Source organism: Sphingobium sp. OAS761, from assembly GCF_024168485.1.
Taxonomy (GTDB): domain Bacteria; phylum Pseudomonadota; class Alphaproteobacteria; order Sphingomonadales; family Sphingomonadaceae; genus Sphingobium.
Map to the genome: position 1 here is coordinate 107,543 of NZ_JALJVY010000012.1, position 53,218 is coordinate 160,760.

At 62.5% G+C, this 53,218-nt stretch carries 45 protein-coding genes and 2 tRNA genes (1 of these 47 only partly in view); 27 read left to right on the forward strand and 20 right to left on the reverse strand.

Annotation, left to right across the window (positions count from 1 at the left end; genetic code table 11):
* Positions 1 to 782, reverse strand: partial view of a CmpA/NrtA family ABC transporter substrate-binding protein gene (locus tag J3E64_RS16455; protein ID WP_253344118.1) — the 5' portion only. The gene continues 622 nt to the left of window position 1, outside the view; the window shows 782 of its 1,404 coding nt (coding positions 1-782); its start codon is at positions 780 to 782; its stop codon lies off the left edge, out of view.
* Between the two features lie 654 nt (positions 783 to 1,436).
* A complete protein-coding gene (locus tag J3E64_RS16460; protein ID WP_253344119.1) occupies positions 1,437 to 3,848 on the reverse strand; it encodes a TonB-dependent receptor in 2,412 nt (803 codons plus the stop codon).
* Between the two features lie 352 nt (positions 3,849 to 4,200).
* Between J3E64_RS16460 and J3E64_RS16465 the strand changes: the two genes are divergently transcribed.
* Complete coding sequence (locus tag J3E64_RS16465) at positions 4,201 to 5,436, forward strand: acyl-CoA dehydrogenase family protein (RefSeq protein ID WP_253344120.1); 1,236 nt, start codon at positions 4,201 to 4,203, stop codon at positions 5,434 to 5,436.
* Positions 5,437 to 5,499: 63 nt separating this feature from the next.
* Here J3E64_RS16465 and J3E64_RS16470 read toward each other — a convergent pair whose 3' ends face one another.
* The gene (locus tag J3E64_RS16470; protein ID WP_253344121.1) at positions 5,500 to 6,444 is read right to left on the reverse strand and encodes a LysR family transcriptional regulator; all 945 of its coding nucleotides are present in this window, start codon (positions 6,442 to 6,444) and stop codon (positions 5,500 to 5,502) included.
* A gap of 203 nt (positions 6,445 to 6,647) precedes the next feature.
* Here J3E64_RS16470 and J3E64_RS16475 point away from each other — a divergent pair, with 203 nt between their 5' ends.
* Both J3E64_RS16475 and J3E64_RS16480 read left to right on the forward strand, forming a co-directional pair.
* Positions 6,648 to 8,009, forward strand: coding sequence for an aminotransferase (locus J3E64_RS16475; RefSeq protein WP_253344122.1), 1,362 nt, complete (start codon positions 6,648 to 6,650; stop codon positions 8,007 to 8,009).
* Positions 8,010 to 8,063: 54 nt separating this feature from the next.
* Complete coding sequence (locus J3E64_RS16480; RefSeq protein ID WP_253344123.1) at positions 8,064 to 9,251, forward strand: MFS transporter; 1,188 nt, start codon at positions 8,064 to 8,066, stop codon at positions 9,249 to 9,251.
* 67 nt (positions 9,252 to 9,318) lie between these two features.
* Here the strand turns inward: J3E64_RS16480 and J3E64_RS16485 are convergent, their stop codons facing one another.
* On the reverse strand, positions 9,319 to 10,122 hold the full coding sequence (locus tag J3E64_RS16485; protein ID WP_253344124.1) for an SDR family NAD(P)-dependent oxidoreductase: 804 nt from the start codon (positions 10,120 to 10,122) through the stop codon (positions 9,319 to 9,321).
* 6 nt (positions 10,123 to 10,128) lie between these two features.
* A complete protein-coding gene (locus J3E64_RS16490) occupies positions 10,129 to 10,917 on the reverse strand; it encodes a 2-keto-4-pentenoate hydratase (protein WP_253344125.1) in 789 nt (262 codons plus the stop codon).
* Positions 10,918 to 11,076: 159 nt separating this feature from the next.
* Here J3E64_RS16490 and J3E64_RS16495 point away from each other — a divergent pair, with 159 nt between their 5' ends.
* The 9 genes from J3E64_RS16495 (at position 11,077) to J3E64_RS16535 (ending at position 20,161) form a co-directional block, all read left to right on the forward strand.
* Positions 11,077 to 12,585, forward strand: coding sequence for an aldehyde dehydrogenase family protein (locus J3E64_RS16495; RefSeq protein ID WP_253344126.1), 1,509 nt, complete (start codon positions 11,077 to 11,079; stop codon positions 12,583 to 12,585).
* 52 nt (positions 12,586 to 12,637) lie between these two features.
* A complete protein-coding gene (locus J3E64_RS16500) occupies positions 12,638 to 13,672 on the forward strand; it encodes a glycosyl hydrolase (protein WP_253344127.1) in 1,035 nt (344 codons plus the stop codon).
* Positions 13,659 to 14,147 (forward strand): VOC family protein, encoded by a 489-nt coding sequence (locus tag J3E64_RS16505; RefSeq protein WP_253344128.1) that lies wholly within the window; start codon positions 13,659 to 13,661, stop codon positions 14,145 to 14,147. Before J3E64_RS16500 ends, J3E64_RS16505 begins: the two co-directional genes overlap by 14 nt.
* Positions 14,148 to 14,221: 74 nt before the next feature.
* The gene (locus J3E64_RS16510; protein WP_253344129.1) at positions 14,222 to 14,827 is read left to right on the forward strand and encodes an amino acid synthesis family protein; all 606 of its coding nucleotides are present in this window, start codon (positions 14,222 to 14,224) and stop codon (positions 14,825 to 14,827) included.
* A 3-nt stretch (positions 14,828 to 14,830) separates the two neighbouring features.
* Complete coding sequence (locus tag J3E64_RS16515) at positions 14,831 to 15,754, forward strand: alpha/beta fold hydrolase (RefSeq protein WP_253344130.1); 924 nt, start codon at positions 14,831 to 14,833, stop codon at positions 15,752 to 15,754.
* Between the two features lie 7 nt (positions 15,755 to 15,761).
* Positions 15,762 to 17,342 (forward strand): acetolactate synthase large subunit, encoded by a 1,581-nt coding sequence (locus tag J3E64_RS16520; RefSeq protein WP_253344131.1) that lies wholly within the window; start codon positions 15,762 to 15,764, stop codon positions 17,340 to 17,342.
* Positions 17,339 to 18,124, forward strand: a complete 786-nt coding sequence (locus tag J3E64_RS16525; protein WP_253344132.1) for an SDR family NAD(P)-dependent oxidoreductase — start codon at positions 17,339 to 17,341, stop codon at positions 18,122 to 18,124. The genes J3E64_RS16520 and J3E64_RS16525 overlap by 4 nt, the downstream gene beginning before the upstream one ends.
* An 18-nt stretch (positions 18,125 to 18,142) precedes the next feature.
* Positions 18,143 to 18,703, forward strand: coding sequence for a cytochrome b (locus J3E64_RS16530; protein WP_253344133.1), 561 nt, complete (start codon positions 18,143 to 18,145; stop codon positions 18,701 to 18,703).
* 30 nt (positions 18,704 to 18,733) lie between these two features.
* Entirely contained in the window at positions 18,734 to 20,161 is a 1,428-nt protein-coding gene (locus tag J3E64_RS16535; protein WP_253344134.1) for an NAD-dependent succinate-semialdehyde dehydrogenase, read from the forward strand.
* Between the two features lie 127 nt (positions 20,162 to 20,288).
* Here J3E64_RS16535 and J3E64_RS16540 read toward each other — a convergent pair whose 3' ends face one another.
* The 3 genes from J3E64_RS16540 to J3E64_RS16550 form a co-directional block, all read right to left on the reverse strand.
* Positions 20,289 to 21,293, reverse strand: a complete 1,005-nt coding sequence (locus J3E64_RS16540) for a sterol desaturase family protein (protein ID WP_253344135.1) — start codon at positions 21,291 to 21,293, stop codon at positions 20,289 to 20,291.
* Between the two features lie 48 nt (positions 21,294 to 21,341).
* Positions 21,342 to 21,707: a 2Fe-2S iron-sulfur cluster-binding protein gene (locus J3E64_RS16545; protein ID WP_253344136.1), complete on the reverse strand. Its 366-nt coding sequence runs from the start codon at positions 21,705 to 21,707 to the stop codon at positions 21,342 to 21,344.
* A gap of 125 nt (positions 21,708 to 21,832) precedes the next feature.
* On the reverse strand, positions 21,833 to 24,157 hold the full coding sequence (locus tag J3E64_RS16550) for a TonB-dependent receptor (protein WP_253344137.1): 2,325 nt from the start codon (positions 24,155 to 24,157) through the stop codon (positions 21,833 to 21,835).
* Positions 24,158 to 24,425: 268 nt separating this feature from the next.
* On the opposite strand from J3E64_RS16550, the gene J3E64_RS16555 reads away from it, so the two are divergent.
* Positions 24,426 to 25,646, forward strand: a complete 1,221-nt coding sequence (locus J3E64_RS16555; RefSeq protein WP_253344138.1) for a hypothetical protein — start codon at positions 24,426 to 24,428, stop codon at positions 25,644 to 25,646.
* 8 nt (positions 25,647 to 25,654) lie between these two features.
* Here J3E64_RS16555 and J3E64_RS16560 read toward each other — a convergent pair whose 3' ends face one another.
* Both J3E64_RS16560 and J3E64_RS16565 read right to left on the reverse strand, forming a co-directional pair.
* Positions 25,655 to 26,713 (reverse strand): hypothetical protein, encoded by a 1,059-nt coding sequence (locus J3E64_RS16560; protein ID WP_253344139.1) that lies wholly within the window; start codon positions 26,711 to 26,713, stop codon positions 25,655 to 25,657.
* Positions 26,714 to 27,080: 367 nt separating this feature from the next.
* Positions 27,081 to 28,154, reverse strand: coding sequence for an AraC family transcriptional regulator (locus J3E64_RS16565; protein ID WP_253344140.1), 1,074 nt, complete (start codon positions 28,152 to 28,154; stop codon positions 27,081 to 27,083).
* Between the two features lie 174 nt (positions 28,155 to 28,328).
* Here J3E64_RS16565 and J3E64_RS16570 point away from each other — a divergent pair, with 174 nt between their 5' ends.
* The 4 genes from J3E64_RS16570 to J3E64_RS16585 are packed head-to-tail and all read left to right on the forward strand — an operon-like array spanning position 28,329 to position 32,182.
* Positions 28,329 to 29,642 carry a glutamine synthetase family protein gene (locus J3E64_RS16570; RefSeq protein ID WP_253344141.1) on the forward strand — a complete coding sequence of 438 codons (1,314 nt, stop codon included), beginning with the start codon at positions 28,329 to 28,331 and terminating at the stop codon, positions 29,640 to 29,642.
* Between the two features lie 5 nt (positions 29,643 to 29,647).
* Complete coding sequence (locus J3E64_RS16575; RefSeq protein WP_253344142.1) at positions 29,648 to 30,406, forward strand: type 1 glutamine amidotransferase; 759 nt, start codon at positions 29,648 to 29,650, stop codon at positions 30,404 to 30,406.
* Complete coding sequence (locus tag J3E64_RS16580; protein WP_253344143.1) at positions 30,403 to 31,674, forward strand: cytochrome P450; 1,272 nt, start codon at positions 30,403 to 30,405, stop codon at positions 31,672 to 31,674. Before J3E64_RS16575 ends, J3E64_RS16580 begins: the two co-directional genes overlap by 4 nt.
* Positions 31,675 to 31,717: 43 nt before the next feature.
* Positions 31,718 to 32,182 (forward strand): hypothetical protein, encoded by a 465-nt coding sequence (locus J3E64_RS16585; RefSeq protein WP_253344144.1) that lies wholly within the window; start codon positions 31,718 to 31,720, stop codon positions 32,180 to 32,182.
* Positions 32,183 to 32,630: 448 nt separating this feature from the next.
* On the opposite strand, the gene J3E64_RS16590 is transcribed toward J3E64_RS16585, so the two are convergent.
* Positions 32,631 to 32,705: transfer RNA gene (locus J3E64_RS16590), tRNA-Val, on the reverse strand.
* A 129-nt stretch (positions 32,706 to 32,834) separates the two neighbouring features.
* Between J3E64_RS16590 and J3E64_RS16595 the strand changes: the two genes are divergently transcribed.
* On the forward strand, positions 32,835 to 34,166 hold the full coding sequence (locus tag J3E64_RS16595; protein ID WP_253344145.1) for a dicarboxylate/amino acid:cation symporter: 1,332 nt from the start codon (positions 32,835 to 32,837) through the stop codon (positions 34,164 to 34,166).
* 4 nt (positions 34,167 to 34,170) lie between these two features.
* Here J3E64_RS16595 and cpdR read toward each other — a convergent pair whose 3' ends face one another.
* Positions 34,171 to 34,548: a cell cycle two-component system response regulator CpdR gene (gene cpdR, locus J3E64_RS16600; protein ID WP_253344146.1), complete on the reverse strand. Its 378-nt coding sequence runs from the start codon at positions 34,546 to 34,548 to the stop codon at positions 34,171 to 34,173.
* Between the two features lie 121 nt (positions 34,549 to 34,669).
* On the opposite strand from cpdR, the gene J3E64_RS16605 reads away from it, so the two are divergent.
* Positions 34,670 to 35,563: an N-formylglutamate amidohydrolase gene (locus J3E64_RS16605; RefSeq protein WP_253344147.1), complete on the forward strand. Its 894-nt coding sequence runs from the start codon at positions 34,670 to 34,672 to the stop codon at positions 35,561 to 35,563.
* Here J3E64_RS16605 and J3E64_RS16610 read toward each other — a convergent pair whose 3' ends face one another.
* Positions 35,564 to 37,453, reverse strand: a complete 1,890-nt coding sequence (locus J3E64_RS16610) for an acyltransferase family protein (RefSeq protein WP_253344148.1) — start codon at positions 37,451 to 37,453, stop codon at positions 35,564 to 35,566.
* 378 nt (positions 37,454 to 37,831) lie between these two features.
* Complete coding sequence (locus tag J3E64_RS16615) at positions 37,832 to 38,749, reverse strand: diacylglycerol kinase family protein (RefSeq protein WP_253344149.1); 918 nt, start codon at positions 38,747 to 38,749, stop codon at positions 37,832 to 37,834.
* 71 nt (positions 38,750 to 38,820) lie between these two features.
* On the opposite strand from J3E64_RS16615, the gene J3E64_RS16620 reads away from it, so the two are divergent.
* Complete coding sequence (locus J3E64_RS16620) at positions 38,821 to 39,714, forward strand: metallophosphoesterase (protein ID WP_253344150.1); 894 nt, start codon at positions 38,821 to 38,823, stop codon at positions 39,712 to 39,714.
* 32 nt (positions 39,715 to 39,746) lie between these two features.
* Here the strand turns inward: J3E64_RS16620 and J3E64_RS16625 are convergent, their stop codons facing one another.
* The gene (locus tag J3E64_RS16625) at positions 39,747 to 40,613 is read right to left on the reverse strand and encodes a class I SAM-dependent methyltransferase (protein ID WP_253344151.1); all 867 of its coding nucleotides are present in this window, start codon (positions 40,611 to 40,613) and stop codon (positions 39,747 to 39,749) included.
* 41 nt (positions 40,614 to 40,654) lie between these two features.
* Between J3E64_RS16625 and J3E64_RS16630 the strand changes: the two genes are divergently transcribed.
* The 5 genes from J3E64_RS16630 (at position 40,655) to J3E64_RS16650 (ending at position 43,140) form a co-directional block, all read left to right on the forward strand.
* Positions 40,655 to 41,404 (forward strand): ComF family protein, encoded by a 750-nt coding sequence (locus J3E64_RS16630; protein WP_253344152.1) that lies wholly within the window; start codon positions 40,655 to 40,657, stop codon positions 41,402 to 41,404.
* A gap of 50 nt (positions 41,405 to 41,454) precedes the next feature.
* Positions 41,455 to 41,712 carry a glutaredoxin 3 gene (gene grxC, locus J3E64_RS16635; protein ID WP_253344153.1) on the forward strand — a complete coding sequence of 86 codons (258 nt, stop codon included), beginning with the start codon at positions 41,455 to 41,457 and terminating at the stop codon, positions 41,710 to 41,712.
* 5 nt (positions 41,713 to 41,717) lie between these two features.
* Positions 41,718 to 42,548, forward strand: coding sequence for a carbon-nitrogen hydrolase family protein (locus J3E64_RS16640; RefSeq protein WP_253344171.1), 831 nt, complete (start codon positions 41,718 to 41,720; stop codon positions 42,546 to 42,548).
* A complete protein-coding gene (locus J3E64_RS16645) occupies positions 42,545 to 43,030 on the forward strand; it encodes a DUF1178 family protein (RefSeq protein WP_253344154.1) in 486 nt (161 codons plus the stop codon). Before J3E64_RS16640 ends, J3E64_RS16645 begins: the two co-directional genes overlap by 4 nt.
* Positions 43,031 to 43,063: 33 nt before the next feature.
* Positions 43,064 to 43,140, forward strand: a tRNA-Arg gene (locus J3E64_RS16650).
* Here the strand turns inward: J3E64_RS16650 and J3E64_RS20865 are convergent.
* Both J3E64_RS20865 and J3E64_RS16665 read right to left on the reverse strand, forming a co-directional pair.
* The gene (locus tag J3E64_RS20865; protein WP_367398641.1) at positions 43,091 to 44,731 is read right to left on the reverse strand and encodes a recombinase family protein; all 1,641 of its coding nucleotides are present in this window, start codon (positions 44,729 to 44,731) and stop codon (positions 43,091 to 43,093) included. The two genes, J3E64_RS16650 and J3E64_RS20865, sit on opposite strands and share 50 nt — an antisense overlap.
* Positions 44,659 to 44,916, reverse strand: a complete 258-nt coding sequence (locus J3E64_RS16665) for a hypothetical protein (protein ID WP_253344157.1) — start codon at positions 44,914 to 44,916, stop codon at positions 44,659 to 44,661. The genes J3E64_RS20865 and J3E64_RS16665 overlap by 73 nt, the downstream gene beginning before the upstream one ends.
* A gap of 455 nt (positions 44,917 to 45,371) precedes the next feature.
* Between J3E64_RS16665 and J3E64_RS16670 the strand changes: the two genes are divergently transcribed.
* Positions 45,372 to 47,960 (forward strand): tetratricopeptide repeat protein, encoded by a 2,589-nt coding sequence (locus J3E64_RS16670; protein WP_253344158.1) that lies wholly within the window; start codon positions 45,372 to 45,374, stop codon positions 47,958 to 47,960.
* A 168-nt stretch (positions 47,961 to 48,128) separates the two neighbouring features.
* On the opposite strand, the gene J3E64_RS16675 is transcribed toward J3E64_RS16670, so the two are convergent.
* Entirely contained in the window at positions 48,129 to 49,745 is a 1,617-nt protein-coding gene (locus tag J3E64_RS16675) for a type IV secretory system conjugative DNA transfer family protein (RefSeq protein ID WP_253344159.1), read from the reverse strand.
* A 75-nt stretch (positions 49,746 to 49,820) separates the two neighbouring features.
* Positions 49,821 to 50,243, reverse strand: coding sequence for a hypothetical protein (locus J3E64_RS16680; protein WP_253344160.1), 423 nt, complete (start codon positions 50,241 to 50,243; stop codon positions 49,821 to 49,823).
* Between the two features lie 134 nt (positions 50,244 to 50,377).
* Here J3E64_RS16680 and J3E64_RS16685 point away from each other — a divergent pair, with 134 nt between their 5' ends.
* A complete protein-coding gene (locus J3E64_RS16685; protein WP_253344161.1) occupies positions 50,378 to 51,247 on the forward strand; it encodes a toll/interleukin-1 receptor domain-containing protein in 870 nt (289 codons plus the stop codon).
* Between the two features lie 36 nt (positions 51,248 to 51,283).
* On the opposite strand, the gene J3E64_RS16690 is transcribed toward J3E64_RS16685, so the two are convergent.
* The gene (locus tag J3E64_RS16690; protein ID WP_253344162.1) at positions 51,284 to 52,756 is read right to left on the reverse strand and encodes a hypothetical protein; all 1,473 of its coding nucleotides are present in this window, start codon (positions 52,754 to 52,756) and stop codon (positions 51,284 to 51,286) included.
* Positions 52,757 to 53,218 lie beyond the last annotated feature (462 nt).

A 53,218-nucleotide genomic window follows, 5' to 3' on the forward strand; every position in this document is an offset into this window, starting at 1 on the left:
TCGTCGGTGATGACAGGCACGCCGATCTTCTTCTGCACGGCAGCCTGGTTCCAGGGTTCGCCGACGCAATAGCCCTCGATCGTGCCGGCTTCCATCGTCGCGGGCATCTGCGGCGGCGGCGTCACCGAAATCTGGATGTCGGCGTCGGTATTGCCGGCGACGTCGCCCGGCAGATAATAGCCCGGCTTGATGCCCCCGGCGGCCAGCCAGTAGCGCAGTTCGTAATTATGGGTCGACACCGGGAAGACCATGCCCATCTTGAACGGCTTGCCCTGCGCCTGAAAGCTGGCGATCACGGGCTTGAGCACCGAAGCGGAAATGGGATGGGTCGGCTTGCCGTCCGGACCTTTGGGCAGGTCCTTGGAGATCATGCCCCAGACCTTGTTGGACAGGGTGATGGCATTGCCATTGAGGTCCAGGCTGAGCGGCGCGATCAGGTCCGCCTTTGTGCCAAGACCGATGGTCGCGGCGAGCGGCTGGCCCGCGAGCATGTGCGCGCCGTCAAGCTGTCCACCGATCACGCCGTCGAGCAGCACTTTCCAGTTTGCTTGCGGTTCGAGCGTGACGTTCAGGCCTTCCTCCTGGAAGAACCCTTTTTCTTTCGCGATTGCGAGCGGCGCCATGTCGGTCAGCTTGATGAAGCCAAGCTTCAGATTAGGCTTCTCGACCGAGCCCTCGGCGATGTCCACCGGGGCCACGCTGTTGCCGTCGGGCTTGCTGCCGCAGCCGCCGACCATCGCGACAATGCACGCCGAAGCGAGCAGGGTGCTTCCCGTCTTCAATATAGATTGCGTGTTCCACATAGCCTCAAGCCCCCTTTGGAAGCAGGCATTCCGGCGATATGCAGAAACAAAAAAGCCGCCCACGCGGGACGGCCTTCACATCCTCGGGGGCGGCACCTTTGCCTTCGGCCTATCCTGACGGAGTGCCCACCTAAACCTCGCCCCCCGATGGACGAAGCCGGAATATATCAACGAACATCATTATTCGTTAAATCCGAAATGCCATGATTTTCGATTCGCAACAAGCGGTTTTTTGCGTTGCGGCATTTTCGGCGGCGCCGGACGATGCAATATCGAACGATGATCTCGCTACAGAAAGGTAGCGGGCGCAGGTCGGGGACGGATGGCTTGTCGTGACCGGCCCCGATGGGACGGAATGCGCTCGTCGCCGAAGACGACCCCTGATCTTGTCTGTCCGTCCGCACCCGCTTCTCCAGATCGGTGTAAGAGAAGGCCCTCTCGAACGCCGGCCCGCTCCAAGCATCCTTGCAACCTCAGATTACGACCGTGCTAGGGTGAAAACACGTCCGAGCCTGTAGCGCCACCGACTTCTTCAACAGCCTGATAAGCCCACGCGACCAGTGCTTTCGCAGAAGCGCGAGCTGGCGGAACTTCTCCGCGCATTGGTGAACGCCAACGGCTTAGGCGCATAGGTCAGTTCGCCCCGAACGGGACGCGCAACGTCACGCCATAGGTGGTTGGCGGAGCATAGATGGAAGTGACCCCCAATATGCCCAGATTGAGTGCATAAGCGCGATAGGCCTTGTCGAATATGTTGCGACCCCAGGCGGTGATCGACGCACCGGTGCCTTTGTGCTTGTAGGTCAGCGACGCGTTGGTGACGTTGTAGGCCTTCTGCAATGAGCCAAGGCCGTTGGTGACTTCCAGGAACTGGTCATCATACCACACCCCATCGACCTGGGCCGCGAGATTGCCGCCGGCCACGTCGACATTGTAGCGCAACAGATAGTTGAAGCTGAAGCGTGGGGCGTTGGGCAACTCGGCTTTGGTGATGTTGGCTTGCGGGAATTCGCACCGGAAGGCCCCGCCGATGTTGGTGCAATATTGCGTGTCGGGCGCACCCGGGAAGAATTCCGGGCCGAACTGCACGCCCGTCGCCGGGATGCTGTCGACCGATGACGTTTCCCAGGTGGCGCCGAACACGGCGTCAAAGCGTGGCGAGGGAGACCAGAAGGCTTCCAGTTCCGCGCCGGTCGCGTGCGCATCGCTATTGTAGATACGCGGCACCCCGCCGGCGAGCGAGAAGGCCTGATAGTCATCATACATATAGTGATAGACCGTGCCGTTCAGCCGGAGCGTGCGATCGAACAGCGAAGTCTTGAAGCCGGCTTCGAGGCTGTTGAGCGTCTCGGGCCGGTGGCGGAAATCCTGTGCCGCGATATTCGATGAGAGTGACCAGTTGCCCCCCTTGATGCCGCGGTTCCACGAAGCGAACAGCAGCGTATCGGCCGTTGCCTGGAAGTTGAGCGAGACCCGCGCGGCCCAGTCGGAATAGACTTCGCGGTTCACCCCCGGAACCACGGCGGCCAGATCCTTATCGGTGAAGAGCACGACAGGATCGGGCTGGGGCGCGTAGGTGGGATCGCTGAGGACGTTGACGTAGTCGATCGCCTTGTTGTCCTTGGAATAGCGTCCGCCTACGGTGAGCGACAGCCGATCGGTGAAGCGGATGTCGCCTTGCGCGAAGATCGACCAGTTCTTTGACGATATCTTGTAGAATTGATCCACCGTCGGGACGGAGAACCCCCCGTTTCCGGCGACCGCCAGGTCGATGATCGGCGCGTTGGTGACGCCATGCAGGCCGTCATACTTCATGTCGAGGAAGTAGGCGCCGACCTGCCATTTCAGGGGCTCGCTGTCTCCTGAAAGACGCAATTCCTGCGAGAATTGCTTGAATTTGACGAATGTATCGACGTTGACGATCAGGAAAGGCAGGGCATCGCCATCCTCGACATAGGTCTTGTTCATCGTCAGATAGTTGGTGATCGACGTCAGTTGAACGTCGCCGAGCTTCCAGTCGAGCTGACCCTGATAGGAATTCATCACGCGGTTGAGCGAGCCGCGCCGTTCGCCGAAATGCTCCCACGGAGAGGCGGGGAGCCCGGTCACGCCATTGATCACGCCGGTCTGGTCGTCGCTGAGACCGGTTGCGCTGGTGTTGCAATATCCGTTGGCGAGATAGACGCAGTTTTCAAAGACATAGCCGCCGGTGGCGACGTTGTTGTCCTCGGCATGCTTGTACCACAGGCTGAGCGTGGCATCGGGCGAAAGATCGGCCTGGATGTTGATGCGGGCGGCCCAGCCGTTCTTGCCGCCGAGATCCTGCCCGCTGCCGGGCGCGATGAGATTGCCCTCGCCGTCCAGCGTATCACGCGACTTGATGTAGCCGTCGGCCTTTTCCACGCGCGCCGCGCCGCGGAAGCGGAGGCCCGGCGCGATGGCGCCGCCGACCGCGCCTTCCAGCGACCAGGCGTTGAAGCGCCCATATTCGCCCATGGCATAGCCGTTGAATTCATCCTTGCTGGCGTCTTCGCTGAGGTAATGGATCAGGCCGCCGGTGGCGTTGCGACCGAACAGCGTGCCCTGCGGTCCGCGCAGCACTTCGACGCGCTTGATATCGAACAGCTGGCCGGCGACCGCGTTCATCGAGGCGATGTAGGCGTTGTCCTGATAGACGGCGACGGGGGCTTCGAGATTGTCGGTAAAGTTGCTCTGCGAAATGCCGCGCAGGCTGAAGATGGTCAGGTTCGGCGACCAAGCGTTCACGCGCAATGACGGGATCTGCTGCGTGATCTGGGTCGTATCGGTGATGCCCAGGCGCTCCACCTGCTCGCCGGTGAAGGCACTGACCGAGATGGGAATCCTTTGCAGACTTTCGTTGCGCTTGGTTGCGGTGACGATGATTTCGCCGGCCATGCCCTGGTCGGCGGAATCCTCCGTCGGGGCGGAGCGCGCTTCCTGCGCACCGGCGAACGTGGGGACGGTCATGGCGGTGCAAGAAAACAACAGCGATGCAAACCGCGCATCGCGGATCGAGTACTTCATCTGCTTTCTCCCTAAACCTGTCAGTGGTGCAATTCTTAGTCGGCACAATCGGACGAGTTGTCGGAGATATGTGTCTCATAGTTTACAGTGCGGCGCAATAACGATCTATTGTTACCCACAGGAAACAGACATGCGGGGGTTTTGAGTGCCATTGGCGTCAGTGCCAACGCCGCCGCCAAAACTTTCATAATAAGCTGTAATTAAACAATTTATTTGTTTCAATTGGAGGGAAAATTTAGGATATTGTATGTAACAATCATCATTGAAAATGCCGTATTGTTTACGTTTCGCGGCGATGCTGCTATCAGTTGAGGCGAGCCAAGCGATTCGCTTCCGAACAGGAGAGCTGGACATGTCCCGAACGATGAGCGCGCATCACGACCCCTCAAACCCGACGCCGGGCGACGCTTCTGCGACGCATCCGGATCCGGACGAGCTCGTGGCTCGCGCTCGTGCCATGGTGCCAATTTTGCGGGCGCGCGAGGAGGAGGCAATCGGCAACCGGCAGGTGTCTCCCGATACCATCGCCGCGTTCCAGGAGGCCGGGTTTTTCCGCATTCTTCAGCCAGCCCGCTACGGCGGCTACGAAATGTCGCCGGCGACCTACTGTGAGGTCGCTAAGGCCCTGGCGGAAGGCTGCATGGGCAGTGCCTGGGTCTATGGCGTGGTGGCGGTCCACAACTGGCAGCTGGCGTTGTTCGATCCACAGGCGGCGCAGGACGTCTGGGGCGCGGACACGTCGGTCCTGATCAGTTCCTCCTACATGCCCACCGGCAAGGCGACCAAGGTTGAGGGCGGTTATCGCTTCAGCGGGCGCTGGGCCTTTTCCAGCGGATCGGAGCATTGCCAGTGGGTCATCCTGGGCGCGAACATGGTGGCCGACGATGGCGACGGTCAGCCCGAGCCCTACAACTTCCTCGTGCCGCGCAGCGATTATGCGATCATCGATACCTGGCGGACGATGGGACTGTGCCCGACCGGCAGCAACGATATCGTGGTGGACGACGTGTTCGTGCCGCAGCACAGGGTGATCCGCGAGCGTGATATGTTCAACCTGGACTGTCCCGGCCATGCCGCCAATCCGGGCGCGCTCTACCGCATTCCTTTCGCGCAGTTGTTCAACCGGACGGTGTCGACCACGTCGCTTGGCTCGCTGCGCCGTGCGCTGGAGGTGTTCGTGGATGCGACCCGGCAGAAGCGAACGACCTACACCGGCGTCCGGGTGGCGAGCGACACCATGATCCAGGAAGCCGTGGCGGAGGTGATGCTGACGCTCAGCGATCTGGAAGCGCGGCTTGCCAATGATCTGGCTGAGCTGGAGGCAAGGGCGCGGACCGGCGACTGGCCGATCGAGCGGCGCGCGCAGCTTGGCCACCACACCACCGCGATGGTTTCGCGCTGTGTCGAGGCGATTGACAAGCTGATGCTGTTTTCCGGCGGCAAAGCCATCTATAGCGGAAATGTGGTCCAGCGCGCATTCCTGGATATCCACTGCGCCCGCGCGCACGTGGCCAACAACCCGTTCCCCTATGCGCGCAACCTTGGCGCGCTGGCGTTCGGGTTCGAGAACGACTGCTACGATCTGTAAGCGCGGGGGGCTGCTGCGACAGCCACTGGCGCCTTTCCGCACGCTGCAGGCGCGCCGACGCGATCAGATTGCGGTGGCGAGGCCTAGCAGCGCGCCCGAACCGTGGCCTTGTTCGTCATTCGTTTCTTCCCGTACAAAGTCCACGAACGCGCGAACCTTCGACAGAGCAAAGTTTCCGCGCGGGAAGATGATGTGCAGCGGAATACTTTCGGTCACCAGATCCTCCAGCAGAGGCTCAAGCCGTTTTGCGGCGATGTCGGCCTCTACCAGGAAACGGGGCAGGTAGCTGATGCCGAGCCCGTTAAGCGTCGCCTCACGCGCCATGCGGACCGAGTTGGTGGTCAACGGGCCGCGGTTGACGGCCACGATCATATCGTCGGAAAGGCGCCATTCGCCCACTTTGGACAGATGGGTTTCCACGATGCAGGTGTGGTCTTTCAGATCATTGGGGGTAGAAGGCCAGCCGACCCCGGCCAGATAGGCCGGAGCGGCCACCAGCACCATCGGATATGTGCGTAGTTGGACCGATTCGAGGCTGGCGTCGAACGGCTCCCCCATCCAGAAGGCGACGTCGAACCGGCCCTTGAGCATATCGACCTTGCTGTCCGACAGGTTCAGGAACAGCCGGACTTCCGGATAGCGCGCGAGAAAGCGGGGTATGATCGAGGTCAGATCGAACAGCGACGCCACGACCGGCGCGTTGACCTTCAGCTCACCGCGCGGCTTGGACACCATCCCGGTGATGACCTGGTTGGCTTCGCTCACTTCATCGACAATGCGGGCGCAACGGGCGTACATCTCGCGGCCTGCGGGCGTGAGCGTTACCGAGCGGGTGGTACGGTCAAGCAGGCGCACCCCGATGCTTTGCTCAAGCTTGGCGACCTGACGGCTGACCGCAGCCTTCGAATAGCCCAGCAGCTTGGCGGCGTTGGAGAAGCCGCCCGTGCTGACCACCGCGGCGAAAGACATCATCGCCATCACATTACCCAGGTCTGGTCTTTCTTCCATGGTCGATCCGTGTTGCAGCGGGACGCGCGAGTCAATCCCGATGGGGATAGCAGGCGTTCGGCCGAGGTGGTTGATTGTTTACATTATGCAAAAATGAGCTCAATATACGATGACTGTTGCGCTATAATTGACTTTGCGCAAATAAGACAGCGAAGCAAAATCGGGGCCGCGATTCGTGAGGCGGCCCATTTGGGAGTTTCCACATGGCCAGCAAGCTTTCCCCCCATGCGCTGCAGGACCAGCGCAGCCAGTTTCATCCCTTCACGTCGATAAACGACCTGAGAAACGAAGGGCCGACGGTCATGGCTTCGGGATCAGGCGTGCGCGTGCGCGACGTGAACGGCAAGGAATATCTCGACGGCATGGCCGGCCTGTGGTGCGTGAATCTCGGCTATGGCCGCAGGGAAATCGTTGACGCGATCACCCGGCAGAGCGAGCGCCTGTCATTCTTCCACACGTTCAACGGGATGAGCACCGATGTAGTGGCCGAATGTGCCGAGGCACTGCTGGCCCGCGCGCCGGTGCCGATGTCGCGCGTGTTCTTCGGCGCTTCGGGCAGTGATGCCAACGAAACCCAGCTCAAGCTGATCTGGGTTTACAACAACCTGCGCGGCAGGCCCGAAAAGAAGAAGGTCATCGCGCGCTGGAACGCCTATCACGGATCGGGCGTGGCGACGGCCAGCCTGACCGGCCTGCCGATGATGCACAATCTCTTCGATCTGCCCAAGGGGCCGATCCTGCATGTCAGTGCCCCCTATTATTACCGCCAAGCCCCGGCCGGTATGAGCGAGCGTGATTTCTCGAAGCAGCTCGCCAGGGAACTGGAAGATGTGATCGAGCGCGAGGGCGGCGATACGATCGCGGCGTTCTTCGCCGAAGCAGTCATGGGCGCAGGTGGCCTGATCCCGCCGCCTGAGGGCTATTTCGATGAAATCATGCCGATCCTGAAGAAGCACGATATTCTCCTCGTCGCCGACGAGGTCGTCTCGGGCTTCGGCCGCCTTGGCACATACTGGGGCAGCCAGACCTACGGATATGAGCCCGACCTGATCACATCGGCGAAGGGCGTTACGTCCGGCTATTTCCCGATGTCGGCGGTGTTCATATCCCCGAAGGTTTGGGACGTGATCGAAGGCGGGGCCGATCAGGTCGGCGTGTTCGGCCACGGCTATACCTACTCGGCGCATCCAGTCGGCGCGGCCGCAGCGCTCGCGGCGCTGAAGCTCATCGACGATCTAAATGTGGTGCAGAACGTCGCCGATGTCGGCCCCTACTTGATGCAAGGGTTGCAGGACCGGTTGGGCCAGCACCCCCATGTGGGCGACATCCGGGGCAAGGGACTGATGCTCGGCATCGAACTGGTAAAGGATCGCGAGACAAAGGAAACGCTGCCGATGGCGAACCGGACCGGGCGCCAGGTCCTGAAGGCTGCCGCCGAACGAGGCCTGATCACCCGGGCGCTGGGGGATACCCTCGTGTTCGCGCCGCCGCTCGTCATCACGCGCAACGAAGCTGACGAGATCGCCGACAAGTTCGCGCTCGCCGTCAAAGACGTCCTGGGCTGACATAGCGGGCGGCGTCCGCGTCTTCCGGGCGCCGCCAACCCGGGAGGGCGTGAGATGGAACTGAATACGGCAATTTCGGGACTGGCGGCGGCCGAGGCGTCGGCCACCCGCGTTTCGCGCGGGGGCCTGGTCAGCGCGACGCTGGTCGCCCTGATCGGTGCGGTGGTCATCTTCATCACGCCGGGGTTCCTCGCACTCGTCGCGCAGAAGACGGGGTTCGACAACGATCAGCTCGGCTATCTCGTCGCCTGGGACATCAACGCCATGGGCGTGACGGTTGGGCTGAGCACCTTTGCGCTGGCGCGCGTACGGTGGCGGCCGGCGGTTGCGCTGGGACTGACGCTGATAGCGGCGGGCAATCTGCTGACCGCTTCGGTCGATGGCTTCGTGCCGATGGTGGCGGCCAGGGTGGTCGCCGGCGCAGGCGAGGGGATAGCCGTAGGTTTCTCGTTCGCGGCGCTTGGCCGTGCGGTCAATCCTGACCGGGCGTTTTCCGTGTACCTCGTGATCGGCGCGCTGCTCAGCTCGGCGTTCCTCTATACGTTGCCGGGCATCCAGGCGGTGGTCCAGCCGGGCGTCGTGTTCGCGCTGATCGGCGTTATCGCCGCCCTGGTCATCCTGACGCTGAAAGCTTTCCCCGATGGCAGCAAGGACGAGCCTGATTTATTTGCGGGCGGCGGCAAGGTCGACCTGCGGCTGGCGGCAGGATCGCTGCTGGGCGTGTTCCTGCTGTTCTTCGCAATGGGGGCGGTATGGGGCTATTCGGAACGCATCGGACTCGACAGCGCGTTGCCGGTAGGCGTGATTGCACGAGGGCTGTCCATTGGTACCCTGGCCGGGATGGTTGGTGCGGGCGCGGCAGGATTTCTGCCCCGTCACTGGGGAAGAACCATGCCGCTGATGCTCAGCGGCGCGGCGGGGATCGCCAGCTTCCTGCTATATGACGGCCAGGTGGCGCCCAATGCCTTCGTGATCGCCACCGTGCTGATGATGTTCAGCTGGAACTTCGCGCAGCCGCTGCTTTCGGGAATCTGCTCGGAAGCCTGTCAGCGCGGACGGGTGGTCTGCGCCATGGGCTCGATCCAGACCTTCGGCACCGGGCTTGGCCCTGCCGCTGCTGCAGCAACGCTGAGCACCGGCTCGTTCCGGTTCATGCTATATGCCGCGTGCGCCGTGCTGGCGCTCAGCATCGTGGTGACAACGCTGACCATCGCCGGAGAGCGCAGGCGCGCCCGCGCCTGATCGCTCGAATTTTTCTGCGCTCGAAGGGGGGCGGGGCCGGGGACCATTGGTCTCCGGCCCCTTGTCGTCAGAGAAACACGGCGCGCGACAGGCCGCCGTCCACCGCGATCGATTCCCCGGTGATGCCGCTGCCCAACTGCGAGCAGAGGAACACGATCGGGTCAGCCACTTCCTCCACTTCGAGCATGCGCTTGAGTGCCGCCGGATCGCCGGCCTCTCGCGCTACGATGGCATCGACCGTGACGCCTTCCTCGGCTGCCATCTCGGCGAACCATTCCTCGATATGTTCGGTCCGCGTGACGCCGGGGTGGATGATGTTGACGGTAATCCCGTCCTTGCCGACCTCGTCGGACAGGGTCTTGGTGAAATGGACGAGCGCGGTGTTGCGCATGCCCGACAGTGCCTCCGTGCAGCGCGCGGTGAGGCCGCCGACGTTGACGATGCGGCCCCAGCCAGCCTTGCGCATGTGCGGAACACAGGCCTTGGCCGTACGGAAATAGCCGAACAGCTTGGTATTGAGGTCGAGCATCAGCGCGTCCTCGTCTGCCAGTTCGATGGCGTTGCGCACCAAGCCGCCGGGAGCGGCAGCGCAATTGACGAGGATGTGGACCGCGCCGAACTTCGCGACGGCGGCCTCGACCAGCGCTTCGACCGACTCCTTGGAAGTCGTGTCGGTGGGCACGGCGATGACGTCGCCGCCGGTAGCCTCGCGCAGTTCCTGTGCCGCAGCTTCAAGCTTGCTGGCTGTGCGCGCGGCGATCACGACCTTGGCGCCGGCGAGCAGCAGCTTGCGCGCCGTTTCCTTGCCGATCCCCACGCCGCCGCCGGTGATGACGGCCACCTTGTCCTTAAGTCCCAGTTCCAGGCTCATCGCTGTTTACTCCTTCCAGTCTTTTGCCGTCAGCGTGACCCGCGCTCCTTCGGCGCCGTTGAAGTTCACACTGATCGTATCGCGGGGGAAAATATCGGTCACGCCCGTACAGCTGCCCGATGCCACCAGTTGTTCGCGTGTGAGTGATCGACCCTCATGCTTCCGCAGCCAGTTTGCCAGCCAGATCAGCGCGTCGAGCGGATTGTCGAGCACCATTGCGGTCGAGCCTTCGACAGGCGCCTCGGCGTTGCGGGTCAAAGTGACAGGCATTGCGGCAAAGCGGTCATCCCACGTATCGGCAAGCTTGCGGCCCAGTACGAGCCCGTGGCCCATCGCATTGTCGGCGACCAGCAGCTCCAGCGGCAGGTCGCTTGTGGCGAAGCGGGTACGGCAAATCTCGATGCCGGCATATATGCCCTTGAGCGCGGCGCACAGGTCGGCGCGGGTATAGGGTGCGTCCTGCTCCGGCAGGTCTGCGCCCATTTCGAATACAAGTTCGGCCTCGGCGAACATTTCTTTGCCGGAAAAGTCGATCTCGCTCCGGTCGCAATAGATCGCGCTGGCAGCCAGGCGGCCGACGATCGGTTCGCGCGCACCCAACGCCTCCCGTCCGCCGGGCCCGGTCAGGCCGATCTTCCAGACCATGACCGGAAGACAGCTGGCGGCGTTAGCCCTCTGCTGGATCGCATAGGCGCCGGCAAGGTCGGGTCGTTCAGCCGGGCAGGGAATCGGCGCGGAGGGCACGCGCGCAGCTGCCAATAGGGCGTGTTCCAGGCTGTTATGGCGATCTTCCAAGTGATTTCCCCTCAGCAGCAAGCAAGTTTATTGTCGCGTATATGTAACAACACAAACTTAAAATCTAGTATTGTTTACAAGATGGCGGTGATGTAGGAGGAGGTGAATCAGCGGCGGTTTGTCCGTCGCGGCGATCCTGCCACGGGGAGATGCGAGACGATGTCAGACCGCGACGCTATGTTTGCTGCAGCCGAACAACTCGGTTCGGCACTTGCCCGACAGCCGCTGGGCCTGATCATCGACGGTAAGTCCGTGCCTGCCCTTTCCGGGAAAAGCTTCGCCACGGTGAATCCGGCAACCGGACTGGAACTGGCCCAAGTGGCCGAAGGCGGCGTGGCAGATGTCGATGCGGCCGTGCAGGCGGCGCGCAAGGCGCTCGGTAATCCAGCCTGGCGCGACATGAGTGCGGTGGACCGTTCGAAGCTGCTCAATCGCCTTGCCGACCTGATCGAGCGCGACGCCGATGAGCTCGCCCTGCTCGAGTGCATGGACAACGGCAAGCCCGCCACCCTTACCAAGGCCGTCGAGATTGAAGGTTCGATCAAGACCTTCCGCTACTTTGCCGGATGGCCCACCAAGTTCGGCGGGGAAACCCTTCCGGTGTCGCCGCGCAGCGGAGCGAAGATCCTCAACTATACCGTGCGCGAGCCGGTCGGCGTTTGTGCGCTGATCGTCCCGTGGAACTATCCGATGTCGATGGCGGCATGGAAGGTTGCGCCTGCGCTCGCGGCGGGCTGCACGGTCATTCTCAAGCCTGCCGAGCAGACGCCGCTGACGGCGCTGCGCCTTGCCGAGCTGGCATTGGAGGCGGGTGTGCCGCCGGGCGTGTTCAACGTCATTACCGGCTTCGGAGAAGCGGGGGCCGCGCTGGTCGACCACCCCGGCGTGGACAAGGTCGCCTTCACCGGCTCCACCGAAGTGGGCAAGGCAATCGTGCGTGGTTCGACCGGCAATCTCAAGAAGGTCAGCCTGGAACTGGGCGGCAAGTCGCCGCAGATCGTGCTCCCCGATGCCGACCTCGATGCGGCGGCGGCGTCCATTGCGGCGGGCATCTTCTTCAACCAGGGGCAGACCTGCACCGCCGGTTCGCGGCTTTACGCGCATGCCTCGATCCATGACGATCTGATCGCCCGCATCGCCGATCATGCCGCGCGGCTCACGATCGGCAACGGTCTCGATCCGACGGTGAATTTCGGCCCGCTGGTTTCGCAGGAACAGTGGGACAGGGTCAGCTCCTATGTCGAGATCGGCAAGGCCGAAGGGGCCGAGGTGCTGATCGGCGGCGGCCGGCCCAAGGCGCTGGGAGAGGGCTTCTTCTTCGAACCGACGATCATGGCGAATGCCGGGCGCGACATGCGCATCGTGCGCGAGGAAATCTTCGGCCCGGTGCTAAGCGCGCTCAGCTGGAATGATCCGGAAGATCTGGTTGCCCAGGCCAATGATTCGGACTTCGGGCTTTCGGCCGGCATCTGGACCAACGACCTCAGGCAGGCCCACCGCCTGGCAGGAGCGGTCAAGGCCGGGACGGTCTGGATCAACTGCTTCAACCTGGTGGACAACGCGACCCCCTTCGGCGGGTTCAAGCAGTCCGGCTGGGGCCGCGAACATGGTCGCCAGGCGATGGAACTCTACAGCGAGATCAAGAGCATCTGGGTGAACTTGAGCTGAGGCGCAGCGGCAAGGGCCGCGCCGCCTAATCGAACCGAACACAGGAGCGGACATGAGCAGAACCTTGATAGTCGCCACCGACGGACAAGCGGTGATGCGCACGCACGACGATGGCAAGAACTGGTATCGGATCAACATCCGCCAGGATCTGGAATATGATGACCGGGTGCGTTGCCTGCTGGTCGATCCGGCCAACCCCGAAGCGCTCTTTGCCGGCGCGGAAAAGGGGCTGTTCTACAGCGCCGACCGCGGTGTGCACTGGAGCCGGATAGACTGCGCGCTCAACGGATACGCCGTGTGGAAGCTGGTGGCGAGCGAAAGCGATCCAAAGGTGATCTACGCGGGCACCGGCGCGCCTTCGCTGGCGATCCTGTTCCGCTCGCGCGATGGCGGCCACATATGGGAACGCACCCCTCTCGAAATGCCCGAATTGTGCGCGGGCGTGAACCGGCCCCGCATGCTCGCACTGGCGGTCGATCCCGATGACGCGAATGACGTTTGGGCAGGCGTGGAAGAGGGTGGCCTTCACCGCAGTCGCGACGGGGGCGACAGCTGGGAGCGGATCGACACAAGCTGGTCCGAATTTGGTGGCAATTCGGACCTGCACGACATCATGATCCTCAAGCAGGACGATGGGTCGAAGGTTCACCTCGCGCTGACGGTGATCGCGCTCTACCGTTCGACCGACGATGGCAGGACCTGGGTGCGCCAGCCCGCCAAGGAGAGTTGGGGCCTGCGCTATTCGCGCCTGCTCACGCGCAAGCCCGGCAGCAATCGCGAGATCGCGGTTGGCATCGGCGATGGCACGCCGGGCACGACGGCGGCGATCCTGACCTCGTCCGATGCGGGGCGGACATGGGAAAAAGCGGACCTCGACAAGCCGTCCAACTCCTGCATGTGGGCTTTCGGGACCAATCCGGCCGATCCGGATTTCATGCTGGCCGCAAGCAAGTTCGGCTATCTCTACCGCTCCACCGACGGTGGAAAGTCGTGGGCCAAGGAATGGCGCGAATTCAACGAGATTACCGATCTCGCCTGGGTTCCGGGCGTTCCCACCGATCTGGGGTTGCCACATGTCACAAACTAACGTCTCGCCGATCCGGGTCGAGAAGATCGCGCATATCGTCCTGTTCGTGAAGGATCCGGAAGCCTCGGCCAAGTGGTATGCCGAAGTGCTCAACATGAAGATCGTCGCCCGGGCCGGTGACGGGCCTTACAAGGGCGGCGTGTTCATGAGCTTCGGTCTCAGCGATCATGACATCGCGCTGTTTCCGGCCGCAGAAGGCGCGACCAAGGGCAAGGAATTCGAGCATGTGGGCCTGCTGATGGCCGGCACCAGCATGGACGACTTGCGCGCCAACTATGCCTATTTCCGCCAACGCGGGGTGGAGATTGCGGAAATCCTCGATCACGGCGTCTCGACCGGCATCTATTTCTATGACCCCGACGGACACATGCTGGAAGTCTTCTGCCAGCGTGTTCCGGTGACGGGCGGCGCCTCGCAGGTCGAACTCAACCGCAACGAAGGCCAGGCCGAACCCGTGGATCCGACCGCGCTGTGACATTTCCGGGCGGGAGCGCGCTTTTGCTCGTGCCCATCCGGACGCGATCCGGCGAATAGCAAAGGAAGAAGCAAATGACGACTTATGCGCCGAACTTCGGCCCGTTCCACATCCGCAAGTGGTTCACCCAGGTTGAGGAAATTCTCGCCGGTGAAACCGGCGCCGCAGCCGATGGCGCCCCCGTGTTCAAGTATATGATCGCCGCCTGCATCAAGAATCCCTATGCGGGCGCCTATCACGAAGATCTGTCCGCCTGGATCGACGCATCGCCCGCGCTGGGCGTGGAGATCGGCCGCAGGCTCAATGCGCTGACCGGCGGGGCCAGGATCGAAAGCTACGGCAAGGCGATCCTGGTCGGGATCGATGGCGAATATGAACATGGCAATGCCCTGTTGACCAATCCGGCCGCCAATCCGGTGCGCGACGCCATCGGCGGAGGAGCCTCGTGGGTGCCCTCCACCGGCAAGCGCGGCGTTCCCGGCACGATCCTCGACATCCCCTTCGGCCACAAGGATGCGCTCTACGTGCGCTCGCACTACGACACGATGAGCGTCTCGTTCGATGATGCGCCCAATCGTGACGAGGTGATCGTGTGCTGGGCCTTCGCCACGCGCGGTCGGCTCAACGCGCGCCTCGGCGGCCTGCGCGCCGAGGATGCCGAAGGCAACGGTTTGACCTGAGCCATGGTTGCCGCCCTCGCCGCCGTTTCCCATGCGCCGCCCGCGCCGGTCAGCCTGCTGGCCGGTGAGCGGACCAGTCGGATCGCCAATGGCGATATCGGCATTCATGTGCGCCAATGGGGCGATCCGGCCGCGCCTGCCATCGTCCTGCTCCACGGCCTGCGCGGCTATTCGGGCACGTGGCGCAATCTGGCCGCAGCGTTGTCGGATCGGTGGCGGATGATCGCGTTCGATGCGCGCGGGCGAGGGGAAAGCAGTTGGGATGCCGGGCGGAACTACTATACCGACGCCTATCTCAGCGATCTTGAAACCGTGGTCGATACGCTGGCCATCGACCGCTTCGTCCTCGTCGGCCATTCGATGGGCGGTACGACGTCCTACTGCTACGCGGCCAGCCACCCCGATCGCCTTGCCGCGCTGGTGGTGGAAGACATTACCGCGGGTTCATCGACCGGTGGTGCCGGATTTGAGAGGATCGTCGCTGAAATGGCTGCGCTGCCTGCCTGCTTTGACGACTGGGCGGAGGCGCGGGCCTACTGGCGCAAGTTGCGCGCCAACGTGCCCGATGCCGCGATCGAGGAGCGGCTGTTCGAATCGATGCGCGCTGACGAAGCTGGCGGGATCGTATGGCGCTATGATGCCGAGGGGATAGCCGCCACACGCGTCGCGCCGGATTTGGCCCGTGTGGTCGATCTGCACCCGGTGATTGCGGCGATCCGCACGCCCACGCTGGTCATTCGCGGCGGCAAGTCGGACTTTTGCAACATAGATAAGGTTCGCGAACTGGAAGCCGCCAATCCCGCGCTCACGCACGCCAGCGTGGCCGAAGCGTCGCACTATGTGCATGACGATGCGCCGGAAAGCTTCGCGCGGCTGGTGGAAGGTTTTCTGGCTGGCGTGAACGCCGCTTCGGGCAGCCGGGGCTGACAGGAAGATGACAAAGATGGAAAATGCCGTCACCACCCGCCTTGGGGCCGACCTGCTGCTGGACAGCCTTTATCAGGCCGGCGCGCGGATATGCTTCGCCAATCCCGGCACTACCGAACTCGGCCTGGTCAGCGCGCTCGCTCGCGATGGCAGGATACGCTGCGTGCTCAGCCTGTTCGAAGGGGTCTGTACGGGCGCTGCCGATGGGTACGCCCGCGTGTCTGGCGAAGTGCCGTTGACCCTGCTGCACCTCGGCCCCGGCTTTGCCAATGGCATTGCCAACCTGCACAATGCGCGCCGCGCCGGTTCGCGGATTGTCAACCTGATCGGCGATCATGCCACCTGGCACCTGGCTTACGATGCGCCGCTGACCAGCGACATTCGATCGCTTGCCGCGCCGGTTTCGCGCGCCGTGATCACGATTGACCGCCCGCAGGCAATCGATGCCTGCGTAGCGCAGGCGTTTGCCGCCACCAATCTGGAGGAAGGCGGCGCGGCGACGCTCGTGATACCGACCGATGTGGTGGATGCACCTGCGCCGGACGCCGTCCAGCCCGTCCTGCCCGCGCCGTATCGCCCGACCTCGGTATCCGAAGCCATCGTTGACGATGCCGCCCGCGCGTTGTCGAAGGCGGGCGAAAGCATTGTCCTGCTTGGCGGCAATGCTTTGACCGAACGCGGCATTCGCGCCGGACAGGCCATTTGCACGCACCTTGGCGCGCGCCTGCTGATGGAGCCTTATCCGGCCATCGTCACGCTGGGCGGCGATCTTCCGGTGGTGGAGCGTCAGGCCTACTTCCCCGACGATGTGATCGCCCAGATGGGCGCGGCGCGGGTCGTGCTGGCCGGGGCACGCATGCCGATCAGTTACTTCGGTTACGAGGGCTGGCCCAGTCAGCTCGTGCCCGACGAAAGGCTGGTGCGCCTTGCCGAGCCCGGTGAGGATGCGGTCGCCGCGCTCGAAGCGCTGGCTGCCCGCCTGAAGGCAGCGCCCGCAGCGGCCCGGAGCACCGAAACACCGGGCGGATCGGGGCATTCGGAAGCGGCGCTTACCCCGGCCTCGGTGGTTGAGGAAGTGCTGGTCCAGTTGCCGCAGGATGCGATCATTTCGCTTGAAGGCTCCACGCTCGGCGGGCCATGGCTGCGCAACGCCCACCGCGCACGCCGCCACCGCGTGATGACCAATACCGGTGGTGCGATCGGGCAGGGCCTGCCCTGTGCGGTTGGCGCCGCGCTTGCCGCGCCAGAAGCCAGGATCGTCTCGCTCCAGTCTGACGGCAGCGCGCAATATACCCTGCAATCGCTCTGGACCATGGCGCGCGAGGGGTTGAAGGTGACGATCATCGTCGCTGCCAATCACCGCTATGCCATCCTCCAGACCGAATTGACCCGTGCCGCCGTTCCGCTTGACGACGCCGTCGTCGCCAGCCTGACCAAGCTGGACAAGCCGCGGGTGGACTGGGTCGCGCTCGCGCAGGGCTATGGAGTAGAGGCGCGCCGGGTTGCCACCAATGGCGAACTTGCCGCTGCCCTTGAACATGGGCTCGCGCTCGATGGCCCGCTCCTGATCCAGGCTGAATTACCATGACTAAAGGCGCGCCCGTTGCGGTGCTGACCGGCGGCAGCGGCGGCCTTGCGCCCGGCATCGCGACCGCGCTGCTGCAAGCAGGCTTCGTGGTGGTGCTGACCGCGCGGGGGGCAAAGGCGCTGGATGCCGCCGCCGAGCGGCTGCGCGGCGAGAGGCGTGGCACGATTGCCGCCATCGCTTCCGACGCGCGCGATCCGGCGTCCACACGCGCGCTTGCCCAGGACGTGCTCGCCCGGTTCGGCCGGATCGACGTGCTGGTCAACGCAGCGGCCAGTTCCACACCCATCGGTGGCGCGATCGAAGAACTGGACGTTGCCGCACTCATCGCCGATGCGGATGTGAAGATCGGTGGCTACCTGCGCTATATACAGGCGGTGGTTCCCGCGATGAAGCAGGCGGGGCGCGGCCACATCGTCAACATTGGCGGGCTGACCGGCCGATCATCCGATACGCTCAGCGGCCTTCGCAACGTCGCGGTCTCGCACCTGACCAAAGTGCTTTCCGACCAGTTGGGGCCGTTTTCCATCATGGTCAACGCGGTCCATCCGGGCATCGTGCGGACCCCGCACCTGGAAGAGCTCTTTGCCGAAATGGCTGACGAGCGCGGCTCGACCGCCAAGGACATCGAAGCCGGTTTCGTCGCCGATATCCCGACTGGCAGGATCCTCTCGCCAGCGGACGTCGGGCGCATGGTCGCGTTCCTGGCGACGGCCGACAATGCTGCGATCACAGGGCAGTCGCTGACGGTCGATGGCGGCTATTCGCGCGGTATCTTCCTGTAACGACGAAGGGGAGCAAGGATGGACGGTAACGGCAAGAAATATCCGCTCTCGATGCGGCTGCTGCACTGGGCGCGCGCGGTGATCATCCTGGGGCTGATCTGGTCGGGCTGGTACATGACCAGCCTTCCCGAAACGACGCCGATGGAGACATTTGACCTGTTCTATCCCAACCATAAGCAGTTTGGCGTGCTGGTGTGGCTGCTGGCGCTGGTGCACCTGACCATCCGCTGGCGCAACCGCGCCATACTTCCCGAGACGCCATCGTCGCTCAAGCCGTGGGAAAAGACGCTTTCTCATGTCGTCCACCGCACGATCATCGCGCTGACGCTGCTGGTGCCGGTGTTCGGCTACTGCATGTCCTCCAGCTTCACGCAGAGCGACGGGGTGCCGTTCTTCATCTTCGGCGAACTGCCCGAGCTGCTGCCCAAGAACGATAACGCGTTCGAGGTGTTTCAGGAACTGCACGAGCTGAGCGCCTACGCCCTGCTCGCGCTGGTCGTCCTGCATGTGGCGGGTGCGATCAAGCACCGCCTGCTGGACAAGGGCGGCGAGACCGACGTGCTGCCGCGGATGCTGTAATCCGCACCTTTCTTCCGGAGTGATTGCTGAATGACCGATAGGACCCTGGCGCTTCTCAAGCCCGAACATCTCGATCCCGCCGGGTTGGAAGTGATCAATCCGGCCGATGGCAGTCGCATCACGGCTGTGACGCGCCACGATATCCCGGCGCTCACGGCGATCATCGAGCAGGCGGATGTGGCGCGCCACGCATGGGCCGCGCGCACCGCGAAGGAACGCAGCGACGTGCTGCGCGCCTGGTACGACCTCATCATTGAAAAGGCCGAGGATCTTGCGCGGCTGATGACGCTGGAATCGGGCAAGCCCCTCGACGAAGCGCGCGGCGAAGTGAAATACGGCGCGGCCTTCATCGAATGGTTCGCCGAAGAAGCCCGCCGCGCTTATGGCGAGGTGATCCCTTCGCACGCCGCCGGCAAGCGGATCGTCACGCTGCGTCAACCGGTAGGCACGTGTGCCGCGATCACGCCGTGGAACTTCCCGCTGGCGATGATCACGCGCAAGGCCGGACCGGCGCTCGCGGCGGGCTGCTCGATCATTATCAAGCCGGCCGAACTGACCCCGCTTTCCGCGCTGGCGCTGGAAACGCTGGCGCATCAGGCAGGCATCCCGCACGATCTGCTGCGGGTGGCGCCCGTCTTCCGTTCCGCCGATGCGGGCGATCTGTTCTGCACCCACCCAATGGTGCGCAAGATCAGCTTCACCGGGTCGACCCGGGTCGGCAAGCTGATCATGGCCAAAGCGGCTCAGGGCGTGAAGCGGTTGAGCCTCGAACTCGGCGGCAACGCGCCCTTCATCGTGTTCGATGATGCCGATCTGGACCGCGCTGTCGACGGCGCAATGGCGTCGCGCTTTCGCAATGCCGGGCAGACCTGCGTCTGCGCCAACCGCTTTCTGGTGCAGGCCGGCATCCACGATGCCTTCGTCGAAAAGTTCGTCGCACGCGCCGCCGCGGTCAGGGTCGGCGATGGCCTGGCCAATCCGGCGGGCATGGGCTCGCTGATCAGCGAAATGGACGTTCGCCGGGTGGCGGACATTGTTGCACAGGCCGTGGGCGAGGGGGCCGTCATCGCCGGGACGCCGCCCGCCATTCCCGAAAGCGGCGCGTTCCATGCCCCTGTGGTGCTGACCGGCGTCTCCCCCGCGATGGCCATTGCAAGCGAGGAGATCTTCGGGCCGGTCGCGCCAGTCATCCGCTTTACCGACGAAGCTGACGCGCTGCGCATTGCCAATGACACGCCCTTTGGCCTCGCATCCTATGTCTATACCCGCGATGCCGCGCGGCAGTGGCGGATGATGGAGGGGTTGGAATATGGCATGGTCGGCATCAACGACGGCCTCATCTCCACCGAAGTCGCCCCGTTCGGCGGAGTCAAGGAATCGGGCTTCGGCCGTGAAGGCTCCAGCCACGGCCTGGCCGACTATATGAACATCAAATACTGCCTGCTCGGCGGGCTCTGACCGGGCGACGACCATGGGGAGCAACGCGGACGCCGATGAGGCTGTCGCCCGCCACCTTGGCTATGAACATGTGCCGGTGGCGCGCATATTGGGCTGAGCCTGGTCGGCCGGCCGCGCGACGGCGCACTCATGCTCTGTCGCGATTGCCGTTACAGCGCAGAACGCGCCAGGCGTTCTGGATCGGTTCGAGGTAAAGGCCCTTGAGCGTCCCGTGCGGATTGGCCTTGCCCAGTTCCTCCTCGCTCAAGCCCAGCCGGAATGTCTCGCCTTTGGCCGGAACGTAGATGGTGCCGAAAATCCAGTCCCAGATGAACAGCTGCACACTGAAATTACGGCTGAAGTGATGGCTTTCGGCGCTGTGGTGCAACTGGTGCATGATCGGTCCGCCGATAATGTAATCCAGGGGACCGAACGAAAGCGGGAAATGTGAATGGTACAGGATCGTCCGGATGTGCCAGACAACGCCCAGCGCCACCAGCGCGGGGAGCGTGCCGGACTGGAGAGATGTGCCTGTTGCCCATAGCACAACACCGGCCCCCAGCCCGTTCCAGAAGCCCTGGATGATCACGCTGGGCAGGACTTCGAGCGGGTGTTCACGGTCGCCGGTGAAGTAGTTGAGCGTTTCCGCCGAATGATGAACGCGGTGAAACGACCAGTAGATCGGCACGCGGTGCATCCACCGGTGGTTCCAGTAGTTCCCGAAATCGCCAACGACAAAGACAGTGCCGACCTGGCACAACAGGATCGCCCATTCGGGCCAGCTGACCGGCGTTCTTGGTCCCAGCCAGCCATCGAGCTTGCCGCTGAGAAACACCCCGAAGACGAGGGCCAGCGTTGTGGCCAGCGCGGTGAGCGGGGGCGCCCACAGGAAGCGCAACAGCCAGGACCGGCGGTCAATGCGGGCTGATTGCCGGGCGTCTTCGATCGGAGCAGTGCGCCGGAGAAGATGAGGATCGACGATATAGCGCGGAAGCTGCTGCAACGTGAGGCCGTTCGTGCGGCGCTCGAAAAGGTAGAAATAGAAGACCCCGCCAGCGGCGAAATAGACCAGGTCAAAGATGATCGCGCCGGCAAGGACTTCCTGCCAGGTCTGCGCGTAAGCGTCGGTCAAAGCCTGAACGATGGATTCCATGATTTATCTCCAATGATGGAGGACAGCCGATGGCGTCGAGAGGTGCGGCTATTCGGCGGGCACGACCGTGACAGCGAGGCCGGACAGCGCAGCGGAAAACGGCAACTGGCAGGAAAGGCGCGAGAAGGGGGTCGCGTTTTCGCTCGTTTCGATCAGTGCGGCTTCCGCTTCGCTCACTTCGGGCAGGGCGCCAGCCCATGCGGGAGCGACATGGACGTGGCATGTGGCGCACGAACAGTTCCCGCCGCAGTAAGCGGCCAGTTCCTCGATCCCGGCGTCGCGGATCAGTTCCATCAGGGTCATCCCTTCGCATGCGGGTATCGACCGCACGGCGCCGTCGGGTGTGGTGACAAGAATATGCGCTTCGTCGCTCGGGAGCTTGCTGGATGCGGCGTCGGCGGTGTGGGAAAACATGGTGGCGAATGTTCCTCTCTACAGTCGAATATGTGTTTCAGCAGCGCGCGAGGGAGCTGCGCCGGGCTTCCGCCGCGCTGCTCCCCGCGTCCCGCCACGGGCTGGATCAGGATGTCGTGGTGCGGTTAGAACGCCTGCCGCACTTGCAGTCCGATCTGGCGCGGGCGGCTGACGATCACGCGCGGCAGGCGTTCCAGGTTACCGTTGACAAGCTCCTGACGCTCGAAACCGGCAGACGGCTGGTCTCCGAAGTTCAGGCGCTTATCGAACGCATTCTTGACGAACAGCAGGACTTGCGTCGCGCCAAAGTTCAGACCGAAACTGGCGTTGACGATGTTGAATGGCTGACGCCTATAGGCTCCCCCTACGCCATCCGACACGGGCACGGCGGAGGTGTAGCTGTAATCTGCCGACAGGAACCCGGTCAGGTCATCCCCCAGCGACTGTTCGTAGTAGGCGGCGATGCTGGCCGTCCAACGCGGCACCTGCGCAAGGCGGCTCCCGGGAAGATCGGGCAGATAGCCCGGATCGACGAGAACGGCCGAGGTAAAGCCGACCCCGGCCTGAAGGGTGAGAGGGACATCGGCGATCGGGCGGCCGGACAATTCGAGTTCGCCGCCCCGGATGCGGGCCTTGCCCGCATTGCCGGTGAACGAGACCGTGCATTCGGGCAGGAGTATGGATTGCTGGATCGAGGACCAGTCGATCTGGAATGCGGCAGCCGAAACGCTCAGGCGTCGATTGGCCAGCTGGCTCTTGGCGCCGATTTCATAGCTCCACAGCGTGTCCGACTTGAACTGGCGCACATCATCGACGGTAAGGCCGAGCGCCGCCAGGTCGTTGGCGCAGATGCCGGGCAAGCGCTGCTGCGACCCGCCGGGGCGGAAACCCTTCGCTGCGGAAATGTAGATGTTGCCCTGATCTCCGACCTTGTAGGACAGAACCACCTTGGGCACGAAGCCGGACTGGCGATTTTTCAAGCCGGGTTGGCTCGCGCCATCCGGCCCGATGATGAACCCGGTATCGAGCGTCGGATCGGTGGTGCGCTTGATCCAGTAGCGCCGCAGACCAGCGCTCAGCGATAGCCGCGATGCGATTTCGTAGGTGAGTTCGCCGAACAGCGCGACATCGTTGGAATGCTCGATCAATGTGCTGTCGCCCAGATAGGGCGGCTCTGCCCCCGCATCGGCCAGCGCCTGGCTTTCCTGGCGGGGCACGCGGGTGTCACGCAGGACGTGCTGGTAATAAAATCCGACAATGCCCGTGAGACCGGGAAGAACGACGCCGTCATCAAACGAAAGACGCACTTCCTGCGTGAAGCGATTTTCCTTCTGCACGCTTACCGTCGCGAATATGGGGTCGTCGTCCAGAACGATGCCCACATCTGCGAGGAACTGGTTGGACCCTTCGGTATCGTCTTCCACCTCGTCGATCCGGCGCTTGAAATAGCTGGTCGAGGACACGATGGAAACGCCATCGCCCTTGTAGTTGAGCACCAGCGAACCGATTCCCCAGCGGTCCTTGGCCGCTTCCGGCACGTCGCGGGCGCGGTCTATCGTCAGTCCCGTGGGGCGATAGGCGGGCAAATGCGCGTAAACGGCGGGAAGGCCGCGAACCTTGGTGGACTGACCGATCGCGGAGAGGGTCATATCCAGGCTTTCCGTCACCTGCGCACGCAGCGTGGCCGAGGCTGAGGCGATCCGGTTGCGCCCCTGGCCGTCGCGGCTCTGCAACTGGCCGGTCTCATCCGGGAAGCGGCGCGTGATATAGCCTGACTCCTGCATGAAGCCGCCGGCCAGATGGAGTGCGACGCGTTCGGGTGCCAGCACAAAACTGGCCTGCGCATTGGCATCGAGGTCGAAACCGCCGTGACGGGTTTGGCCGGCCTGAAGCTGCACGACGCCGCTGTTCTCGCTGAGCGACGGTTGCTTCGTGATGTAGCGCAGGTTCCCGCCCATCGAACTGGCGCCGAACAGCGTGCCCTGGGGGCCCTTGAGGATCTCGATCCGATCGAGATTGAGCGTTTGCGGGCTGACGGAGGCGGGCACCGGTGTATCGTTGATATAGTAGGAGGTGGTTTCAGCACCGACGACGCCGCGGATCGTGGTTTGCCGGCTTCCGCTCCAAAGCAAGCTTCCCCCTTGGCCATATTGGAAAGTCAGATTGGGGATCTTGGTCGCGTAGTCCGCAAAGGTAGTGATGTTCTGCTTTTGCAGGAAGTCGGAAGTGTACGCGGTGACCGAAGCGGGTACTTCGGTCAGTGCCTCGTCCCGTCTGCGCGCAGAAACAATGATGGTCGGCATTTCATCGGCCTGCTCGGCCGAATTCGCCGGGCTGCCGCCCGGGTCGGTACTTCCCGGATGTTGCGACGCTTGAGCCAGAGCCATGCCCGGAATCCAGGCCGCGCTTGCCAGCAAGAAAATCATGCTGGATGAAAGACTGTTCTTCATCAACCCTCCCTCGGTGTATCCTTGAATAGCCGTGCCCGGTTGACAGTTGTGTCGGCTCTGGCTTGGTGTCCGTCACGGACCGCGTCGATCGCTGGGCGATCCCCGACCGGACGGTGAGTTACGAGTTGATAGTGGGTGACGGTCGGTCATGAAGGGGGGAAACAGTTTTTGATACGTTTCAGGCTCATGTATCGCGCGGATCTTCGGTTTGGCTGAGCCCGCGTCCGACCACGATTTTGCGGCTGAAGTGCTCAGGATCCGTGGGCTGTTGCAAGTTGAAGGCCGGTCGGAAAGCCTGTTGCGGTTGTTCGACTATCTCCATCTCCATTCGCAGGATATTCGCGCCCCCAAGGAAATCGAAATTGCGTTCGAAGTGTTCGGAAAGGATCTGCGCTTCGATACGTCGCAAGACGCGATGGTGCGTGTGTGGGTTCATCGCCTTCGCACGCGGCTGGATGAAATATATCGGGATTCGCCTGGGCCGCGTTTGACGGTGCCCAAGGGGGAATACCGCATCACCCTGATCGAACCGGTAATTTCGCCGACCATGCCGGAGGTGCCGGCTACTCCGTTTGCCCGTGCCGCATTGCGTTGGATGCCGCTGTCCCGCATCGCCACGCGATGGGTCGTGATCCTCGCGCTCCTGACGCTCCTGGGGTGGGCCGCTTTGTTCTACGTCAGGGCAAGACCCGAAGGCATGGAGGACAAGGCGGGCAGCCTGTTTGCGGCAGCGCAAGTGCGTTGCGGCATGCCGCTGGTGGTGGTGGGAGACAGCTATCTCTACGTGCAAACCCGCCCGGATGGTCGGCCGCCGCGTCTTGTCATGCAACCCGCGATCACTTCCGCTGCCGAACTCGAAACGGCGCGCGTAGGTGCGGGGGCGAACGGCGGGCAAGTGCTGGATCGCGATACTTATTACATGGCCGCGAGCAACGCCGATGGGTTGTGGTCATTGTTGGGGGCAACCTCTGTGTTGGGCAGCAGGGGATCGCGGCCGCCTGCCGTCCTGCCGAATTCGAAGCTGACCCAGCAGACGCTCAATCGCGGCAACATACTCTATTTCGGCCGCCTCGATCAGCTGGGTCTGCTTCGCGATGTCGTATTCGAGGCGTCTCGCTTTACGTTCGATCCGCTGAGCGACACTTTGGTCGACGAGCGTAGAAAGCGGCAATTCACCGCGCAGCTGACCGGCGCAACCGGCCGGGGCGATCGCACCCCGTTGCAGCGTCCCGTCTTTACGCAGGACTATGGTTATATTGCCAGGATCGTGAAACCGGACGGATGTGCGCTGGTGGTCGTTGCGGGACTGCAGGACGCGGCGTTGCCGCAGGTCGCGCGCATCGCCGGGGATGAGGCGCAGCTGGCCGCCCTATCACGCCAGACGAAGGGCGCGCCCTCGTTCGAAGCGTTGTACGAAATACGCTCGCTTGGCGCGTTGCGCCATGAGAGCCGGCTGGTGACAGCCCGGGCGCTGCACCCGGCGCGATAGCGGCGCAGTCAGGTCGTGCGACCCGTAACATGCGATTTTCGGGCCGGGGAAGCGGCGGTCCCAAGCGTTCGCCTGCCGAAGTTGCGAGCAACGAGCAAGCTGCGGCCGAAGCTCTCGCTGTAGAGCGCCTTGACCTCATACAAGGCTTCGAAGGCCGGACCCTTGTCGTTGGGGCCCGACCTGCCTACAGCCGAGGCGAGGCGGGCCAGATCAGGCTTGTTGATTGAAAGATCGCCCATCTGTGTAAGGCCGGCGTCTCCCAGCCCGGATAGGATGACAATGCGATTGCCCGACGGTCCGGGGAAGCTCGCGATATAGCCATAGTCGCGCTGTGGGACCGAGGCGGTGGAGACAAACGCAAGATCCGAGCGGTACGCGTTGCCGGTTGCCTTGTCGAGCAGTGCGCCATCGTCTGGACGCATTGCAAAGCCCGACACGCGCGACAATCCAGTCTCAAGCACCGGGCCAAGCCCGTCGAGGGGGCCAAGATAGACGATATTGCTGGACTTGAGCATGGCCGGGTCGAGCTGCGATGCCGGGATCACCGTTGACGACACACCCGCCGTGGCGAGCGCAAGCCGAACGCTCCGCAAGGCAAACACAAGGTTCGAACTGGTGTAAGCCAGATCGAGATCCACAGGACCATCGGCTCCCTGTGCGTTGCCGGCGTATTGACTGCCGAATGCGGCGCGGTTCGTTATGCCTGGATCCCGGACGATGCGGTCCACCTTCCCGGCGCGTCGTTCGCCGAACAGAAAATGGTCGCCCACAACGACGATCGTTTGCGATGGGCTTCGGGCGATGGGCTGCCAGAGGGCCGATTGCGCAAGCGTGCCGCCCCCAGCCCCGGAATAGCAATATATACCGGCCAATACGGCGTTGAGGGCGAGCAGACCGGTGATTGCGAGGCGCGACCGCGTCTTGTGTTGCGCGGGTCTGGATGGGGCGGCGGATGCGTCGAGCGGCGTTGGAGAATCCTGTGCTCCCTCTTGCAAGGCAAGCCGATACTCGCCCCGCGGAATGACCAGGCGAGGGCCGTGATGTCCGCCGTAATATTGGTCCAGCATCTTGCGCAGCCGGGAAACATAGACGCGCCCGCTCGACCCGGGAGGATCTGATCCGGCTTCCTGTCCCGCACGGATCGACGCCACGATGTCCGCTTCGCACGGCTGGAGGCCGCGCTGCGACTGATCGAGCAGAAACATGAAAAGTCGCAGCAGCTTTTTCGATCGGCGCGATGCAAGGAAAGCGGCAACATCCTTCGCATGGGCCTCCAGGTCGGGCCCGTTGGGGACAAGTCCGTCGTTCTGCTCTTTCATGTGCTGCCCTACGGATCGCGCTCAGCAAGCCCGTCTCGGCCTGACCGACCCGGCGAAAGGCTATTTGACCGAAGATTGTGTGAAATATCACGAGTGGACCGGGCCAAGGGCTTGGCTATCCGGCGTGTTCAGCCGAGTCAAGGACGGCACCCGGCTCCATAGGGTGCGACCGCCGCGCCTGGCTGGGGGTCATGCCGGTTTCCTGCACGAAGGCGCGCGTGAAGGACGCGGTTTCGGCGTATCCGCACAGTTGCGCCACCTGGATGATCGAGAGACTGGTTTCCTGAAGATAGCGCGTGGCCAAAGCGCATCGCCGCTGGCGCAGCATGGTGCGGAATGAGACGCCTTCCCGCCTCAGCTTCCGTCGCAAGGTCTCCTCGCTCATGCCGAGGCGCGCCGCCACCAGCCGGCAGGATGTGTCGCCGGTCTCGATCATGTCGGGTAACAGGCGATCGACCGCGCGGGCGATCGCGTCGGACTGGTCGGAAGCCGGCCGGCCGCGTTCCAGCGCGTGCCGGAGGATCGAAACCAGATGCGGATCGTGCAACCGCCCCGGCGCCGCTACGACCTCATCGTCGAGGATGATCGCGTTGCTCGGTTGTTCAAAATAGACCGGGCAGCCGAACACCGTATCGTAATGCCCGCGCGGCCCGGCGAGGGGGTGTTCGAAATGCACTTCCTGCGGCACATAGGCACGCCCCAGAAAGCGCCGGATCAGCGCATGTACATAGGCGAGGGAGAATTCCACATCCTGGCGCCGGGGATGAAGCCGATCGTCGAAAATCGTATAGCGCACGTGCGGATAGGCGGCGCGCTCGTAGCTTAGGGCGGTCACTCCCTGGATGCTGAACACCGAGTTGGCGAACGCCGTGATCGCTGCGTCGAGCGTTGCGGAGTGGATGAATGCGTAACCGAGCGCTCCGATCAGTTCTGGCCCCATGCGCGAGGAAAGGTCGAGCCCGAGGGTCGGGCGCTCCAGCCGCAGCGCCAGCCGCTCGAACAGCCGCATGTAGGCCGCCAGCGGGATGGATGCTTCTGCACCGAGCAGATCGTTGTTTCGCAATCCTTCGGTGTCAAGAAGCTGCGTGCGCAGGGCAGGGCTGACAGCCGCAGCTTCAAAGATGGCGGTGAGCACCCGGGCCTGAATGACGGGCAGGGACTGCGCAAGCGGGGGCGAGTCATGGATCAAATGCAGCGCTCCATTCCGGGGTGGAATAACATAATGAACCGATCTGCACGAAAATATCAAATAGCTGCCCGAAAAAATCAATCTTCAGGAGTGGGTTTCGCTACCTTTCCTTCTGAGATGCTCGTGCAGAACTAGCGCGCGCACCGTCGGGGAGACTTTGCAATGGGCGTGGATATGCCAGATCGGTTTGCAACTGTGGCGGTCGTCGATACAAACGGCTTGCTGCGCGGGCAGAAGGTTTGCGGGTATGACCTGCCGGCAATCCTGGAAGGCGGGATGGGAATGTCCCCGGCACAGCTCGCGCTCGATCCGACCGACGTGTTCCTCCACCTGCCGGGCGTGACCGACGACACGTCGGACTATCATGACAGTCGTCTGAATGTGGATCGGACAAGCCGGGTGACCGTGCCCTTCGAGGCGCCTCAGGACAGCGGCTTGTACTTTGCCGAATTTACCGGGGACGCGCAGGCACTCTGTCCCCGCAGCGTGCTGCGCCGGATCGTCGGCCAGGCCGAAAGGGCCGGATACGCGGCGACGCTGGGGATCGAACTGGAATTCACCCTGTTCGACGAGACGGCCCGGACCCTGTCGGAAAAGGGCTTCGACCAGCTGCTCACCGCCACCATGCACGCCTCTCATGATCTGGTCATCTACCAGGCCGCTCAGTCGGAGTTCTATGGCGCGGTTGCCGACATGTGCGACACGTTGGGCGTGCGTCTTGCCAAGATGCACGAAGAAATCGGCGGCGGATTCATGGAGGCGTGCATTCGCGCGGCGCCGGCGATGTCGGCCGCTGATCAGGCCGTCCTGTTCCGTAATTTCGTGCGGGTGCTGGCCATGCGGCGCGGCCAGACGGTGAGCTTCATGCCCCGCTGGTCGGAAGAGGCGGACAGTCAATCGTCCCATATCCATGTGTCGTTGCGCGACCGCGCCGGCGAGTCCGTTTTCTGGGATTCATCGGCACCGCACAACATGTCGGAAACATTCCGTCACTTCCTGGGCGGGTTGCAGCAGTTCCTGCCCGACGTGATGTTGATCTTCGCCCCGACCGTGAACAGCTGGCGCCGTTTCGCCGAGGGAACATTTGCCCCGCCTGCCTTCACCTGGGGAATCGAGAACCGCACGACCTGCCTGCGTGTTGTGGGTGAAAGTCCGGGTTCGCTGCGGATCGAGAACCGCCTGCCTTGCTCCGACTCCAATCCGCATCTCGCGGCGGCTGCCACGATCGCTGCGGGGCTGGCGGGCGTTGCCGGGCGGATCGAGCCGGACGAACCGGTGGTCGGGAATGGCTTCGTGACCGAGCGCGGACGGCGATTGGCTGAGTCGATGGATGCGGCCATCGCAGCCATGCGCGAAAGCGAATTTGCCAGTCACTGGCTAGGTCAGCGCTTTGTCGAGACATTCACCGCATCGCGCCATTCGCAGCTCGAACAGTTTCAGGGCCTGTCGCTGGTCGACGAGCGGCGTCGTTTCTTCGAGCTGGGATGATCGCCATGACGACCATTGGTATCCTCGAATGCGGGCGCAACAAGCCGGAATGGATTGCGAAGCACGGTGGTTTTGCGGACTGGTTTCCGCCCCTGTTGCACCCTGTCGATCCGGATCTGGCCTTTCGGGTCTGGCGCGTGGTCGATGGCGAGCTGCCCGACGCACCCGATGCGTGCGACGCTTGGCTGCTGACCGGGAGCCCCGCCAGCACATATCAGAACGCCCCCTGGCAGGACGCGCTCAGCAGGTTCGTGATCGCAGCGCGTGAGCATCGGCCGCTGGTTGGCATCTGCTACGGCCACCAGCACCTGCATGCCGCGCTGGGCGGGCAGGTGGCCAAGGCGCCCTATTGGGGGGCCGGGATCACTCGCTACACAATCGACCGCCAGCCAGCCTGGTTGCAGCATGCGGGCGAGGAGCCTGCGCCGGACGTCTTCAGCCTGATAGCCTTGCATCAGGATCAGGTCACCGTGCCTGCCCCGGGCACGCAGGTGCTTGCGTCCAGCCCGGACTGTCCGCTGGCCGTCACCATGATCGGGCCCAACATCCTGACCTTCCAGCCCCATCCGGAAATGACGCCGGCCCAGGTGACCGAAATCTACGATCTGCATCGCCAGGACATGGGTGAGGATATCTGGCGACGCGCGCAGGCGAGCCTGGACGGGCCGCGCAACCAGCAGCTGGCCGCCCGATGGATTGTCGACTTCATCCGTTCCGACCCGGCGCCTTTCCGCCAGCCGCAGTCCAGTGGAGACCAGGCATGACCATAGCCCCGACCACGCATCGCCCGACCACCGCGCTTGACCTGTCGGACGCCGGCAACTGGCACGCTGCCGTCCCGCGTGCCGAATTCGCCCGGCTGCGGCGGGAAGCGCCTGTGGCATGGAATGAGCGGTACGATGGTCATCGCGGTTTCTGGGCGGTTTCCGGCTATGAGGAGATCGGGCTCGTGTCGCGCGATACCGCCCGATTTTCCTCGCGCGAGGGCGTGATCAGCCTCGACGATTTCGACAATGCGCAAAGCGATGCCCGCCGGACGCTGTTGGAAATGGACCCACCCCAGCACACGGCGATGCGCCAGATTACCGCAGCGGGCTTTGGTCCCAAGGCGATTTCGCGGCTTGAAGCCGATGTCCGGCGGCGCACGATCGCCTTGCTGGACCAGTTGGTGGGCGCCGGGCCATTCGAAGCGGTGAGCGCGCTGACCAAACAGATCCCGATCGTGACCTTGTGCAGTATCCTTGGTGTGGACGACCGGCGCCGCGACGACCTGGTCCGGTGGAGCGACTTGCTGATAGGATCGGACGATCCGGACTTCGTCGATCCTGCTTATTCCCACTTTACGCTCGAGGAGCGCCGGATGTTGCCGTTCGGCCATCCGGCATCGCTCGATGCCTTCGCCCTGGGGCGCGAACTGGCGGACGATCGCCGCCGTGCGCCACGAGACGATATCGTCACTCTGCTGGTGCAGGGCGAGGTTGACCAGCGCCCCCTCAATGCCGAGGAATTTCTCAACTATTTCCTGATGCTGGTGGTGGCCGGCAATGAAACCACCCGCCACACCATGTCGCATCTGCTTGTCGCCCTGGCCGAAAACCCCGGCGAGTGGGCCCGCTTCCGGCGCGACAGGCTCAACCCGCGACTGGCTGTGGGCGAAGCGCTGCGCTGGGCTACGCCCGTGCATTTCGTTCGGCGGGTGGCGGTCGCCCCTGTGGAACTGGCCGGCACGATGATCGCCGCGGGGGACAAGGTGGCGATGTATTTCGCATCGGCAAACCGGGCCGAAGCATGGTTTGACGAGCCCGACGCGTTCCGTATCGATCGCGCTCGCAACCCGCACATGGCCTTCGGCGGCGGCGGCCCCCATTTCTGCCTGGGCAATTTCGTAGCGCAGCTGCAACTGCGCGTGCTGCTGGAAGAAATGGCAACGCGCGTTGCCGCCGTAGAACTGGTTGGAAAACCCTCGCGATTACGCAGCAATCACGTCAATGGCGTCAAATCGGTTGAGCTGCGACTGCACGCGGCTAGTTAGGATTTCGGCGTGGCGGGCATAATGGGTGACCAGAAGCCCCACTATGTCCCGACGCAAGGACCCGGCGATCACGGCTGATTTTCTCGACCAGCTTCTGGCCGGCAGCGATGCGGTTGCTGCTCTCGATCCGCCTGGAATCATGACGCATGTGAGATGCGAGACAATCCCCACCTTTCCCAAAAGAACAAAGGAATCGACGAGCGCCCGGTTCCGGCCGCTTTCAACCGATCCCGCTACTGACCTTGCTGCTCTGGTTCATGATGCGCTGTTCGGCTGGCTGGCCGCCGACGACCATATCCACCTCAAAAATCTCGGGCTTCTCAGGATCACCGCGCCGGATGCGACGGCTTTCACATCGTCTCACGTTGCGCCGCCTGATGAGCGGTTCCGACGCACCTCTCACGGGTTCGGCAGTGACCGTATGGCGCTCAGGGCCAATGGCAAGGATGATGGACTCGCGCGCCGAGGTACGGATCGAAAGCATGTGATCTTTTCCGGTCGCATGTGAGACGCGCCTCCGCCGCACGGATTTATCCGCATTTATGAAGTCGGGGTACGCCATGTTTCGTGAAGAGGTGGCACATTCCGGTGCACGCACGGCGTCGACCATGCTGGGCTGAGAAAGAGTGCCACGAAACTTGAAGGGGTGGTGCGTGTTCCGGGGGATCGCGGCCTCTATGGAGCTCAGAGGCAGCGGTTCGTCTTCTGTTTGCAGGTAAGATTTCCTGCTTTACGGCGACACCGCGGAATCGAGCTGGCCGTCAGTCGTTGACTAGGCATCATGAGGCTTTGCGCGACCATGTCCACCAGGCACGCGCGAATGGGGATTTCGACGGCCTCGCGCGGCATTTTCATGCCCCAAATTTGCCCAGGAAAATCGTGGGCAATGCGGGAGCCGCCGCCACCATCAGGCCAACAAAAACCCCGCAAAACCATTGGTTTTACGGGGTTTTCGATGGTGGGCGTGGCAAGGATTGAACTTGCGACCCCTGCGATGTCAACACAGTGCTCTACCACTGAGCTACACGCCCACGGGAGTTGCGCCTTTAGCGGGGGCATCCGGGGCACGCAAGCGGGAATTTGCATGGCGCGGCCTATTCTTCTGGACACTGCCCGGTCCGGCCATATGCTGCGGCGCAAATAAGGGGACGCCGACCGACATGATGCCATCGCCCACCTCGCCGGTTCAGGCCGCGCCGCGCCTGCCCTGGTATCGCCAGCTCTATGTCCAGGTGCTCGTGGCGATTGCGGCCGGCGTCCTGATCGGCCATTTCTTCCCGGAATCGGGCGTGATGCTCAAGCCCCTTGGCGAAGCCTTCATCAAGCTGGTGAAGATGATCATCGCGCCGGTCATCTTCCTGACCATCGTCACCGGCATCGCGGGAATGAAGGAATTGGGCGCGATCGGCCGGGTGGCGGCGAAGGCCTTCGGCTATTTCCTGACCTTCTCGACCCTGGCGCTGATCGTCGGCCTGATCGTCGCCAACGTCGTGCAGCCCGGCGCGGGTCTCAACATCGATCCGGCGACGCTCGATGTCGGCCGCGTGGCCGACTACGAGCATCAGGCGCATGAGCGCACGCTCACCGGGTTCCTGATGAGCATCATTCCCGCGACGATGGTGTCGGCCGTGGCCGACGGCAATATATTGCAGGTGCTGTTCGTCGCGATCCTGTTCGGCATCGCCCTCACCATGATCGGCGACAGGGCGACGCCGCTGATGACGGTGCTCGAATCGGCGAGCCACGCCGTTTTCAAGCTGGTATCCTTCCTGATGAAGGCAGCGCCCGTCGGTGCTTTCGGCGCCATGGCCTTCACCATCGGCGAATATGGCGTCGGTACGCTCGCCAACCTCGCCGGGCTGGTCGTGACCTTCTACCTCACCTCGCTGCTGTTCGTCCTGGGCGTGCTGGGCACGGTGGCGTGGTTCGCGGGCTTCAACATCCTGCACCTGATCCGTTATCTGAAGGCTGAACTGCTGCTGGTGCTCGGCACTTCCTCGTCAGAAGCCGCGCTGCCCAGCCTGATCGAGAAGATGGAGCGCGCGGGATGCCGCAAATCGGTGGTCGGGCTGGTCGTGCCGACCGGCTACAGCTTCAACCTTGACGGCACCAACATCTACATGACCCTGGCGGCGCTTTTCATCGCCCAGGCGTGCAACGTCCATATCGGGCTGGAGGATCAGATATTGCTGCTGCTGGTGGCGATGATCTCGTCCAAGGGCGCGGCCGGGGTGACCGGCGCCGGGTTCATCACGCTGGCGGCGACCCTGTCGATCGTCCCGTCCGTGCCGGTGGCCGGCATGGCGCTGATCCTGGGCGTGGACCGGTTCATGAGCGAATGTCGCAGCCTTACCAATTTCGTCGGCAACGCGGTGGCGACGGTGGTGGTTTCCGCGTGGGAAAAGGGGCTGGATCGCGAGCGTTTCAACGCAGCAATGGCCGGCATCGCGCTCGATCCGACCCCGGATATGGAAGAGGTCGTGCCCGACTGACGGGTCAGTTCAGTCCCGAAACGCTTTCATTGCCGAACATCCGTTCCACCTCTAGCACCAGGTCGCGCAGGTGGAACGGCTTGGACAGGACCTTGGCCTGCGGCACGGCCTTGCCCGCCTTCAGCGTGACGGCGGCAAAGCCGGTGATGAACATGATGCGCATGTCGGGCGCGACCTGCGCTGCGTGCTGGGCCAGTTCGATGCCGTCCATTTCAGGCATCACGATGTCGGTCAGCAGCAGGTCGAACCGGTCGGAACCGATATGGGGCAGGGCTTCCGCCCCGGTCGAAACCGCCTCCACCTCATAGCCCGAACGCTCGAGCGCGCGCGCCAGATAGGTGCGCATGCTCTCGTCATCTTCTGCCAACAATATCCGAACCATTGCCCCCGCACCTTTTCCCGCCGCTCGTCCCTGGCTGGCGTGAGGGGTGGATATATGCGACAAGGCGTAAATATTATCCAGCGGAGTAACCATTTTTACGCCGCCGGTGAAAGGAGGATCGTTGCCGCCCCCCGTGCCGCACACCCCGACGCCCGATGGGCGGGCGTTCGACCTGCACGGTCCGGCGGTTCCCGCATCGCCTCTCATCCTGTCCGTTCCCCATGCCGGGCGGGATTATTCCGCCACCCTTCTGGCACAGGCGAGAACCGGCATCGACACATTGCGGCGGTTGGAGGATCGCTGGGTCGATCATATCGCCGCGCCGCTGGTGAACCGCGGATTTTCCGTACTGGTGGCGCGTGCGCCGCGCGCCATGATCGATCTCAACCGGCACGACCGCGAGGTCGATCCGGTCATGGTTGACCGGTTGCCGCGCGATACGACCTTGCACAGCAGCGCCAAGCTGCGTGGCGGCCTGGGCCTATTGCCGCGCCGGTTGCCCGGCGTCCCGGAACTGTGGCGCGGGCCGCTGCCCTGGGCCGAGGTGCAGCGGCGGATCGATACCGTCCATCGCCCCTATCACGCCATGATCGCCCGGCTGATGGCGGCCGCGCGCGACGCGCACGGCCATGCCATCCTGGTCGACCTGCACTCGATGCCGCCCCTGCCGCCGCCCGCAGCGGGCAAAAGCGCGCCGGGTATCGTCCTGGGCGATCGTTTCGGACGCAGCGCCGCGACCCGTCTGCTGACGCTGGCGGCGGACGTGGCGGCCGGACATGGCGTTTCGACCGCGCTCAATCATCCCTATGCCGGCGATTACATGCTCGACCGGCATGGACGGCCGGATCGCGGCATGCATGCGATCCAGATGGAGATCGACCGCAGCCTCTATCTCGACCCGGCGCTCGACCGGCCGGGGCCGGGACTGGATCGGATGCAGGCCGTGCTGGCGGGAATCGTGGATGCGCTGGCGGTCGAACTGCCCCGGTCGGGCTGGCCGCTGGCGGCCGAATGATCAGCTGCCGCCGGCAATGACCGCGCGGGCGCCCGCCATGCTGAGATGATGGGAATCGAAATAGAGCGGCCGGCCGTCGCGCAGGATGGCGCAATATCGCTCCCTGCACAGGGTCGCCATCGGGTCGATCACGCGCACGCCCCGCGTCCGCCATCGCGCGAAGAGCGTGCGCAGATGCCCGGTCCGCGCCTCCACCGTCGCCCGCTCCACGCCGCGTGCCTGGTCCAGCCGGCCAGCACGCGCCAGATGGGCCAGCCGGCGCGGCACGTCGAAGGGTTGCGGCGGCACCGGACCGATGATCGTCACCTGCCGTCCCGTCGCCCGGATCGCGGCGACCGTCGCACCCAGCCGGTCGACGAAGGCGCGGTCGTCGAAATCGCCATTGGCCCAGAAGGCGGCCAGATAGACGCGCCGGATATGCGGGTCGGCGCGCAGGGCGGCAAAGGCAGCGCGGTTGGCGGCGGCGCAGCGCGGGTCCTTCGCCTGATAGCCCAGCACCGGCGGGCAGCTCGACGTTGTCCGTTCGATCAGCGACCGCCCTTCGGCCCGGGCCACCCCGGCCAGCGCATGGGCCATCTCGACCCCATGGCTGTCGCCCCATAGCATCGCATCGGGCGGGACGTCCGCTCCCAGCACGCAGGGCGCGGCCCCGCGCATGAAGCTGTCATGGCATCGCTTGCGGTCCGGGCTGATGTCGTTCCGCCCAGCGGCCAGCGCCAGCACCTCGGGGGAAAAGCGGGACGGCCATCCGCCCGCCTGCATCAACGCGCCCGACAGCGCGGACAGGATCAGAACCGCCGCCGCCGTGCCCTGGAAAACGCGCTGTCGGCTGACGCGCCCGGGATCGCGGAAGGGACGCTCGACATAGCGCCAGGACAGCCAGGCGGCGATGAAGGAGGCGACGATGACCATGATCCGCGTCGACCCGGCAAGCGGCGCGTCGGTCGCATATTCGGTGAACACGATCAGCGGCCAGTGCCAGAGGTAGAGCGAATAGGACAGCAGGCCGACCGCAACCATCGGCCGGCACGACAGCAACCGGCCCGCGGAGGTGCCCGGCGCGCCGTGGATCAGCACCGCGGCGCCGGCGACCGGCAGCATTGCAGCGGCTCCGGGGAAAAAGGTCGTGCTGTCGTAGCAGATGACGGCAGCCGTGATCGCGGCGATGCCTGCCCAGCTCAGCGTTTCGGCCAGCCAGCGCATCTTCACGGCTGGCGCGGCGCCCAGTGCGAGCAGCGCGCCGGCGAACAATTCCCACGCGCGCGTGGGCAGCAGGTAAAAGGCAAAGCCGCTGCCGTCGCGCGCCATCAGCGCGCACAGTGTCAGCGACGCCGCTGCCGCCGCACCCACCGTCGCGAGCCGCCAGCGCGGCGCGAAGCGGGCCAGCAGCATCAGCGCTACGGGGAAGCCGATATAATATTGTTCCTCGACCGCCAGCGACCATGTGTGCAGCAGCGGCTTCACATCGGCGCCGCCGGCGAAATAGCCGGTGTCGGTGAAGAACCACAGGTTGGAGGCGAACAGGCTGGCGGCGAGCGCCGATCGCGGTACGCCCTCCAGGTCTCCGGGCAGATAGAGCCAGGCCGCAAGGCCCAGCACCGCCACCATCATCAGGGTCAGCGCGGGGATGATCCGGCGGAATCGGCGTTCGTAGAAATGGAACAGCGAAAAGCGGCCCTCATCCACTTCGCGCGCGACGATTCCGGTGATCAGATAGCCTGAAATGACGAAGAAGATGTCGACGCCGACATAGCCGCCCGAAAACCCGGGGACATGGGCATGGAACAGCAACACGGGCAGGATTGCGAGCGCGCGCAAACCGTCAATGTCGCGCCGATGGCGAATCGGGCGGGTTGCGGCGTGATCCAGAGCGGGGGCCGGGCCGTGCATTGGCGCGGGTTTAGGGAAAAAGCCCTGACAATCTCTTTATCCTGCGAGTCCGCACATATCGGCCCGACTCGCGATCCTGCAGCATGCCGTAGCGTCGCACCGATCGTTTCGGGTGCGATTGCGTGGCGCGCAATCGCGGTTTCACCCTTCGCATTTGTCAAAATGTGGCGCCGCGGCCACAGCGAAGAGGCCTTTCAGGCATCCTCTCCTAAAACTTCCAGGCTGATCTTCGGATCAGCCTTTTTTTTGTCATCCGGTCGGGCTAGAAGGCTCACGCCAAAGCCGCGCCAACATAATATCCTGAGGAGAGGTGCCGCCGGGAAAACCGGCAGAGGCGAGGCCAGGCATGGGGGGATTGAGTGAGATGCTCTCCCCCCATCATTTTTTCCCCGAAGCATCCTTGTCGTCGTCGGGCACGGCTACTTCAATGGCGCCCGGCGCGATCTTCACGGTGACCGGCGTCCTTGCCAACACTTCGCCGTCGATGGATATGCGCTGGCGCGGACGGGTGTCGATGCGGAACTGGGTCCCGTGAAATTCGACCGTATGGGCATTGCGGTCGCGCAGCTTGAAGAATTTGGCGTACCAGTCCCAGGCGAGACGCGGCTTGCTGCGGCCGACCACCGCCTGCACGACGATTTCGCCCGTATCGACGGCGGCATCGTCCGACAATTCCACGCCGCCATGATAGGGGCCGTTCAGCACCCGGACTTCGGTTGACCAAAGCCGGTGTTCCTGCCCGCCATCGTCGATGGTCAGCCGAAAGGCGCGAAAGCCGACCGAGCATTTCGCCGCCCAGAGCAGATAGCCGATCCGGCCCAGATAGCGTTTCAGTTTGTGCGGAACCGTCTGTCCGATCATCGGCGACAGGCCCAGCGAGGCGGCGTTCACGAAATAATCGCCGTCCACCATGCCCAGGTCCACCCGCCGGCGTCGGCCATTGGCGATGGTTTCCACCGCCCCGTCGAGGTCGAGCGGCAGGTCCAGCGTCCGGGCGAAGCTGTTGGCGGTGCCCAGCGGGAGTACGCCGAACACGATGTCCCGCCCAACCAGTTCGTCCACCGTGCCCGACATGGAGCCGTCGCCGCCACCCACGATCACCATCGGTGCGCCGCTCGCCACCGCCTCCCGCACCGTCTCCGCCAGCTTTTCGGGCTGTTCCACGGCATGGGCGGCGATCAGCCGGACGCCCGCCGCCTCCAGCTTCCGCCTGGCCTGGGCGAACAGATCCTGTCCGCGTCGGCTATGGGCATTGACGATCAGGACGGCGTCCTTGGGCAGGGGCTTTGTTTCCATGCCGCAATAACTCGGGTCGAAGGATTAGGGTCCGGCAAGGAAACCATCGCCGGAGGATTCGTTACTCCTGCATGGCCCGTATCGCTCATCTGTCAGACATTCACTTCGGCGCGCATGATCAGAAAATCGTGGATGCCGCCACGGCCTGGCTGGAACATCGCCGCCCGGACCTCGTCGTCATCAGCGGTGATTTCACGCAGCGCGCACGGGTGGACCAGTTTCGGCAGGCCGCCGCCTGGCTAAACCGCCTGCGCGCTGCGGGGCTGCGCACCCTCGTCATCCCGGGCAATCATGACATCCCGCTCTACGATGTGGTGCGCCGCTTCACCGCGCCGCTGCACCGCTATGAAAAATATATCAGCAACGACCTGTGCCCTTTCTACGAAGATGACGAGGTCGCGATCCTGGGCATCAACACCGCGCGTTCGCTGACGATCAAGGACGGGCGCATCAACCATGACCAGATGGACATGCTGCGGGATCGCTTTGCGGGCGTTGCCGCGGCCAAGACCCGCATTCTCGTCACCCACCACCCGCTCTTTTCCATGCCCATCGGCAAGGGCGGGGAATGGAGCGAGGCGGTCGGCCGCCATGACGATGCCGTCCGCGCCGCCTGCCAGGCGGGCGTGCACCTGGCCCTGGCCGGTCACTTTCATCGTACCTATGCGGAATCGGCGCGCAGGATGGTGGAAAATAGCGGCGGCGCGCTGGTGATACAGGCCGGCACCGCCACCTCCACCCGGCTCCGCAACGCGGAACCGCAAAGTTTCAACTGGCTGCATGTCCGCCGGAACAATGCGATGGAATTGCAGGTCATCGTCTGGGACGGCGCCGCCTTTCGCCGCGCCAGCCATGTCGCCTACGACCATGACGGACAAACATGGTCCTCGCACGACGTGACGGACTCGCCGATTGTGAACAAAGCCGACATGCAAAGACTTGAAACCGGTGTGCCCCTGCGCTGACGGCGCACAGGGCGCCCGATCCATGTTTGGCCCTATTTCGTATCCGCCTCCTTGAGCGCCGCCGCGAGCGACATGGTCGCGCTGCCGCGTCTGGCGGGCTTCGCCTGGCTGGGATCGGGCTTCCAGCCGGACAAATAAATGACCGCGATCTGCTCGGCCGTCCGCCCGTCCGGATCGGCGGCATCGGCGAAATGAGCGGCGGCGCGCAGCAGCACGTTGCGGGTCAGCGGCGGCGCCCCCGCCCGCAGGACATTGCCCGCGCCCATGCCGCGCAGCTCGTGCATCAGCCGCATGATCTCTCCATAGCGCACGCCCAGCGTTTCCCCGTCCGCCACCGGCATCGCATAGCCTGCGCGGCTCAGCAGATCGCCCGCGGACCGCACGTCGACCTGCGGATGGACATGCTGTCCCGGTCGGTCGCCTTCGCCTGCCAGCAGTGCGGCCTTGAGGCGGGGCAGGCTGCCCGCGCCCGCGAATGCCGCCAGCATCAGCCCGTCAGGCCGCAGCATGCGCCGCATCAGGATCAGAGCGCCCGGCAGGTCGTTGACGCTATCCAGCGTGCCGCAGGCGACGATCAGGTCGAAACTGTCGTCGGCAAACGGCAGGACATCCTCGTCCGCCTGCACACCGCGCGCCGATCGCGCCGCCAGGAAACCGGGATCGACGCAGGCGACGCGCTTGCCCATTGCCTCCAGTGCGGCCCGGGCGCTGCCGTCCGGGCATCCGATGACCAGCGCTTCGGGCAGGTCCCGCTGCACCGCGCCCAGCCGGTCCACCAGTTCTTCCAGCATCGCCCGATACAGGAAATCATGTGCCGCAAAGCACGGCATCATCCGGTCGCGGCTCCGCGCGCGTCGGGCACGGTCGAAAATGTCTGGGCGGGCGTCGGCGGCGGTCATGGCAGGCCTTGTGCATCGGGGGCGAAGCGCGGACAAGGCACATGATGCCGCTCGTCCCGCTTCTCAAGGCCGCCATCGCTCCGGCGGTCGATTTCGCGCTGCCGCCGCGCTGCCCGGGTTGCGGTGCCATCGTGGCGCAGGACCTGGCCTTCTGCCTCGCCTGCTGGGACGGCATGGAATTCCTCTCCGACCCCTGCTGCGCGCGTTGCGGCCTGCCTTTCCCGCATGAGATGGGGCCGGGAGCGGAATGTGCGCGCTGCATCGCCGATCCGCCGCCCTGGGATGGCGCGCGGGCCGTGCTTGCCTATGGCGACATCGCGCGAACCGTCGCGCTGCGGCTCAAATATGGGCGGCGCATCGGCCTGGCGCGGCTGATTGCCCGGCACATGGTTCGGCATGTCCCCGATGGCGTGGACGACCCGCCGGTCATCGTGCCGGTGCCGCTGCATCGCTGGCGTCTGTGGAACCGGGGCTTCAACCAGTCGGCTCTGATCGCCGATCATCTTGCGCGGATTACCGGATTGCCGGTCGATCGCCATGCGTTGCGCCGGGTGAAGCGCACCCGGCCCCTGCGCGGCATGAATCCGAAGGAGCGGGACAGGGCGGTTCGTGGCGCCTTCGCGCTCACGCCAACTCACGGGCTGGCGGGCCGGCGTGTGCTGCTGATCGACGACGTCCACACCAGCGGCGCGACGGCGGCGGCGTGCGCGCGGGCCTTGCGCCGGGGCGGGGTCCGCCACGTCACGCTGCTTTGCTGGGCGCGGGCGCTGCCGCATGACGGGCCCGATTGACAAAGCGGCGCGTTCTTCCAATGTCGGATCATAAGGAGCATGACAGTCTGATGGCCAACGTCGAAATCTATACCAAGGCATTTTGCGGTTACTGCGCGCGCGCGAAATCCCTGCTGGAAAGCAAGGGCGTAGCCTTTGAGGAATATGACATCACCATGGGCGGAGCCCGGCGCGACGAGATGCTGGACCGCGCGCCCGGCAGCAGCACCGTGCCGCAGATCTTCATCGACGGCCGCCATATCGGCGGCAGCGACGACATGGCCGCGCTCGACCGCTCGGGCAAGCTGGACCCGCTGCTGGGCCTTTGACCCTCATGCGCGCCGCCCTGTTCCAGATGACCAGCGGGATCGATCCCGCCGCGAACGCTGACGCGATCGCGGCGATGATCGACCGCGCGAAGGGGGAGGGGGCGGATATGCTCCTGACCCCGGAAATGGCGGGCTATCTCGACCGTGACCGGCGCCGCGCGGCCGACACGCTGCGAACGCAGGCGGATGACCGGGTGCTGGCGGCCGTATGCGAAGCGGCGGCGCGGGCGGGTCTGTGGGTTCATCTCGGCTCGCTGCCGCTCAAGGGTGAGCGGACCGACGGGCGCTGGGTCAATCGCGGTTTCCTGATCGACGATACCGGCGCGATCCGCGCTCATTACGACAAGATCCACCTGTTCGACGTCGATCTGGCCACCGGCGAATCCTGGCGTGAATCCGCCGTCTACGGGCCGGGCGAGAGGGTGGTCGCGGCCGATACGCCATGGGGACGGATGGGGTTTTCCATCTGCTACGACCTGCGTTTCCCCGATCTCTATCGCGCGCTCAGCGATGCGGGCGCGACGATATTGGTAGCGCCCGCCGCCTTCACCGTGCCGACCGGGCAGGCGCACTGGCACATCATGTTGCGCGCCCGCGCGATCGAGGCGGGCTGCTTCATGATCGCGGCGGCGCAGACGGGCACGCATGAGGACGGGCGGGTCACCTACGGGCACAGCCTCGTGGTCGATCCCTGGGGCGAGGTCGTGCTGGATATGGGGGAGGATCCCGGGCTGGGCCTTGCCGATCTCGATCTGGACCGTATCGTGCAAGTCCGCGGGCGCGTGCCCGCCATCGCCAACCGCCGCCCGATCCCTGCCGACGTGAGCATCGCATGATCGTGTTCGACCTGAAGTGCGAAGCGCACGGCCATGTGTTCGAGGCGTGGTTCGGTTCCAGCGCCGATTATGACTCGCAACGCGCGCGGGGCCTCATCCTCTGCCCGATATGCGGCGACGGATCGGTGGCGAAGGCGGTGATGGCACCTGCCGTCGCGGCCAAGGGCAACCGCATGGCGGTGCCCCGGCCCGCTGAAACCTCCGGCGGCGACCAGCCCGTGGTCATGGGCGCGCCCGCCGACCAGGAAAAGATGCGCGCGATGATCCATGCGCTCGCCAAGGCGCAGGAAAAGGTGCTGGAAAATTCCACCTGGGTCGGCCGCGACTTCGCCGATCAGGCTCGCGCGATGCATTATGGCGAGCAGGACCGTGCCAGCATCCATGGGGAGGTCGCCCCGGCCGAGGCGAAGGCATTGATGGCAGAGGGCGTCGAGGTCGCGCCCCTGCCGCTTCCCGTCATCTCCCGACGCGCGAAGAATTGACCCGGCGCCCCGCGCGCAATAGAGCGGGGCCGGGCACCCATAGCTCAGCAGGATAGAGCATCAGATTCCTAATCTGGGGGCCACTGGTTCGAATCCAGTTGGGTGCACCATCTCCTCCCTTCCCCCCGACAAGTCGGATAAAAGTGTGAAAGGTGAGGATGTTAGGGCGGTTCTAAAACCGCTTCCGCGCAGATATTGCAGCTTGTCTGCAAAGGCCAGTTTCAGGACCAGCCTTTTGTGCCTGAAATCGCCGGAAACCCATATTTTGTGCGGGTTTGCGAGGAAGGTCATGGCGGTTCTAAATGATCGCTCGAAGTCCTTAGGCGTTCGGCCCGTTTGGGCGATCCGTTCCCGCAGTTCCGCCTTGCGGGCCTCCAGCCCTTGGATGCGGTTTTCATAGGCTCTGATGAGTGTCGGGCTTTCCGCGTCCATGGCCCGGTCGATAAGCTGGGTCACATTCCCCTCGATCTGGCGGACCTCCGATTCCCATTCCTTCTTGCGGGTCTTGATGCCATCGGCGCGCATATCCCAGAGCTTGCGGAAAACCCCATAGGCCAGCACGAACATGTCGTGCGAAGGGCGCAAGTCTTGAAGGATGGCCTCGAACTCCCCTTCGATCCTGTCGCGGGGAACGGCCTTGCCGTATTCGGAACATTCCTTGCTGGGGCAGTGATAATAGGGATAGTGCTTGGCGCGGCCCTTGGCCCAATAGCTGGTAAGCCGGGTGTCGCAGCATCCGCAGGTGACGAAGCCGCGCAGCGCGAAATCCTCGCCCACATTCTTGCGGGCGGGAACCTTGGCATTGCCGTTGAGGCGTTGCTGGATTTTCTGGAAGGTTTCAAAGCTGATCAGCCCCTGATGCTGGGCCGGGCGTAGCGACACATTCCATTTCTGCACCTCGATATGACCCGCATAGAGAGTCTGATGGAGGATGTCGTAAACACGCTGCCCGTGGACGCGGCCCTTGTGGTCACGCGGAAATTCCGGCTGATCCTCGAAATAGCGCTGCACTTCGGCCTGCGTCTGGAAACGGCCTGTAGCAAAGCCCTGCAACGCTTCGCGCACGATGGAGGCCAAAGGCTCCTTGGGCACCAATATCTTGTTCTTGCCCCGGCCATCGACGACCTCGGCGAACTGATAGCCGATCGGCGGCTGGAATACCCAATAGCCATCGAGGCATCGCGCGCGCATCCGGTTGAGCGTCTGCTCGGCATTCTTCTCGCGCTGGTGCTGATAGGAACTGGCGAGCACATTCTCGACGAAGCGCCCGTCGCTGTCTTCACGGAACTGGTGCGAGGGTGAAACCATGATCGCGCCTGCGCGCTTGACGGCCTCGCGCAATTGCTGGTGGGCGACGACATCGCGCGCGAGACGCGAAAGATCGTCGATGATCACATAGTAGGTTTGCTTCTGGCGGCGCAGGAAGGCGAGCATTTCCTTCATCGCAGGGCGGGTGGAATGCGCCCCGGTGAAATCGTCCTGAAAGACGCGGATCACATCATAGCCGTTGCGGCCCGCATATTCGCGGCAGATGGTTTCCTGACTTTCAAGGCCGTGGCCATCGGTCTTCTGCTTGGGGTCGGACACTCGGCAGTAGATCACCGCCTTCTGTCCATCGGTCGGGTTGCTCATGTCTCCTTCTTTCCTACCCCCGTATCGGCGGCGGCATCGTTGAATATCAGTTCGAGGATTTGATTCCATTCTAACGGAATCAGGGCCGGATCGGAATCAGGATCGACATCTTTTCCCGAGGCTTTGCCCTCAAGGCCCTCGATCACGAACGAGTCGATTATCTGCTCGAATGTTTCAAGCTGGGCGCGGCCCACGGCTTCCGCGATGCCGCGCGCTTCGAAATAGCTTCGAAAATCCTCATAGGATAGCAGCATGACGCGGAACCTCATCCGCGCGAGGCAAAGCCAGCGCGGCATAATATGTTGATCTGTCTGGAAGATTAGCCGCTCATCGCGCCCGTTCAGGGGGGATAGGCACGAAAAAGCCCGCTCGGTGGCGGGCTGTATCAGGGTGCTATTGCGGCTATTTGAGGTGAATTAGAACATAAATGGAACAAAATGTCGAGATATTTCTGGCGCAACGAATTGTCTGTTTTCCGCCCTGTTGTAGTCGTCCAGCACCCTGATCTATGGGATCGAAACCCGACATTGCCATCGTCGCCAGATATCAAATGATCTAGCAAGGCTGGACTGCGCTAGCCTACGCCGTGTGTCGTGCCGAATATTCTCAATACGGGCAGGTCAACATGCAGTGATCGAGGAGTGATTTTCTTCCGGTCGATTGTCGGCTAAGGGTCGTGGACGGTAACCATGCAATCTGGGGTAGGATTTTGAAAATCGAAGAGCAGGCGAAGAACTACCTCCTCAATGCAATTCGCCGTGGAAGTGCGTTTCTCGTATTGGGAGCCGGTGCGTCGAAAACCAGCAAGAACCGCTCCAACAAGGAAGTAGCACTTGGCGACGAGCTTGCCAAAATCGTGGCCAAAGATGCAGGACTTGCCTACAATGGAGAGTCATTGAAAAAGGTTATTGCCGCATGTGTTCCAAAAATCTTGAGCAGAGAACGATTTCATGAAATTTTGATTGAACAATATCGAGGAATTACGCCTTCAAAGGAACTGAAGTCTCTGCTAAAATTCAGCTGGAAGAGACTTTATACTTGGAACATCGATGATTCGATCGCTGCCATTTCTCATTCAGTCCAGCGGCGGCGGCCATACAATGGCATGATTGACAAGGTGCATACCGATCACGGTATTGAGACTCTTCCCGTCATCCATCTGCACGGAGAGGTCGACAAGCCAGAACACGGGTTCATCTTTACGGAAAGCGAATACAACAAAGCGCTGATAGACGGCAAGCATCACTGGTATCGGCAACTTGCTCAGGACTATGTCTCAGGCGTGCCGATCTTTGTCGGAAGCCGACTTGAGGAGCCAATTCTCTCCCATGAGCTAGATCGCGCGCGCCCCGTTGCGGGAGAGCCGCTTGGACAGGCATTCCTCATCTGCCCCGACCAGCTGAGTCCGATAGACTTGCTGGATTTGGAGTCTCGTCAAATCGTCTATCTCAAGGGTACTTTAGCGGATTTTGACGAGCTTCTTCGAAGCGAACTCGGAACATCCTATAGTCCAATCGACATAGCATCGGAATTGAGTGAGTTTGCGGCTAGTACGGTGAAGGCACGCCACCTTGATGAACGATCGGCCATACTTGCGACTTATATCTATCAGCATAAGTACTCAGCAACTCTTGCAGATTCACTGAGTTTCGAGCCGGAAGTCAGGAATGCAGCTTCTCGAAAGTTTCTTGAAGGGGCGCCGCCGAGTTGGCGAATTGCGGTATCGGACACGCCGGTCTGGCTCAAGCAGACAGATGAACTTCTGAAATTCGTTACTAAGTCAATCTTCGACAAAGACCAGATTGCTATGATCGTGGGGCAAGCGGGTAGCGGTAAATCCACCGCGTTGATGCAGGCGCTTCTGCGGTATTCGCAAGATAACGATGACACACCCTTTTATGAAATCCGCGGGGAGGTTCCATCCCTCCGAGCAGCATTGCAACTTCTTTGCGGCACTGTGGCGAGTGAGCATATTGTCGTCTACATCGCCGATGCCTTTGTTTTTGGCGATTCCTTTCGTGAGGACCTTTTGTCAGTGCCAGCCGAGAGGATGACAATTTTCAGCAGCGCACGACCCGGCGAATGGAACAGTCGCCTAAAGCGGCAACTCTCGGATGTCAGTAAGAGTTTCAAGTTCGAACGGTTCGTGCAGCCAGACTATCAACCTCTCATCGACCGCCTGCTAAAATATGTGCCTTCGCCGGCTCTGCTGCGGATGACGGTCGCCGAACGACGTGAGCAACTTGCTCAGTCGAAATCGCAGCTTCTCATCGCGTTGAAGGAAACCACTTTTGCGGAAGCATTCACGGATGTCATTACCAAAGAGTACGAGGGGCTTGGCTCGCTCGACCAGCAAAATCTACTGCTGATCTGTGGGTTGGGATCACTCTCCCGGGCCGGAATAGACCCAGGTGCTGCGCACGAGGCCTACGAAGCGAGTGGTGCAAGCCAGCCTTTCGAAGACGCGGTGAGCGCTCTAGAGGGTATTGTCGTAAAACAGGCAAATGGCCGTCTTTCGGCTCGTCATGAGCTCTATGTTCGTCATATTTTCGATTCGGTAGCCAATGTCGATGAGGTGATGAATGCGATATCAGCATTGCTTCAGACGTTTACCAAGTACGATCACCCAATAATCAAAAATGTAGCTCGGTTTGATGCTGTCTTGTTCCGTTATCTACTAAGTCATAACTTTTTAAAGGATATAGCGAATTCTCATGGATCAGTACGATCAGGCCTGAAAGTTTATGAGAAATTCGATTTGGCGTTTCAGCTAGATGGTCACTACTGGCTCCAATACGGACAGTACCTATCTGAGATTGGCGACTACGACCAAGCCATGGAGATGTTCGACAAGTCGATCCAAGCGTTTCCAGAGAACGAATACGCACAGCATGCACTCGCAGACTGCCAGCTTAAGGTCGCGACGCGTCGCCGATTTTATGATGCCCACACACGAGGGTTAATCTTGAAAGCAGTTACGACGCTTGTCGAACAGGACAAAGCGATAGGAGGGCCCAGCGACCACTACGCTATCGTGACTCTTGCGCACGGCCATGTGGGTGCCTTGGTTGTCCATGGGCAAATGGACCAAGCCCAAGAGGTGGCAAACCAGTACCTGAAACGAATCGGTACGATAAGGCGTGCCAACGACGACGAACTGCTTACAAAGGCGTTTGAACGCTTGCTCAACTTCACGACAGGGCATGGCTGGAGAGAGTCACCATTCGCGTCGACAGAGAGGCGACGACGCGGCCACCGGGGACGAGGAACCCCCCCCTCCACGAGGCAGAGGAAATAGGAAGGATTAACTGTTTGTCATGCTAATTTGAAACTGTTGAGACCTGAGGTCTTGCCAAAGCAACTGCGCCTAGAGTCAATATGGTGCCACTACGGTTGTGCAGTCCTTCTGACCGGAATTCCCGCAAGGCGAACAACAGCTGCCATCCCGAACTCGGCCAACAGTCCATCATGAATTATCTTTCTGCACATAGCGCACCCTCCCATCGGCATATTGCGGGAAATGCGCCAATTCCGGCGGCACGCTGGCCGTGATCACCCGATGCCATGATCCTCCGAACATGCCGGGCAGCTTCACGTGGTCGAGCGGCGGATGATAAGGATTGGGCAGCCACAGGCCGTTGAGGCTCTTGGTCGTGTAGTAGGGGTATTTGTTGGCAAGTATCGGCGGTACGTCCAGCCCGGAGATGAAGCTGATCATCTGGTCGTCGGGCATTGCCAGTATCTCGTCCGGTGTCATGAGCGCCCGCTGCATCTTGGCGCGCGATGCCGATGCCTCGCGGTAATGCATATAATCATAGGCGGCCTGTCGCGGGTCTTCCCCTTGGAAGAATCGGCGCTTGGCCTCGCGCTGCATCCGGATCGCATTCTGCTGCTGGAGCCGGTCGTCATATTCGAGCGTCTCATTGCCCAGCATATGCGTGATAAGCTGTGCGGTCGGGTAATCGCGAACGCCGAAAAAGCAGCGCCACTGCGCCGAGCCAATGAATCCCGTGATGGCCTCGCGCCCGAAATTGCGGGCGATCTGGTCGATGTCCTGAAACACCGCGATCGTGCGCACCCCTTCGCCGCGCCCGATGGTGAAGGCATTGAGCAATTCCTCGAAGCGGCCCAATTGCCCGGCCTCATCGATCAACATGGTAAGGCGGCGGGCCTGCGGCGCGCGCGCCTTGTAGAGCATGGCGACGGTGAACATCAGCCGCAGCACGGGTGCCCATTGCGGAATGTTCCGGCGCGGCACCATCAGGAACAGGCTGGTAAGCTGATCGGATGTGAGGTCGCGCAGCGAGAAGTCGGGATTTTCCAGCGCCGCGCACAACGTGGGATCGTTGAGGAAAGACAGATGCGCCTTGATCGTCGAATAGATCAGCCCGAACTCGTTGGAGGTCGAATGGCGCTGCGCGGTCCAGATGTCGACACCGGCGGCGGTGACATCGCCGAAGCATGACCTGTCCATGGCTTCGAGTTGCTTTGCCCAAACTTTCGCGTCGGAGCGGATCGCCTGAATCATGCGCCAGAGCATCGGCATGGTGACATAGCCATGTTGCTCGACCAGCGATTTCAGCAACGCGGTAATCCATTCGCGCGCCTTCTTTTCGAAATGATGCCCGGTGTTGCCGCCGTTGCCGACCAGCGGGATCATGCAGTCGGCGAGATCGGCGCAGTCGCTGTGGATGTTGGAACTGGAAAGCGTCAGCACATCGAGGGGGTTGGTCGCGTGGCTGACCATGCCGTGCAGATGCGTGGGGTTCCAAAGATATACAAACGCCTTCCAGCGAATGAAGCTGGCAATGGTCACGGCGGCGAGTTCGCCCTTGGGATCGCAGACCAGCATGGGATACATGCCGCCGCGCAGGATCGTCTCGATCAGCCAGTCACGGCCTTTGCCCGCGCCCGAGCCAGCAATGACGATGCCGGGGCTGTCTGATTTGAGGAAAAGGGCGCGGTCGCCTTTGTAGCCTGTGAACAGGCCATCCTTGGTGAACAACCCGGCGCGTTCGATCTCGGTATCGTTCGCCCAGCGCGCCACGCCAAAGCGCAAATCCTCGCGGGAGGGATCGATCATCGTTGCCGCTTTCGATGGATGGGAAAAGAAAGGGCGGGAGTTTCCCCCCGCCCTTGGCCGCGCCTCCTGCGCTAGCTACCCGTGATGGCAGCTACCGATCAGGAACAGGACCAGCAGCGCCAGTCCGATCCAACCCCACGGATCGGGTTCCTTCTTGATCTTGTAGATGCGACCCACTTCCTCGGCGGTATATTTGCTCATGACGGTTCTCCGGTCCTCGATAATGCCGCTTGGATCAGCGGAATGAGCATCGGATAATCCAGCTTGGCCGCTGGTCTGGGGGGATAGGACGGTTTCCGCCGACTTTGTTTCTACCGGCGGGGCAGTTCGCGCTTGCTGGGCGATCGCGCGCAGCTCGTCGGCAAGCTGGTCGACCTCATCAGGCGTAAGATCAATGTCAGCATACCAGTCGAGCGCTTCGACTATGGTGACATGTTGCCCGCTCACATACGCGTCGATGACGCGGCGATCGGTAAGGCGTTCGAAAATGATGGTCATGGCAATCTCCTGCTCGGGTGGATCGCAGCAGGGTAGTTCCTTCGAACGCTTCGTTTGGCGGGATAGCGCTTCGTCAAGATTCCCCTTATGTTCTGATCGGCATTCCGCTACATTGGGCGGAAGGAGAAGAAGTGATGTCGCAGTTGAATACGGCCCGTAACAATGTCGCTCGCGTTCAACGCGAAATGGCTGATTTGCGATCAAAGGACGCACAAGAGGCACGCAAGGAAGCGGATTTGACGCAGAAGTTGGCTCGGGCGACGCGTGATGCTCATGCTGCGAAAAGTCCGAACACACTCACTTCAAAGCTGAGAGATGCGGAGCGGGCTTCGAACGAGATCGCCAATGTGCAAAAGCGCCGCGCTGATCTGGCCAAGAAAATTGCATCCAAGACCTCTGACCTCAATCGCTACCAGCAGGATGTAGCGAGAGAGGAGGAGCGGGATCGCAAGCGCCTGGCTACGGAAGCCAAGCGCTTGGAAGACGCTCGAGCGCGGCAAATCAAGCAGCTAGAACAACGCCTGCAAGATCATCAAGAAATCATCGGCTCCTCAACGCAGGTGGTTAGCGCTGAGGATAACGCCCAGCTGTCATACGACGTTTTTATTAGCCATGCCTCTGAAGATAAAGAATCGTTCGTTCGGGCACTGGCTGACCGGCTGACACAATGCGGTCTTACTGTCTGGTACGACGACACAACATTAAAGTGGGGAGACAGCCTGCGTCGAGAAATAGACAAAGGGCTTGCCCGCTCCCGGTTCGGCGTGGTCGTGCTATCTGAAAGCTTCTTCCGAAAGGAATGGCCGCAGCGGGAATTGGACGGCCTCGTTCAACTGGAAACGGCGGGGCGTTCGCGCATTCTTCCGATCTGGCACAAGGTGTCTAAGGATGAGGTAGCAGCATTTAGCCCCACGTTGGCGGACAAGGTGGCCCTCAACACCGCCGTAATGACGCTCGATGAGATCGTCGCAGAACTGCGATTGTTGAGCGGGGTCGAGGCCTAAGCTATTCAAACACGCTATCCGGAGGGTGCTGGTCGGCTATTCGCGTAGTCGTTTGCCTTCTTCTATCAGCCAATCAAATTCCGAAACACACCTACCTGCATCTAAGCCTTTATGATCCATATAATCATTGAGAACGTGCAACCTGGCTTCAGTAGATGGCCAGCCTCGGGATATGAGAAAACTTACGGAGCTGTGTAGATCTATCGCTCGATTGCGGTGTGCCCAATAATCGCCGGTCGCAGCTATCCAGTCGGATTGACGCTCGACCGCCGCTCGGATTGCATCTTGCTCCAGGTGATGCATCGCATTTGGTTCAGGCGATCCGACCAGCCTCCGCAGATCATCGGATGTGAAGCAGTCTTCCGTTGCACCGAATTCTGTCGCTTTCGTTCCAATCTGGCGACAATCTTGGCACACAAGAAACGGCATGTGCGTTCGAAGCACGATATGGCTGGTCTGATGTCGCGCACGATGGAACAGGTTTTGAAGGTCGGTTTCCGCCTCAAAGTCTCGCAATTCGTGGATTCGCGCGGTCCAGCGGCCCTTGTTCGATTTTCTCAGAATTTGCTGCTTGCTGCGATCGCAGATCGAGCATCGCCAATCATGTCCTGCCGATTTCCAAGGCGGGGACGAGGCAAGCTGCCGATCAATCTGCTGAAATTCGGCAAGGGTGGGAGCGACGACTGATCGCTTGCGGTCGTGGCCTCGCCCTGTGTTCACTCCATCCACGCCGCGAGAACGGCGCATAATCGCGTCGCTCAAATCTATCCGCTTGCCCTGAATGCGTGCCGACTCAAGCACGAGGCTATTGATGATCGATCGGTCATCTCGCTCCCAATACCCTTGGGTAGCCGTACGCTGTTGGTCATGCAGACCTGCATGAATCCGTTCAGACATCGTTCGGGCGAAAGCTACGCGATCATAAAAAATCGGCGCTGCCAATTCCCACGCCTTGCGCCCAGCTTCAACTATCGGAACATGGGGCTTGTTCGCTTCCGGCATGATGAATGTCGCGATCTCGCTCGGCGAGAAGCTGAAATTGGGATCAATGACTCCTCCCAGCGCAGCCTTCATCGCGCCTTCTACCTGATTGCAGTCTGCACAAAGCAGCGTTGGCTCAAACCGAGGGATCATCCGGAAAAGCGCCACCTTGGCGGCAACACGGCTTTGAATCTGCGTATCCGACAAATCCTGCGGTAACCCTTGCTTGAAGATCGACTGTGCCAAATCGCTTAAATGATCATGATGCCTGTCGAGTTGACAAAGGAGGACGTTCCCGTTGACGATGCGGGCAATTGCCGATTTTTGCCGTTGGCAACTTGGGCACGACCAGCGCTCCCAAGTGTCAGCCCAAGCCTCGTTGAGTTTCAACTTGCTTGTCTTGAAGCGAGCGAGCAAGGACTTGGTAGTGGCGCTCCACTGACCGTCACGGGCACGCATCAATGGAAGCCGTTGCATTTCCTCGTCATTGAAACGGGCGATATCCGGAATCTCGATTGTAAGCTGCATTCACGCAAGATCGCGCCTAGGCAGGCTGTTGGTCAACTTCTCATATGACATATGCATGGTTCGAGTGCAGGGTGGAGAGGCAAATCTCCAAGCCTCTGCCGCGCATCAAATCCGCGCAGGGTTTGTCGATGGGGTTCGGGGAGAAGCGAAGTTTCCCCGTTGGCGCTGATCCGGCCCTGTCCATAAGGCTGCATTTGCACCGCTTGGACAGGGAGCGGGAAGCGCCACGAGCCGGGGGGATGCAACGGGAGGCGCGCAGCGGGCCGCCCTTGCCAAGGTGTCGTGGTACTACCACGAACATCTTGCGATCAGCACTATTCGCGCTCGATCAAAATATTATGGCTTTGGCGGCAAAAATCGAACTTTGAAGTTGGACACCTCGAAAAACGCTGGCCTTTGAGGGGTAGATTTGATTCACTTGGCCGACGCTGTGGCGGAGGCAGGAATGGCAGGACAGCCGGG

Coding starts and splice junctions, on each gene's coding strand:
- J3E64_RS16645 (WP_253344154.1), top strand. CDS start 42,545: ATGATCGTGTTCGACCTGAAGTGCGAAGCGCACGGCCATGTGTTCGAG.
- J3E64_RS16595 (WP_253344145.1), top strand. CDS start 32,835: ATGATGCCATCGCCCACCTCGCCGGTTCAGGCCGCGCCGCGCCTGCCC.
- J3E64_RS16470 (WP_253344121.1), bottom strand. CDS start 6,444: ATGGAAGAAAGACCAGACCTGGGTAATGTGATGGCGATGATGTCTTTC.
- J3E64_RS16580 (WP_253344143.1), top strand. CDS start 30,403: ATGACCATAGCCCCGACCACGCATCGCCCGACCACCGCGCTTGACCTG.
- J3E64_RS16530 (WP_253344133.1), top strand. CDS start 18,143: ATGGACGGTAACGGCAAGAAATATCCGCTCTCGATGCGGCTGCTGCAC.
- J3E64_RS16675 (WP_253344159.1), bottom strand. CDS start 49,745: ATGATCGATCCCTCCCGCGAGGATTTGCGCTTTGGCGTGGCGCGCTGG.
- J3E64_RS16540 (WP_253344135.1), bottom strand. CDS start 21,293: ATGGAATCCATCGTTCAGGCTTTGACCGACGCTTACGCGCAGACCTGG.
- J3E64_RS16480 (WP_253344123.1), top strand. CDS start 8,064: ATGGAACTGAATACGGCAATTTCGGGACTGGCGGCGGCCGAGGCGTCG.
- J3E64_RS16550 (WP_253344137.1), bottom strand. CDS start 24,157: ATGAAGAACAGTCTTTCATCCAGCATGATTTTCTTGCTGGCAAGCGCG.
- J3E64_RS16680 (WP_253344160.1), bottom strand. CDS start 50,243: ATGACCATCATTTTCGAACGCCTTACCGATCGCCGCGTCATCGACGCG.
- J3E64_RS16535 (WP_253344134.1), top strand. CDS start 18,734: ATGACCGATAGGACCCTGGCGCTTCTCAAGCCCGAACATCTCGATCCC.
- J3E64_RS16525 (WP_253344132.1), top strand. CDS start 17,339: ATGACTAAAGGCGCGCCCGTTGCGGTGCTGACCGGCGGCAGCGGCGGC.
- J3E64_RS16505 (WP_253344128.1), top strand. CDS start 13,659: ATGTCACAAACTAACGTCTCGCCGATCCGGGTCGAGAAGATCGCGCAT.
- J3E64_RS16665 (WP_253344157.1), bottom strand. CDS start 44,916: ATGCTGCTATCCTATGAGGATTTTCGAAGCTATTTCGAAGCGCGCGGC.
- J3E64_RS16615 (WP_253344149.1), bottom strand. CDS start 38,749: ATGGAAACAAAGCCCCTGCCCAAGGACGCCGTCCTGATCGTCAATGCC.
- J3E64_RS16520 (WP_253344131.1), top strand. CDS start 15,762: ATGACAAAGATGGAAAATGCCGTCACCACCCGCCTTGGGGCCGACCTG.
- J3E64_RS16570 (WP_253344141.1), top strand. CDS start 28,329: ATGCCAGATCGGTTTGCAACTGTGGCGGTCGTCGATACAAACGGCTTG.
- J3E64_RS16495 (WP_253344126.1), top strand. CDS start 11,077: ATGTCAGACCGCGACGCTATGTTTGCTGCAGCCGAACAACTCGGTTCG.
- J3E64_RS16625 (WP_253344151.1), bottom strand. CDS start 40,613: ATGACCGCCGCCGACGCCCGCCCAGACATTTTCGACCGTGCCCGACGC.
- J3E64_RS16575 (WP_253344142.1), top strand. CDS start 29,648: ATGACGACCATTGGTATCCTCGAATGCGGGCGCAACAAGCCGGAATGG.
- J3E64_RS16685 (WP_253344161.1), top strand. CDS start 50,378: ATGTCGCAGTTGAATACGGCCCGTAACAATGTCGCTCGCGTTCAACGC.
- J3E64_RS16585 (WP_253344144.1), top strand. CDS start 31,718: ATGTCCCGACGCAAGGACCCGGCGATCACGGCTGATTTTCTCGACCAG.
- J3E64_RS16610 (WP_253344148.1), bottom strand. CDS start 37,453: ATGCACGGCCCGGCCCCCGCTCTGGATCACGCCGCAACCCGCCCGATT.
- grxC (WP_253344153.1), top strand. CDS start 41,455: ATGGCCAACGTCGAAATCTATACCAAGGCATTTTGCGGTTACTGCGCG.
- J3E64_RS16630 (WP_253344152.1), top strand. CDS start 40,655: ATGATGCCGCTCGTCCCGCTTCTCAAGGCCGCCATCGCTCCGGCGGTC.
- J3E64_RS16690 (WP_253344162.1), bottom strand. CDS start 52,756: ATGCAGCTTACAATCGAGATTCCGGATATCGCCCGTTTCAATGACGAG.
- J3E64_RS20865 (WP_367398641.1), bottom strand. CDS start 44,731: ATGGAATCAAATCCTCGAACTGATATTCAACGATGCCGCCGCCGATAC.
- J3E64_RS16640 (WP_253344171.1), top strand. CDS start 41,718: ATGCGCGCCGCCCTGTTCCAGATGACCAGCGGGATCGATCCCGCCGCG.
- J3E64_RS16545 (WP_253344136.1), bottom strand. CDS start 21,707: ATGTTTTCCCACACCGCCGACGCCGCATCCAGCAAGCTCCCGAGCGAC.
- J3E64_RS16500 (WP_253344127.1), top strand. CDS start 12,638: ATGAGCAGAACCTTGATAGTCGCCACCGACGGACAAGCGGTGATGCGC.
- J3E64_RS16485 (WP_253344124.1), bottom strand. CDS start 10,122: ATGAGCCTGGAACTGGGACTTAAGGACAAGGTGGCCGTCATCACCGGC.
- J3E64_RS16560 (WP_253344139.1), bottom strand. CDS start 26,713: ATGCTGGACCAATATTACGGCGGACATCACGGCCCTCGCCTGGTCATT.
- J3E64_RS16460 (WP_253344119.1), bottom strand. CDS start 3,848: ATGAAGTACTCGATCCGCGATGCGCGGTTTGCATCGCTGTTGTTTTCT.
- J3E64_RS16515 (WP_253344130.1), top strand. CDS start 14,831: ATGGTTGCCGCCCTCGCCGCCGTTTCCCATGCGCCGCCCGCGCCGGTC.
- J3E64_RS16465 (WP_253344120.1), top strand. CDS start 4,201: ATGTCCCGAACGATGAGCGCGCATCACGACCCCTCAAACCCGACGCCG.
- J3E64_RS16620 (WP_253344150.1), top strand. CDS start 38,821: ATGGCCCGTATCGCTCATCTGTCAGACATTCACTTCGGCGCGCATGAT.
- cpdR (WP_253344146.1), bottom strand. CDS start 34,548: ATGGTTCGGATATTGTTGGCAGAAGATGACGAGAGCATGCGCACCTAT.
- J3E64_RS16475 (WP_253344122.1), top strand. CDS start 6,648: ATGGCCAGCAAGCTTTCCCCCCATGCGCTGCAGGACCAGCGCAGCCAG.
- J3E64_RS16510 (WP_253344129.1), top strand. CDS start 14,222: ATGACGACTTATGCGCCGAACTTCGGCCCGTTCCACATCCGCAAGTGG.